The organism is Streptomyces sp. NPDC057280 (genome assembly GCF_042668605.1).
Classification (GTDB): Bacteria; Actinomycetota; Actinomycetes; order Streptomycetales; family Streptomycetaceae; genus Streptomyces.
In genome coordinates, this window is sequence record NZ_JBHUYR010000015.1 from 1 (window position 1) to 56,426 (window position 56,426).

51 protein-coding genes (1 of these 51 running past the window's edge) are annotated in these 56,426 nt (G+C 71.6%); 25 read left to right on the forward strand and 26 right to left on the reverse strand.

All coding sequences use genetic code 11. The features are described 5' to 3' along the window. The coding region (locus ACFUO4_RS42720; RefSeq protein WP_383496128.1) for a BBE domain-containing protein at window positions 1-96 on the forward strand (96 nt) is incomplete at its 5' end. A gap of 187 nt (window positions 97-283) precedes the next feature. On the opposite strand, the gene ACFUO4_RS42725 is transcribed toward ACFUO4_RS42720, so the two are convergent. From ACFUO4_RS42725 to ACFUO4_RS42750, 6 genes are all read right to left on the reverse strand, one after another. Next, window positions 284-895, reverse strand: coding sequence for a hypothetical protein (locus ACFUO4_RS42725; RefSeq protein ID WP_079310721.1), 612 nt, complete (start codon window positions 893-895; stop codon window positions 284-286). A 102-nt stretch (window positions 896-997) separates the two neighbouring features. Beyond that, the gene (locus tag ACFUO4_RS42730) at window positions 998-2,236 is read right to left on the reverse strand and encodes an MFS transporter (RefSeq protein ID WP_383495897.1); all 1,239 of its coding nucleotides are present in this window, start codon (window positions 2,234-2,236) and stop codon (window positions 998-1,000) included. Between the two features lie 22 nt (window positions 2,237-2,258). Beyond that, window positions 2,259-3,665 carry a CitMHS family transporter gene (locus ACFUO4_RS42735; RefSeq protein WP_383495901.1) on the reverse strand — a complete coding sequence of 469 codons (1,407 nt, stop codon included), beginning with the start codon at window positions 3,663-3,665 and terminating at the stop codon, window positions 2,259-2,261. Between the two features lie 122 nt (window positions 3,666-3,787). Next, complete coding sequence (locus tag ACFUO4_RS42740; protein WP_383495904.1) at window positions 3,788-6,019, reverse strand: molybdopterin oxidoreductase family protein; 2,232 nt, start codon at window positions 6,017-6,019, stop codon at window positions 3,788-3,790. A 94-nt stretch (window positions 6,020-6,113) separates the two neighbouring features. Further along, window positions 6,114-6,743: a TetR family transcriptional regulator gene (locus ACFUO4_RS42745; RefSeq protein ID WP_383495907.1), complete on the reverse strand. Its 630-nt coding sequence runs from the start codon at window positions 6,741-6,743 to the stop codon at window positions 6,114-6,116. Next, window positions 6,740-7,345: a hypothetical protein gene (locus tag ACFUO4_RS42750; protein ID WP_383495910.1), complete on the reverse strand. Its 606-nt coding sequence runs from the start codon at window positions 7,343-7,345 to the stop codon at window positions 6,740-6,742. Before ACFUO4_RS42750 ends, ACFUO4_RS42745 begins: the two co-directional genes overlap by 4 nt. Window positions 7,346-7,518: 173 nt before the next feature. Here ACFUO4_RS42750 and hmgA point away from each other — a divergent pair, with 173 nt between their 5' ends. From hmgA to ACFUO4_RS42765, 3 genes are read left to right on the forward strand one after another with little or no spacing between them, the layout of a single operon-like run. Next, window positions 7,519-8,835, forward strand: coding sequence for a homogentisate 1,2-dioxygenase (gene hmgA / locus ACFUO4_RS42755; RefSeq protein ID WP_383495913.1), 1,317 nt, complete (start codon window positions 7,519-7,521; stop codon window positions 8,833-8,835). Between the two features lie 27 nt (window positions 8,836-8,862). Further along, window positions 8,863-9,612 carry a GntR family transcriptional regulator gene (locus ACFUO4_RS42760; RefSeq protein ID WP_079310717.1) on the forward strand — a complete coding sequence of 250 codons (750 nt, stop codon included), beginning with the start codon at window positions 8,863-8,865 and terminating at the stop codon, window positions 9,610-9,612. A gap of 26 nt (window positions 9,613-9,638) precedes the next feature. Then, window positions 9,639-10,793 (forward strand): type ISP restriction/modification enzyme, encoded by a 1,155-nt coding sequence (locus ACFUO4_RS42765; RefSeq protein ID WP_383495916.1) that lies wholly within the window; start codon window positions 9,639-9,641, stop codon window positions 10,791-10,793. A gap of 62 nt (window positions 10,794-10,855) precedes the next feature. Here ACFUO4_RS42765 and ACFUO4_RS42770 read toward each other — a convergent pair whose 3' ends face one another. Then, window positions 10,856-11,572 carry a TetR/AcrR family transcriptional regulator gene (locus ACFUO4_RS42770; protein WP_383495919.1) on the reverse strand — a complete coding sequence of 239 codons (717 nt, stop codon included), beginning with the start codon at window positions 11,570-11,572 and terminating at the stop codon, window positions 10,856-10,858. Window positions 11,573-11,635: 63 nt separating this feature from the next. Here ACFUO4_RS42770 and ACFUO4_RS42775 point away from each other — a divergent pair, with 63 nt between their 5' ends. Next, on the forward strand, window positions 11,636-12,580 hold the full coding sequence (locus ACFUO4_RS42775; RefSeq protein ID WP_079310714.1) for an ATP-binding cassette domain-containing protein: 945 nt from the start codon (window positions 11,636-11,638) through the stop codon (window positions 12,578-12,580). Continuing rightward, window positions 12,577-13,359, forward strand: coding sequence for an ABC transporter permease (locus tag ACFUO4_RS42780; RefSeq protein WP_383495923.1), 783 nt, complete (start codon window positions 12,577-12,579; stop codon window positions 13,357-13,359). Before ACFUO4_RS42775 ends, ACFUO4_RS42780 begins: the two co-directional genes overlap by 4 nt. A 235-nt stretch (window positions 13,360-13,594) precedes the next feature. On the opposite strand, the gene ACFUO4_RS42785 is transcribed toward ACFUO4_RS42780, so the two are convergent. The 3 genes from ACFUO4_RS42785 to ACFUO4_RS42795 form a co-directional block, all read right to left on the reverse strand. Continuing rightward, on the reverse strand, window positions 13,595-13,864 hold the full coding sequence (locus ACFUO4_RS42785) for a hypothetical protein (protein ID WP_059196633.1): 270 nt from the start codon (window positions 13,862-13,864) through the stop codon (window positions 13,595-13,597). A gap of 126 nt (window positions 13,865-13,990) precedes the next feature. Further along, complete coding sequence (locus tag ACFUO4_RS42790) at window positions 13,991-14,833, reverse strand: anti-sigma factor domain-containing protein (RefSeq protein ID WP_383495928.1); 843 nt, start codon at window positions 14,831-14,833, stop codon at window positions 13,991-13,993. Continuing rightward, a complete protein-coding gene (locus ACFUO4_RS42795; RefSeq protein ID WP_079310711.1) occupies window positions 14,830-15,372 on the reverse strand; it encodes a sigma-70 family RNA polymerase sigma factor in 543 nt (180 codons plus the stop codon). Before ACFUO4_RS42795 ends, ACFUO4_RS42790 begins: the two co-directional genes overlap by 4 nt. Before the next feature lie 209 nt (window positions 15,373-15,581). Between ACFUO4_RS42795 and ACFUO4_RS42800 the strand changes: the two genes are divergently transcribed. The 4 genes from ACFUO4_RS42800 to ACFUO4_RS42815 all read left to right on the forward strand — a co-directional run bounded on the left by ACFUO4_RS42800 (window position 15,582) and on the right by ACFUO4_RS42815 (window position 22,123). Continuing rightward, window positions 15,582-17,114 (forward strand): DUF4331 domain-containing protein, encoded by a 1,533-nt coding sequence (locus ACFUO4_RS42800; protein ID WP_383495931.1) that lies wholly within the window; start codon window positions 15,582-15,584, stop codon window positions 17,112-17,114. Window positions 17,115-17,320: 206 nt separating this feature from the next. Further along, window positions 17,321-18,697: a tetratricopeptide repeat protein gene (locus ACFUO4_RS42805; protein ID WP_383495934.1), complete on the forward strand. Its 1,377-nt coding sequence runs from the start codon at window positions 17,321-17,323 to the stop codon at window positions 18,695-18,697. Further along, the gene (locus ACFUO4_RS42810) at window positions 18,694-20,442 is read left to right on the forward strand and encodes a sulfite exporter TauE/SafE family protein (RefSeq protein WP_383495937.1); all 1,749 of its coding nucleotides are present in this window, start codon (window positions 18,694-18,696) and stop codon (window positions 20,440-20,442) included. The genes ACFUO4_RS42805 and ACFUO4_RS42810 overlap by 4 nt, the downstream gene beginning before the upstream one ends. A 94-nt stretch (window positions 20,443-20,536) precedes the next feature. Further along, complete coding sequence (locus ACFUO4_RS42815; protein ID WP_383495940.1) at window positions 20,537-22,123, forward strand: protein kinase; 1,587 nt, start codon at window positions 20,537-20,539, stop codon at window positions 22,121-22,123. Window positions 22,124-22,126: 3 nt separating this feature from the next. Here ACFUO4_RS42815 and ACFUO4_RS42820 read toward each other — a convergent pair whose 3' ends face one another. Continuing rightward, window positions 22,127-22,921 (reverse strand): SGNH/GDSL hydrolase family protein, encoded by a 795-nt coding sequence (locus ACFUO4_RS42820; protein ID WP_383495943.1) that lies wholly within the window; start codon window positions 22,919-22,921, stop codon window positions 22,127-22,129. A 316-nt stretch (window positions 22,922-23,237) separates the two neighbouring features. Here ACFUO4_RS42820 and ACFUO4_RS42825 point away from each other — a divergent pair, with 316 nt between their 5' ends. The 7 genes from ACFUO4_RS42825 to ACFUO4_RS42855 all read left to right on the forward strand — a co-directional run bounded on the left by ACFUO4_RS42825 (window position 23,238) and on the right by ACFUO4_RS42855 (window position 33,008). After that, complete coding sequence (locus ACFUO4_RS42825; RefSeq protein WP_079310707.1) at window positions 23,238-24,449, forward strand: S8 family peptidase; 1,212 nt, start codon at window positions 23,238-23,240, stop codon at window positions 24,447-24,449. Between the two features lie 166 nt (window positions 24,450-24,615). Then, window positions 24,616-25,053, forward strand: a complete 438-nt coding sequence (locus ACFUO4_RS42830; RefSeq protein ID WP_383495947.1) for a hypothetical protein — start codon at window positions 24,616-24,618, stop codon at window positions 25,051-25,053. A gap of 1 nt (window position 25,054) precedes the next feature. Further along, window positions 25,055-26,152, forward strand: coding sequence for a GNAT family N-acetyltransferase (locus tag ACFUO4_RS42835; RefSeq protein ID WP_383495950.1), 1,098 nt, complete (start codon window positions 25,055-25,057; stop codon window positions 26,150-26,152). A 377-nt stretch (window positions 26,153-26,529) separates the two neighbouring features. Then, window positions 26,530-27,354 carry a glycosyltransferase family 2 protein gene (locus ACFUO4_RS42840; protein ID WP_079310704.1) on the forward strand — a complete coding sequence of 275 codons (825 nt, stop codon included), beginning with the start codon at window positions 26,530-26,532 and terminating at the stop codon, window positions 27,352-27,354. Further along, window positions 27,351-28,382, forward strand: coding sequence for a glycosyltransferase (locus ACFUO4_RS42845; RefSeq protein ID WP_383495955.1), 1,032 nt, complete (start codon window positions 27,351-27,353; stop codon window positions 28,380-28,382). Before ACFUO4_RS42840 ends, ACFUO4_RS42845 begins: the two co-directional genes overlap by 4 nt. Continuing rightward, complete coding sequence (locus ACFUO4_RS42850; RefSeq protein WP_179143474.1) at window positions 28,379-29,170, forward strand: polysaccharide deacetylase family protein; 792 nt, start codon at window positions 28,379-28,381, stop codon at window positions 29,168-29,170. The genes ACFUO4_RS42845 and ACFUO4_RS42850 overlap by 4 nt, the downstream gene beginning before the upstream one ends. After that, entirely contained in the window at window positions 29,163-33,008 is a 3,846-nt protein-coding gene (locus tag ACFUO4_RS42855) for a lipopolysaccharide biosynthesis protein (RefSeq protein ID WP_383495958.1), read from the forward strand. Before ACFUO4_RS42850 ends, ACFUO4_RS42855 begins: the two co-directional genes overlap by 8 nt. Before the next feature lie 20 nt (window positions 33,009-33,028). Here the strand turns inward: ACFUO4_RS42855 and ACFUO4_RS42860 are convergent, their stop codons facing one another. After that, the gene (locus ACFUO4_RS42860) at window positions 33,029-34,450 is read right to left on the reverse strand and encodes a xylan 1,4-beta-xylosidase (RefSeq protein ID WP_383495961.1); all 1,422 of its coding nucleotides are present in this window, start codon (window positions 34,448-34,450) and stop codon (window positions 33,029-33,031) included. Between the two features lie 159 nt (window positions 34,451-34,609). On the opposite strand from ACFUO4_RS42860, the gene ACFUO4_RS42865 reads away from it, so the two are divergent. Together ACFUO4_RS42865 and ACFUO4_RS42870 are read left to right on the forward strand one after the other, a co-directional pair. After that, window positions 34,610-35,704, forward strand: a complete 1,095-nt coding sequence (locus tag ACFUO4_RS42865; protein ID WP_079310723.1) for a DUF5925 domain-containing protein — start codon at window positions 34,610-34,612, stop codon at window positions 35,702-35,704. A gap of 18 nt (window positions 35,705-35,722) precedes the next feature. Beyond that, on the forward strand, window positions 35,723-36,445 hold the full coding sequence (locus tag ACFUO4_RS42870; RefSeq protein WP_383495964.1) for a DUF72 domain-containing protein: 723 nt from the start codon (window positions 35,723-35,725) through the stop codon (window positions 36,443-36,445). Window positions 36,446-36,550: 105 nt separating this feature from the next. Here ACFUO4_RS42870 and ACFUO4_RS42875 read toward each other — a convergent pair whose 3' ends face one another. Beyond that, complete coding sequence (locus ACFUO4_RS42875) at window positions 36,551-36,919, reverse strand: GntR family transcriptional regulator (protein WP_079310698.1); 369 nt, start codon at window positions 36,917-36,919, stop codon at window positions 36,551-36,553. Between the two features lie 95 nt (window positions 36,920-37,014). On the opposite strand from ACFUO4_RS42875, the gene ACFUO4_RS42880 reads away from it, so the two are divergent. Both ACFUO4_RS42880 and ACFUO4_RS42885 read left to right on the forward strand, forming a co-directional pair. Further along, window positions 37,015-37,944, forward strand: coding sequence for a GNAT family N-acetyltransferase (locus tag ACFUO4_RS42880; protein WP_079310697.1), 930 nt, complete (start codon window positions 37,015-37,017; stop codon window positions 37,942-37,944). Beyond that, the gene (locus ACFUO4_RS42885; protein WP_383495968.1) at window positions 37,925-38,428 is read left to right on the forward strand and encodes a DUF402 domain-containing protein; all 504 of its coding nucleotides are present in this window, start codon (window positions 37,925-37,927) and stop codon (window positions 38,426-38,428) included. The genes ACFUO4_RS42880 and ACFUO4_RS42885 overlap by 20 nt, the downstream gene beginning before the upstream one ends. Here ACFUO4_RS42885 and ACFUO4_RS42890 read toward each other — a convergent pair. After that, complete coding sequence (locus tag ACFUO4_RS42890; RefSeq protein ID WP_383495971.1) at window positions 38,425-39,048, reverse strand: class I SAM-dependent methyltransferase; 624 nt, start codon at window positions 39,046-39,048, stop codon at window positions 38,425-38,427. The two genes, ACFUO4_RS42885 and ACFUO4_RS42890, sit on opposite strands and share 4 nt — an antisense overlap. Window positions 39,049-39,221: 173 nt before the next feature. Between ACFUO4_RS42890 and ACFUO4_RS42895 the strand changes: the two genes are divergently transcribed. Continuing rightward, window positions 39,222-39,356 carry a hypothetical protein gene (locus tag ACFUO4_RS42895; RefSeq protein ID WP_123759758.1) on the forward strand — a complete coding sequence of 45 codons (135 nt, stop codon included), beginning with the start codon at window positions 39,222-39,224 and terminating at the stop codon, window positions 39,354-39,356. Window positions 39,357-39,365: 9 nt separating this feature from the next. On the opposite strand, the gene ACFUO4_RS42900 is transcribed toward ACFUO4_RS42895, so the two are convergent. Beyond that, window positions 39,366-39,815, reverse strand: coding sequence for a GNAT family N-acetyltransferase (locus ACFUO4_RS42900; protein ID WP_383495975.1), 450 nt, complete (start codon window positions 39,813-39,815; stop codon window positions 39,366-39,368). Between the two features lie 140 nt (window positions 39,816-39,955). Here ACFUO4_RS42900 and ACFUO4_RS42905 point away from each other — a divergent pair, with 140 nt between their 5' ends. Continuing rightward, window positions 39,956-40,927 (forward strand): lytic polysaccharide monooxygenase, encoded by a 972-nt coding sequence (locus ACFUO4_RS42905; RefSeq protein ID WP_383495978.1) that lies wholly within the window; start codon window positions 39,956-39,958, stop codon window positions 40,925-40,927. 55 nt (window positions 40,928-40,982) lie between these two features. Here the strand turns inward: ACFUO4_RS42905 and ACFUO4_RS42910 are convergent, their stop codons facing one another. Then, entirely contained in the window at window positions 40,983-41,843 is an 861-nt protein-coding gene (locus tag ACFUO4_RS42910) for an esterase/lipase family protein (RefSeq protein WP_383495981.1), read from the reverse strand. 172 nt (window positions 41,844-42,015) lie between these two features. Continuing rightward, entirely contained in the window at window positions 42,016-42,459 is a 444-nt protein-coding gene (locus tag ACFUO4_RS42915; RefSeq protein WP_079310693.1) for a MarR family winged helix-turn-helix transcriptional regulator, read from the reverse strand. 97 nt (window positions 42,460-42,556) lie between these two features. Between ACFUO4_RS42915 and ACFUO4_RS42920 the strand changes: the two genes are divergently transcribed. Then, a complete protein-coding gene (locus ACFUO4_RS42920; protein ID WP_079310692.1) occupies window positions 42,557-42,931 on the forward strand; it encodes a cupin domain-containing protein in 375 nt (124 codons plus the stop codon). 18 nt (window positions 42,932-42,949) lie between these two features. Here ACFUO4_RS42920 and ACFUO4_RS42925 read toward each other — a convergent pair whose 3' ends face one another. Next, window positions 42,950-43,918: a hypothetical protein gene (locus ACFUO4_RS42925; protein ID WP_383495985.1), complete on the reverse strand. Its 969-nt coding sequence runs from the start codon at window positions 43,916-43,918 to the stop codon at window positions 42,950-42,952. Next, window positions 43,915-47,325 (reverse strand): DNA polymerase III subunit alpha, encoded by a 3,411-nt coding sequence (locus ACFUO4_RS42930; protein WP_383495988.1) that lies wholly within the window; start codon window positions 47,323-47,325, stop codon window positions 43,915-43,917. Before ACFUO4_RS42930 ends, ACFUO4_RS42925 begins: the two co-directional genes overlap by 4 nt. Before the next feature lie 133 nt (window positions 47,326-47,458). Between ACFUO4_RS42930 and ACFUO4_RS42935 the strand changes: the two genes are divergently transcribed. After that, entirely contained in the window at window positions 47,459-48,499 is a 1,041-nt protein-coding gene (locus ACFUO4_RS42935; RefSeq protein ID WP_383495991.1) for a DUF3533 domain-containing protein, read from the forward strand. Between the two features lie 116 nt (window positions 48,500-48,615). On the opposite strand, the gene ACFUO4_RS42940 is transcribed toward ACFUO4_RS42935, so the two are convergent. From ACFUO4_RS42940 to ACFUO4_RS42970, 7 genes are all read right to left on the reverse strand, one after another. Further along, the gene (locus ACFUO4_RS42940) at window positions 48,616-49,698 is read right to left on the reverse strand and encodes a S1 family peptidase (protein WP_383495993.1); all 1,083 of its coding nucleotides are present in this window, start codon (window positions 49,696-49,698) and stop codon (window positions 48,616-48,618) included. Between the two features lie 233 nt (window positions 49,699-49,931). Continuing rightward, window positions 49,932-50,801, reverse strand: coding sequence for a slipin family protein (locus ACFUO4_RS42945; protein WP_079312530.1), 870 nt, complete (start codon window positions 50,799-50,801; stop codon window positions 49,932-49,934). 163 nt (window positions 50,802-50,964) lie between these two features. Continuing rightward, a complete protein-coding gene (locus tag ACFUO4_RS42950; RefSeq protein ID WP_079312532.1) occupies window positions 50,965-51,864 on the reverse strand; it encodes a S1 family peptidase in 900 nt (299 codons plus the stop codon). A gap of 212 nt (window positions 51,865-52,076) precedes the next feature. Then, the gene (locus tag ACFUO4_RS42955) at window positions 52,077-52,844 is read right to left on the reverse strand and encodes a DUF1684 domain-containing protein (protein ID WP_383495996.1); all 768 of its coding nucleotides are present in this window, start codon (window positions 52,842-52,844) and stop codon (window positions 52,077-52,079) included. A 5-nt stretch (window positions 52,845-52,849) separates the two neighbouring features. After that, window positions 52,850-54,199 carry an NtaA/DmoA family FMN-dependent monooxygenase gene (locus ACFUO4_RS42960; RefSeq protein WP_383495999.1) on the reverse strand — a complete coding sequence of 450 codons (1,350 nt, stop codon included), beginning with the start codon at window positions 54,197-54,199 and terminating at the stop codon, window positions 52,850-52,852. Beyond that, the gene (locus ACFUO4_RS42965) at window positions 54,196-55,245 is read right to left on the reverse strand and encodes an LLM class flavin-dependent oxidoreductase (RefSeq protein WP_383496002.1); all 1,050 of its coding nucleotides are present in this window, start codon (window positions 55,243-55,245) and stop codon (window positions 54,196-54,198) included. The genes ACFUO4_RS42960 and ACFUO4_RS42965 overlap by 4 nt, the downstream gene beginning before the upstream one ends. An 85-nt stretch (window positions 55,246-55,330) precedes the next feature. Next, window positions 55,331-56,426, reverse strand: partial view of an FAD/NAD(P)-binding protein gene (locus ACFUO4_RS42970; RefSeq protein WP_383496005.1) — the 3' portion only. Its footprint extends 680 nt past the window's final position; only the last 1,096 of its 1,776 coding nucleotides appear in the window; its start codon lies beyond the right edge, outside the window; it ends in the stop codon at window positions 55,331-55,333.

Here is a 56,426-nt window from a genome sequence, read left to right on the forward strand (position 1 = left end):
CAGGCGTACTACGGCCGCAACTACCCCGTCCTCCAGGCCGTCAAGGCCAGCTACGACCCGTACCGCTACTTCACCTTCGCCCAGTCCATAGCCTGACCCCCCCCCCCCCCCGACCCGCGGGGGGGGGGCCCCCCCCGCCCCACCGGGATCCTCGTCGTGCGTCCACAGCACGCCGGCCAGGACCAGGCACCCGGCCATCGCCGCCGTCCGCGCCAGCCGGTAGGCCCGCGTCGGGCGCCGCGGCCCGGGCCGGCGTCCGCGCCGAGGCGCGTGCCCGGGACTGCTACGCGCCATGCGGGCGACGGCGAAGCCGCAACCACACCGCCCCGCCGACCGCGGCCAGGCCCACTGCCGCCGCACCGGCGACCGGCCCCATCGCCGCGTCCCGGGCGAGTCCGCCACCGCCGGCCGGCGGGCCACCGTTCGGACCGCCGGGACCGCCGCCCGGCATGCTGGGCGTCGGCTTCGGGCTCGCGCAGTCGACGGTGAACACCTTCTGCTTGCCGGCGCCCTGCCAGTTGTCGCCCTTCCAGACGAGCTTGTACAGGCCGTTGGGCAGCCCCAGAGGCAGGCTGTGCGCATCGCCGTTGCTGTCGGCCGTCAGGGTGCCGGAGAGGTGACCGGTGCCGGCGTTCGGGCCGTTGCTCTGTCCGTCGATGGTCCAGGTGAAGTGCTCGCTGTCGTCGAAGTTGAAGGCCGCGAGGTAGAAGTCGCAGACCTTCGGCTCGTCGCGCTGGTCGTTGAAGGGCGTGCCGACCTCGTGGATCTTGACGTCCCCGTTGTCCCCGGGAGCCGCGACGGCGGGCGCGCCGATCAGTGCGGTGCCGGCGACGGTGAGCGCCGCGAGGGCTGCGGTACGGCCGCGAACGCGGCGGGGGCGAACGGCGATGGGCATGCGTATGTCCTCCGAGTCAGGCGATTTTCATACAAATCGCATCGCGTCTGACTCTGTGTCACATGTGCTGCCCGATGTGGGAGAACCCGGCCCGACACTCCGTCAGGCGTCCTCCTTACGGCCCACCGCCGCTCCCGAACGGCGGACCCCCGGCGCCGCCCCCGCCTCCCCGGCCTGCCGCGTCGGCGACCGCAGGGCCACCCCCGCCGACAGGAGCAGCAGCGCGCCCAGCATCACGAACGGCGCCGCCACGCCCGCGACGCCCGCGACCAGGCCCGCCGTGGCCGGCGCGGCAACCTGGCCGAGGCGGTTGCCGGTCAGGCGCAGGGCGAGGGCGGTGGAGCGGGCGCCGTCGGGCGCCGCCTGCACGACCGTCGTCATGGACAGCGGCTGCCCGACGCCGAGGCAGAAGCCGAGCACGGCCAGCATCAGCGCGAGCGCCCACACCGGCACCGGCAGCGCGATGCCCGCGCACAGCACGGCCGCCAGCAGACAGGTGACCGTCAGCAGCATGGCGCGGCCCAGCAGCCGCAGCAGCGGGGTCAGCACCAGCCGGCAGGCGATCGTGGCCGCCGCGCGGAGGCTGAGCAGGAGGCCGATCACGGACGGGGCGATGCCCCGGTGTTCGCCGACCACCGGGAGGTAGGCGGTGAGGATGTCGGTCGCGGAGAGGACGGCGAGGCTGATGAAGATGCCGGCCGGGACGCCCCGGGCCCGCAGGATGCGTCCGACCGGGACCCGGTCGCCTTGTCCCGTACGGGACTTGACCGCCGTACGGTCCTCGATGCGCCACAGCGAGGTGAACGCGACCGCGGCGCCCGCCCCCGCCACGAGCAGGGCGAGCGCGCTGGTGCCGGCCATGTCCTTGCCGCCGATCAGCGCGCCCGCGGCGACCGGGCCGACGAGCTGGCCGAGGGAGGCGCCGATGGTGAAGTGGCCGAAGTTGCGGTCCTGTTCGTGCGGGGCGGACTGGCGGGCGACCAGGGACTGCGCGCCGATCACGAAGCAGAGATGGCCGAGGCCCATCACGCCGCTCCAGATCGCCATCGCCCACAGGGAGTTGACGACACCGCTCAGTACGCAGCCGCCCGCTATCAGGACCACGCCGACGGGCAGCAGGGGTGCGCAGCGGCCGTGGTCGGTGCGCCGGCCCAGCGGGACCGCGGCGAAGAGCGGGAGCAGGGCGTAGACCCCCGCGATGACGCCGATGGCCTGTTCGTCCGCACCCAGCGCGAGGGCCCGGTAGGACACGGCGGGCCGGGCCATCGACACCGCCCCCTGCGCGAAGCCGAAGGCGATGACGAGGCGGAGCAGCCAGCCGCGGTTCCCACCGGGCACCATGATCGGTTTCTCCCTCCGCTGATCAGACGATGCCGAAGAGGATGCCCGCCCCGAGGATGATCAGGCAGGTGAGGGCGGCCCACTTGACCACGAACCGGGTGTGGTCGCCGAACTCCACCTTGGCCATGCCGACCAGGACGTACACGGCCGGGACGAGCGGGCTCGACATGTGCAGCGGCTGGCCGACGAGGGAGGCGCGGGCCATCTCCAGCGGCGAGACGCCGTGGGCGGCGCCGGCCTCCGCGAGGACCGGCAGGACGCCGAAGTAGAAGCCGTCGTTGGACATGAAGTAGGTGAGCGGCAGGCTCAACAGGCCGGTGACGAGGGCCATGTGGGGGCCCATGCCCTCGGGGATGACGTCGACCATCCAGCGGGCCATGTGGTCGACCATGCCGGTGCCCTGCAGGACGCCGGTGAAGACGGCGGCGGCGAAGACCATGCCGGAGACGTTCAGGACGTTGTCGGCGTGGGCGGCGAGCCGGGCCTTCTGGTCGGGGATGTGCGGGAAGTCGACGGTGAGCACGAGCGCGGCACCGAGCATGAACAGCACCGGGATCGGCAGCCACTCCATGATCATGGCGGTCAGCAGGGTGACGGTGACCAGGGCGTTGAACCAGTACAGCTTGGGACGCAGGGTGGCGCGCTGGGGGTCGAGGACCGTGAAGCGCTCCTGCTCCTCGTCGTCCTCGGCGCCGGTGCCGGCTCCTCCGGAGGTCACAGGAGCCTTCGTGTGACCGGAGCCGGCGCCCACGAGAACGGTCTCGGACTCCTTCTCCTCGACGGTCTCCTCCACGAGGACCTCGTCCAGCGTCAGCACGCCCAGGCGCCTGCGCTCGCGCAGCCCGAAGAAGTACGACATGACGAACACGCCGACCAGACCGACCGCGAGGGCCGGGATCATCGGGACGAAGATGTCGCTGGCGTCGAGCTTGAGCGCGGTGGCGGCACGGGCGGTCGGGCCGCCCCACGGCAGGGTGTTCATCACGCCGTTGGCCATGGCGGCGACACCGGTCATCACGACCAGGCTCATCTTCAGGCGCTTGTACAGCGGGTACATCGCCGAGACAGTGATCATGAAGGTGGTCGAGCCGTCGCCGTCGAGGGAGACGATCGCGGCGAGGATCGCGGTGCCGACGACGATCCGCATCGGGTCGGCCTTCGCGAACTTCAGGATGCCCCGCACGATCGGGTCGAAGAGGCCGACGTCGATCATCACACCGAAGTAGACGATCGCGAACATGAGCATCGCCGCGGTGGGGGCGAGGCTGGTGACGCCGTCGATGACGTAGTCACCGAGCTTGGCGCCCTTACCGACGAACACACAGAACAGTGCCGGGATCAGTACGAGCGCCGCGATCGGCGACATCTTCTTCATCATGATCAGGACCAGGAAGGTCGCGATCATGGCGAAGCCGAGGATGGTCAGCATGAGTGGATACCTAACGTTCGCCCTTGAACTCCCACCAGGGCCGGCGGTGCGATGGACGTTAGGTGCCGTCAAGCGGTGTTAACAAGACGTTGACGCGCGAGCAATAAGCGCAAAACTGCAGGTCACGGCTTTGTGATCAACTCGACCGGGACAGCGTTGAGGACCGCGTTGCCTGACAGCGGGTCCAGGAGACGGCCGTCGAGCAGCTGGTTCACGTTGACACCGGGGTCCTGGGCGGCGTGGTTCATCCGGGTGCCGGGGCGGTCGTGACCCCAGCCGTGCGGAAGGCTGACCACGCCCCGGCGCACGGTGTCGGTGATCTCCACGGGCGCGGTCACCGCTCCCCCGGCGCCCTTCACCCCGACCGGCTGTCCGTCGACGAGCCCGAGACTCTCGGCGTCCTCGGGGTGGATGTGCAGGGTGCAGCGGTTGGTGCCGCCGGTGAGGGCGGGGACGTTGTGCATCCAGCTGTTGTTGGAGCGCAGATGGCGGCGGCCGACGAGAACCAGGCCCTCCGCCCGCTCGGCCATGGCCTGCCGCAGACGCGGCAGATCGTCGGCGATCGGCTGCGGCAGCAGCTCCACCTTCCCGCTGCGGGTCTTCAGCGGCTGGGGCAGCCGGGAGGCGAGCGGTCCGAGGTCGATGCCGTGCGGATGCGCCAGCAGCTTCTCCAGGTTCAGCCCGTCCGGCCGTACGCCGAAGCCGTCGCCGTAGGGGCCGAGGCGCAGCATCATGTCGAGCCGTCGCTCGGGGCCCGTGACGCCGGTGAGCAGCCCGGCGAGTTCCTTGGCGTCACGGCCGTGCACGGGCGAGTGCGGCTCCTTGACGGCCTTGCCGAGGGTCTGCCCGATGACCAGGTCGTCCACGGCCGACGGGTCGGCGCCGTGCATGCCGGTGGCGGCGAGGACCAGCCGGGCCAGGATCTCGGTCTCGGCCATCCGGCCGGGCTCCAGCGGGACGGCGGGGCGGGTGTAGCGGACCTGGTTGCGGACGGCGAGGGTGTTGAAGGCGAAGTCGTGGTGCGGGCTCTGCGAGGGCGGCGGCGGGGGCAGGACCACGTCGGCGTGGCGCGAGGTCTCGTTGAGGTAGGGGTCGACGCTGACCATGAAGTCGAGCCCGCCGAGCGCCTTGTCGAGCCGGTCGCCGTCGGGCACCGACAGGACGGGGTTGGCGGCGACGGTGACGACCACCCGGATCGGCTCGCCCTCCTCGGTCGCGGTGTCGATCTCCTCGGCGAGCGCGGAGATCGGCAGCTCGCCCTTGGCCTCGGGGTGCCGGCTCACCCGGGAGTGCCAGCGCCCGAGCGCGAAGCCGTGGCTGGGTCCGGCGGGCCGGGGTGTGCGGTCGGTGGCGGCCTGCGGGAAGAGGGCGCCGCCCGGCCGGTCGAGGTTCCCGGTGAGGATGTTCAGTACGTCGACCAGCCAGCTGGCGAGCGTGCCGTGCGGGACGGTGCAGCTGCCGATGCGGGCGTAGACGGCGGCGGTGGGCGCGGCGGCGAGCTCGCGGGCGAGGGTGCGGATGGTGGCGGCGTCGACGTCACAGGCGTCGGCGACGGCTTCCGGGGTGAAGTCCGCGACGGCGTCCCGGAGTTCGTCGATCCCCTGGAGATGCGGGGTCAACTCCCCCGTGTCCACGAGCTCTTCCTCGAAGAGGGTGTACGTCATCGCCGCGAGCAGCAGCGCGTCGGCGCCGGGGCGGATCGCGAGGTGGCGGTCGGCGAGCTTGGCGGTGCGGGTGCGGCGCGGATCGATGACGGTGAGGGTGCCGCCGCGGGCCTTGAGCGCCTTGAGCTTGCCGGGGAAGTCGGGGGCGGTGCACAGACTGCCGTTGGACTCCAGCGGGTTGGCCCCGATGAGCAGCAGATGGTGGGTGTGGTCGAGGTCGGGCACCGGGATGGCGTTGGCGTCGCCGAAGAGGAGCCCGCTGGAGACGTGCTTGGGCATCTGGTCGACCGTCGAGGCGGTGAAGACGCTGCGGGTGCCGAGGCCGGCGAGCAGCACCGGCGGGTAGAGGGCGCCGGCCATGGTGTGCACGTTGGGGTTGCCGAGGACGACACCGACGACGTTCGGCCCGTACCGCTCGACGGCCGGCCGGATGCCGGCGGCGACCGCGTCGAAGGCCTCCTCCCAGGTGGCCTCGCGCAGCTCGCCGTCCTTGCGGACCAACGGGGTGCGCAGCCGGTCGGGATCGCCGTCGACGGCGCCGAAGGAGGCGCCCTTGGGGCAGATGAACCCCTGGCTGAACACGTCGTCGCGATCGCCGCGGGCGCCGGTGACCCGGGTCCCCTCGATGGTGAGGGTCAGGCCGCAGGTGGCCTCGCACAGGGGGCAGATACGCAGGGCGGTGCGGGACACGGGTCCTCCCGGGGCAGCGGTGCCTGTCCCGGCCGAGCATACCGACCAGTAGGCATGGAGGGGAGCCCCCGCACGGGGGCCGTGCGGACCGTGGTCAGTCCAGCACGCGCGCGAGGTAGGCGCGGATCATCTCCCGGGCCTCCGCGATGATCCGGTCGTCCCCGTCCGCCGCCATCCGGAACGCCAGATGCACCAGGGCGTCCGCCGTCTCCACGGCGATCAGGAAAGTGCGGCGCAGATCCTCGTCGGGCTCGCGGTGGAGGTAGCCGGAGAGGAGTTCGGTGAGGCGGTCGGCGACGCGGTGGTTGGGTTCGGCGCGGGCGCCGACGGGGATCTGGTTGCCGAAGTCGACGAGGGAGAAGCCGGGCGCGGTGCGCTTCATGGCGAGGTACTCGTCCAGGACCGCGTCCAGAGCGTCCCGCCAGCCCCCGTCGGCGCCCTTGAGGCGTTCGCCGACCTGTTCGGTGAAGCGTTCGAGGTTGCGCTGGGCGAGGGCGTCGGCCATCTGCCGCTTGTTGCCGAAGAAGCGGTACACGGAGCCGATGGGCACGCCGGCCCGCTGGGCGACGGCGCGGGTGCTCAGGTCGTCGTAGCCGACCTCGTCGAGGAGGTCGGCGCAGGCGTCGAGGATCCTGGTCAGCCGTTCGGCGCTGCGCCGCTGCACGGGCGCTCGGCGCAGCGATGTCTCGGGGGTCGCGGGTGTCGCGTGGGGCACGGGCTTCATGATGCCTTTCCGGCGCGGTCCGGTGAACCTCGCCCCCCAGTACGCACATACGTGCCCGGTGCACTCAGTGCGGCCGGGGAGACCGACGCGTCCGGCGCACCCTCCGCACCCGAGACCGTGATGTCCGCCGTGCTCTCCACCGGGTCGCCGTCGACCGCCCACACGGTGCCGTCGTCGGCGTAGAGCCGGGCGGTGACGGTGTGGGTGCCGCGCGGGACGAGGTCGCCGGGGATGCGGTATTCGGGGGTGCGCAGCCGGGTGACGAGGTCGCCGTCGACGTACAGGTGGACGAGCCCGCGCCCCTCCACCGGCGCCGGCCGGGCGCCCGCCGGGGAGAAGCGGAAGCGGGTGAGGGTCAGGCGTACGTCCCAGCCGGCGTCGGTGTCGGGCTTGACCTCGATGCCGACCTGGGGGGCGTCCTTGCCGTCCACCTCGCGGTAGTGCCGCCCCTCCTCGTCGGTGTCCTTGAGGACCTTGCCCACCGGTGAGGGTGAGACCGCTGTCTCCTTCTGCCCCGCATCGCCGGAGTTGCAGCTCGCGGTTCCGGCCAGTACCAGGACACAGACCGCGAGCGCGGCCGGGAGGGCCCGCGTCCACGTCATGACCGCGAGAGTAGAACAACCGTCCGGAAGTCGGATCCCCCTGGAGGTGGGTTCTCCTCCTCCCTGATGAGGAGGGCAGGACCGAGGAGGGCAGGACTGCGGGACCACCTCTTGCGGAGGCGAAATCGCAATCCTACGGTGGACCATAGGAATCGGACCGCAAGGGAGCGATCATGAACGGGGACGCGCGGAAGACCGCGGAGGGACTCACCTACCTCTCCGGGTTCGGCAACGAGCACAGCTCGGAGGCGGTCCCGGGGGCCCTGCCGGAGGGCCGCAACTCACCGCAGCGCGCCCCCCTCGGCCTGTACGCGGAGCAACTGAGCGGCACGGCGTTCACCGAGCCCCGCGCGCACAACCGCCGCTCCTGGCTGTACCGCATCCGCCCCTCGGCCACCCACCCGGCGTTCACCCACACCCACAACGGCTGGATCCGCACCGCCCCCTTCACCGAGTCCGTCCCCGACCCGAACCGGCTGCGCTGGAACCCCCTCCCCGAGCCCGCGGACGGCACCGACTTCCTGGCCGGCCTGTGGACCCTCGGCGGCAACGGCGACGCCGCCCAGCGCACCGGCATGGCCGTGCACCTCTACCACGCCACCGACTCCATGGACCGGGTCTTCAGCGACGCCGACGGCGAGCTGCTGATCGTCCCGGAGCGCGGCGGCCTCCTGCTGCGCACCGAGTTCGGGCTGCTGCACGCCGAGCCCGGCCATGTCGCCCTGATCCCGCGCGGCGTCCGCTTCCGGGTGGAACTCCTCGACGCGTCGGCCCGCGGTTACGTCTGCGAGAACTACGGCGCCCCCTTCCACCTCCCCGACCTCGGCCCGATCGGCGCCAACGGCCTGGCGAACGCCCGCGACTTCAAGGCGCCGGTCGCCGCGTACGAGGACGTCGAGGGCCCGGTGGAGGTGGTGAACAAGTTCTGCGGCAACCTCTGGACGGCCACCTACGACCACTCCCCGCTGGACGTGGTCGCCTGGCACGGCAACCTCGTGCCGTACGTCTACGACCTGCGCCGCTTCAACGTCATCGGGTCGATCTCGTACGACCATCCGGACCCGTCGATCTTCACGGTGCTGACGTCGCCGAGCGACACCCCCGGGCTGGCCGGGGTCGACTTCGTCGTCTTCGCGCCGCGCTGGCTGGTGGGCGAGGACACCTTCCGGCCGCCGTACTTCCACCGGAACGTGATGAGCGAGTACATGGGCCTGATCGAGGGCGCGTACGACGCGAAAGCGGAGGGGTTCGTGCCGGGCGGCGGCTCGCTGCACAACATGATGTCGGCGCACGGTCCGGACCGGGAGACGTTCGACAAGGCGAGCGCGGCCGAGCTGAAGCCGCAGAAGGTGGACGACGGGCTGGCGTTCATGTTCGAGACGCGGTGGCCGTTGACGCTCACCGCGCACGCGGCCCAGGCGGACCATCTGCAACGGCACTACGACGACGTGTGGCAGGGCATGGAGCGCCACTTCCGCCCCTTGCACTGAAGATCCCCGACCGGTACGGATGGCCCTGTGACCTCCTTCGCCCCGGACTCGATCGTCCTGAACCGCAAGCTGCCGCTCTGGTATCAGGTGTCGCAGTCGCTGCGCGCCTCGATACTGGGCCGTTCGCCCCAGGACCCGCTGCGGCTGCCCACCGAGGAGCAGCTGGCCGGGCACTACGGGGTGAGCGTGCTGACGATGCGGCAGGCGCTGAAGGAGCTGGAGGACGAGGGGCTGATCACCCGCCACCGCCGGCGCGGCACGTTCATCGAGCCGAAGGCGCTGCGGACCGCGCCGGTGCGGCTGCTCGGCTCGGTGGACGCGATCGTGGCCCAGCAGTCCGGCATGACCACGCAGCTGCTCGCGCACGGCAGGGGGCCGGTGCCGGGCGAACTCGCCGAGCACTTCCCCGAGCTGGACGAGGTGGGGACGTACCACCGGCTGCGCTCGGACGAGAAGACCGGCGAGCCGACGAACCACGCCCGCAACTGGGTCCGCCCCGAACTCGCCGCCCGCATCGACCCCGAGGACCTCGTCCGCTGGCCCATGACCAAGGTGCTGCGCGATGTCGTCGGCGCGGAGATCAGCCGCATCACGGACACGGTGGAGGCCCGCCTGGCGGACCCGGAGACGGCCCGCCTGCTCCAAGTCCCGCTGCTCAGCCCGATCCTGCACTACACGGGTGTCACCTACGACCCGGAGGGGCAGGTGCTCGACGCGGCGGTCATCCACTACCGCGGCGACCGCTTCTCCTTCACGGTGACCTTGGAGGCGACCTGACGCCCGTGTCGTACCGAAGTCGTACGATGCCCAGCGTGACGCACGACGACGCTCCGCTGCTGGCGGACCTCATGCCGTGGTCCGTCGCACCGCCGCGGCTCGGCCGGGGGTGGCCGGCGGGCCCGGACTCCGCATCCCTGAAAGCCCGCTGGGACGCGCTGCTGAAGGCCGAGGGACCGGACCGCGAGGCCCTGTTCGAGCCGACGCGCTCACGCACCCTGCGCTCGGCGGTGGGTCAGTTGCCGGGGCGGACCGGTGGCACCGAGAAGCTGGTCCGGGCGGCCGGCCCCTGCCCCGAGCCCGTCCGTGTCCTGTACGCCCCCTTCGACGAACAGTGGTTGATCCCCGACCACCGTCTGATCGACACCGCCCGCCCGGAGTTGTGGCGGGTGGCGGACGACGACCAGGTGTTCGTGGCGGAGACGGCGGGCGGCGGTCCTGGCCCGCTGCTGCTCGCCACGTCACTGTTCCCGCTGCTGCGGCCCGGCCGCGTCCGCCCGCTCTACCGCCGTCCCGGAGGCACCGAACCGAATCTGGCGCCGGGACTGTCGGCGTACCTGGGTGAGCGTCTCGGCCGGGCCCCGTCCGCCCTGGACGTCCTCGCCTGGATCATGACGGCGATCCGCGCCGACCTGGCCGTCCCGCTCACCGACGACCCCGAACTCTGGGCGCTGGGCGTGGAGTCGGGCCACCGCCTGCTGTGGCTGATGCGCCGCGACGGCGAGCGCCCCAGGCTGCCGGGCGGCCGCCGCCCCTACGTCCGCGCTCCCCTGCCGTCCCGCCCCCTCACCCTGCACTACGACCGCGACGAGGAGACCCTCCACCTGGACGAGGGCCGCATCTCGCCGGTACCGCCGGAGGCGTGGGACTACGAGGTGGGTGGGGTCCGGGTCCTGGAGGAGTGGTTCACGGCCCGGACGGCGGAGCCCGAGCCGGGCACACTGGCGGCGATCCGCCCGGCGACCTGGACCCAGACGTGGACGTCGGAACTGCTGGAGCTGATCACGGTCCTCGCACTGCTGGCGGAAGTGAAGCCGCCCCAGGAGGAGTTGACGTCCGCGATCAAGACGGCGGATCTGCGCAGGGCGGGCGTGCTGCCGGTGCCGGACTGGGCAAGGCGGCCGGCATCGGTTCTCGACCACCAAGAGGAAGGCCCAGAGGGTCAACTAGGCTTGATCTGACGCCCTTGGGGGCGCGGGGAACTGCGCGACCAGCCACAACGGACCCGCAGCCAACCGGCCACTCACCCCCGCTCCGGGTCAAAGGCGTCCAACACCCGCTCCAACGCCCGCCGGAACACCCCCTCCAGGTCAATCGGCCCGCTCTGCTCCATGAACGCCGCCGCCAGCCTCGGATACGCCCCCGTCGCCACCTGACTCCCGAGGTAGGCGATCCGCACCGCGTTCTCCTCCTCCTCGGACCACGGCAGCGAGCGGGTGCGCTCGGCGGTGGCGATCTCGTTCGCCGTGTACGTCGTCACGACCCCGTTGAGCAGCGCGACCAGCTCGGTCTTGGCGGCGTACGGCAGGTCGAGCGGCTCCAGGCACTCCAGGCAGTGCTCCAGGTAGCGCAGGCTGTTGGGGCTGAAGCCGTAGAACCCTGACATCAGCCGCGGCACCCAGGTGTGCCGGTGCATGATCCCGCGCGTCTCCATCGCGTTGCGGAGCATGTCGGCCCGCCAGTCACCCGAGGGCTCCCGGATCTCGTGCTCGGCGCCGATCGCGTCGATCATCAGCTCGTACAGGTCCTCCTTACGGGGGACGTAGTTGTAGAGCGACATCGTCCCGCAGCCCAGCTCGGCCGCGACCCGTCGCATCGACACCCCGTCCAGGCCCTCCGCGTCGGCGATCCGCACCGCCGCCGCCGCGATGTCGGCGCGGGTGTACGCCGGCTTCGGCCCACGGCCGGCGCGCTCGGGGCGCGCCCAGATCACTTCGGGTACGGCCGCTCGGCCCGCCATCGATCATCACCTCGGCCACCATCCTAGTTACGTACAGCGTACGTAGTGCGCTATGGTCGGCTCATGACTACTACGTACGCTGTACTTAGTGAGGGTCTGGAGAAGCGGTTCGGCGAGGTGCGTGCCCTGCGCGGGCTGGACCTGGCCGTACCGCGGGGCACGGTCTGCGGGGTGCTCGGGCCGAACGGGGCCGGCAAGACGACGGCCGTACGGCTGCTGACGACGCTGCTGCGTCCGGACGCCGGGTCGGCCAGGGTCGCGGGGCATGACCTGGTCCGCGAGGCCGCGGCCGTACGCCGCGCCATAGGGGTGACCGGGCAGTACGCGTCGGTCGACGGGGACCTCACCGGCCGGCAGAACCTGCGGCTGTTCGCCCGGCTGCACCGGATGCGGGCGCCGAACGAGCGGGCCGGTGAGCTGCTGGAGCGCTTCGGACTGGCCGAGGCCGCCGACCGGCCCGCCGCCACGTACTCGGGCGGGATGCGCCGCCGCCTGGACCTCGCGGCGAGCCTGGTGCGCCGCCCGGAGATCCTCTTCCTGGACGAGCCGACGACCGGCCTCGACCCCGCGAGCCGCGGCGCCATCTGGGACGCGGTGCGCGAGCTCAAGGCGGACGGCACGACAGTTCTGCTGACCACGCAGTACCTGGAGGAGGCGGACCAGCTCGCCGACGACATCGCCCTGGTGGACCGGGGCCGGGTCGCGCACACCGGATCACCGGCCCAGCTCAAGGCGGTCGTCGGCACCTACGTCGAGGTCGTCGTCGCCGGCCCGGAGGCGCTCGTCGAGGCGGCGGGCGTGCTCGACCGGCTCACCGGCGGACGGCCGACGTTCGACCACGAGCGGATGGCCGTCGGCGCGGTCACCCGGGACACCACACTCACGCTCCCCCGACTGGTGCGCGAACTGGACGCGGCCGGAGTGCCGTTGCTCGACGCCGGCCTGAAACCGCCCACGCTCGACGACGTGTTCCTGCGTCTGACGGCCGAACAGGAGGTCGCCGTATGAGCACCCTCGCCTTCGACGGGACGGCCATGCTCGGCCGCCAGCTGCTGCGGGTCCGGAACAACCCGGCGCTGGTGATCCTGACCCAGACCATGCCGATCAGCATGCTGCTGTTCTTCGGCTACGTCTTCGGCAGCGCGCTGGCGATGCCGGGCGCGGAGTACCGCTCGTTCCTGGTGCCGGGACTCCTCGTGGCGACCGCCGCCAACGGGATCATGACCGGCATGTTCCAGGCCGCGCAGGACGTCCACCGGGGTGTGACGGACCGGCTGCGCACCCTGCCGGTCAGCCGGGCCGCCGTACCGGTGGGACAGGCGGTGGCGGACGTGATCGTCACGGCCGTCGGCACGGTGCCGTTCCTGCTCGTCGGGCTCGCGGTGGGGTGGCGGATCGAGGGATCGGCGCTCGCGGCGGTGGCGGCCGTGGGGCTGTTGCTGCTGTTCCGCTTCGCGTGCACCTGGGCCGGGATCTTCCTCGGGCTGCTGACGCGGAGCGAGGAGGCGGCCGGTCAGCTGGGCAGTGCGACGTTCATGCTGCCGCTGCTGTCCAACGCCTACATCCCGACCGGCAACCTGCCGGGGTGGCTGCGCACGATCGCCGAGTGGAATCCGATCAGCGCGCTCACCACGGCCCTGCGGGACCTGTTCGGCAACGCGCCGGTCCCGGCGGGTGCCGCCTGGCCGGTGGCGCATCCGGTGGCCGGGTCGCTGGCCTGGTGCGCGGTGCTGCTGGCGGTGTTCATGCCGCTCGGGGTGCGCCGGTACGCGCGCGGCGAGGGGTGAACCGCGGTGACCGAAGGGTGAGTTGAGCGGTCGCGCCACAGAGGAGCCCCGGGAGGACCCGGGGCTTCTTCGTCAACGGGTGGGCGTCGCCGCCGAGTTCGAGCGGGGCGGGGGGATGACGTGTACTCGCGCCGGGCGGTCACCCCGGAGGGTGCCGCATGCCGTGGGGATGACGGACGACGGGGTCGCGGCGCCGTGCCGGACCGGTGCGACCGCCCGGGCGCGAGTCGGGAGCTCAGTGCCCGCCGAACAGCGAACGACGCAGTCGGCGCAGCGGCGCGAAGAGCGAGACCCGACGGACCCGCGCCTTCTGGTCGCTGTGGTTGCGTACGGGCTCACGCGCTGTCAGCTCCCGCATCAGCGTGGTGGCCTCGGCCGTCTTCTGCTGCGGCACGGCGGGACCCGCCAGCACCGCGAGATGGCGGTCGAGACGCGAACTGGTCGCGCTGCTCCCGCAGGTGATCGCAGGGACCCTCGCCCTGCTCCGCACTGTTATCTGTTCCATGTCACTCCCCACCCGTACGAGTCCACCCGGCCCGGGCAGGGTAACCCTATCGCCCCCACGGGGCACTCGTGTATCGAGGTCACAGGATTCACCTTCCCCGTAAGGGCGTTGACGACCCCTCTTTGATTACTCTCCGAATCCAACCGATTTCAGGGCGAGTTGGACAACCGGCTGGCTGGTGGGTTGCGCTGAGCCACCGTCGGGCTCGACGGTTACAGCGAGTGACGTGGCGGACTTGTCGAGACCGGACGCGACCAAGGGCGTGTCGGCGTCGAAGAGCCCGAGGGAGCGCGGTTGCGCGTCGGGGCGCATGAGCCACAACTGGTTCACGCGGCCGCTCGGAATGTCGTCGTATCCGCTCAGGGTGACGACCGCCTGGCCCTCCGCCGCGGAGGCGACCACGCCGATACTGCGGCCCCGCGCGTCCTTGCCGGTGCTGGCCCGGGCGTCCGGAGCCGCGAGAACGTGGGCGATCTCACGCGCCTGGGCGCGCTCGGCGTTCAGCTGGTCCTGCGTCTGGTTCGCCTGTACGGCGAACAGGGAGGCGACGACGAGGGCGGCGGCGGCCGTGGCGGTGGCGAAGGGCACGAACAGGGGGCGGCGCGCGCGGGGCGCTCCCCCACCGCCGAAAGCGTGGGAGCGGCCCCCGGAGCGGGCGGGCGGCGCCTGGGTGCCCCAGACGTGCGCCGGGAGCTGTGGCGCGCGTGCGCGTACCGGCTGTTCCTGCGCGGTCGTGCGGACGGCGGCGAGCACCCGGTCACGCATCGCGGGCGGTGGCGGGGCGGCCGTCGACCAGGCCAGCCGGACCGCGTCCTCGGACAGTGCGCGGACCTCGGCGGCGCAGACCGGACAGTTCCTCAAGTGCTTCTCGAAGCGGGTCCGCTCGGCCGGTTCCAGCGCGTCCAGGGCGTAGGGGGCGGCCAGCGAGTGCGGGTCCTCGCGGCGCAGCAGTTTGTCGAGCAGGCTCACGCCACACCTCCCAGGCACTCGCGCAGCCGGGTCAGTCCGTCGCGCATCCGGGTCTTGACGGTGCCCAGCGGCAGCGAGAGCCGCTCGGCCACTTCACGGTACGTGTAGCCGTCGTAGTAGGCGAGGGTGACGGACTGCCGCTGGAGGTCGGTGAGCCGGTCCAGGCAGCGGCGCACCCACTCGCGTTCGAGCCCCGCCTCCACCTCCTCGGTCACCTGGTCGAAGGCGGGGTGGTGGGCCCGCCAGGCCTCGCGCTGCTCGCGCTCGCCGGCCGCGCGGGCGCTGCGCACCCGGTCCACGGCCCGCCGGTGGGCGAGGGTGAGGACCCAGGACAGGGCGCTGCCCCGGCCCGGGTCGAAGCGCGCGGCGGACCGCCAGAGCTCCAGCAGCACTTCCTGGGCCACCTCCTCGGACTGCGCCGGATCGCGCACCACACGCCGTACGAGGCCGAACACCGGCCCGGACACCAGTCCGTACAGCTTCTCGAATGCCTTCTGGTCACCGCCGGCCACGAGTACCAGAAGCTCGTCCGCCTCCAACTCGTCTCCCCCTCCCGCGAGCCCGCATCTTGGTCGCCCCGTCTCACGAGGTATTCGCAACGCACACACCTCCGGATGGGGTTACGGATCAGAAGGCCGAAAACGCGGGTCGAACTGCGAGGAAATAAGTTTTCAGGTTCGACCAATCCGGCCCGCCCCCCGCTCCGAATCCCCCAGCGTCAGGCAAGTTGGGACTGAGGACGGACGGCATGACACCTAACTCCAGGAGCGGTGCGGGGCGCAGGAGCCTCGCGACCCTCATCTGCGCTGCGCTGGCCGCCGGCGGGCTCGCCGCCGCCGGCGTGGCCACGCTGGAACCGGGGGCGGCCTCCGCCTCCAGCCACCGGGAGGCCCCGCTGATCTCGGGCGACCCGCAGTACGACAACACGGACGTGTACGCGTTCGTCAGCCCGGACAAGCCGGACAGCACGACGATCGTAGCCAACTGGATCCCCTTCGAGGACCCGTCGGGCGGGCCGAACTTCTACCAGTTCGCCGAGGACGCCCAGTACGACATCCACATCGACAACAACGGTGACGGGCAAGGAGAGTTGCTCTACCGCTTCACCTTCAAGACGCATACGAAGAACAAGAAGACGTTCCTGTACAACACGGGCGTCGTCGACAGCCTCGACGACCCCGACCTGAACATCACGCAGACGTACGACATCGACCTGTTCCGGCTGAAGAACCAGCGGGTCCAGTACAAGACGAAGGTCGCCGACGACGTTCCGGTGGCGCCGTCGAACGTCGGCAAGGCGTCGATGCCGAACTACGAGAAGCTGCGCGACCAGGCCGTCTACAAGCTGCCCGGCGGCGCGACGTCGTTCGCGGGCCAGGCCGACGACCCGTTCTTCCTGGACCTGCGCGTCTTCGACCTGCTGTACGGCGGGAACCTCACCGAGGTCGGCAACGACACCCTCAAGGGCTACAACGTCAACTCCATAGCCCTTCAGGTCCCGACGGACATGATCACCGAGTCCAAACACCAGCCGATCGTCGGTATCTGGTCGACGACCCAGCGCAGGAACGCGCAGGGGTACTACTCCCAGGTCTCCCGGCTCGGCAACCCGCTGGTCAACGAGGTCGTCAACCCGCTGAAGGACAAGGACAAGTTCAACGCGTCCTCGCCGTGGTACGACGGGCAGTTCCTGAAGAACGTCACCAACCCCGAGCTGCCCAAGCTCATCGAGGCCATCTACAAGATCAAGGCGCCGGCCGAGCCGCGCAACGATCTCGTGGACGTGTTCCTCAAGGGAGTGAAGGGGCTGAACCAGCCGCCCCATGTCCGCGCGGCGGAAGAGCTGCGCCTCAACACGTCCATCAAGCCCACCGATTCTCCGAAGCGGCTCGGTGTGCTTGATGGCGACAACGCCGGGTTCCCGAACGGGCGCCGTCTGACGGACGACGTGATCGACGCCTCGCTCCAGGTCGTCGAGGGTGAACTGGTCGGTTCCAAGAACGACTTGGGCGACGCGGTCGACAAGAACGACAAGGACTTCGAGAAGTCCTTCCCGTACGTCGCCCTGCCGACCGAGGGTTCACGCGGCCCGCTCGCCAAGGGCACGACGGACGGCGCGGACGTCCGCAACCAGCTGGGCGACGCGTTGCAGCCGGCGGGTGCCGCGGGTTCGGACGACACGACGCTGATCGCCGCGTCGGCGGGGGCCGGTGCCGCCGGGATCCTGCTCATCGGTGGTGGCCTCATGTGGTGGCGGCGGATGAGGACCAGGGCGTACTAGGCCGGTTCTCCGGGTGCGGGGCGGCTGTGGCTGGTCGCGCTCACGCGGCGGTAGCCGCAGATCGACACAGCCCCGCACCCCTGGGCAACCGCAGTCGCCCCCTTCAACTGGCGCGGCCCGCACGTACTCCATCCCCCACGGTGCGGGCCGCGCCGCACGCCGCATCAACTTCCTTGCACAGCAAGCCTCGTAACTAGGAGAGGGCAATGGCCTCGCGTACGAACGCCGATGAGTCGGAGACGGTGGCCGAGGGCGCCGTCGCGCGGCGGGTGCGGCTCGGTGGTTCGGCCGTGCTGCTGGCCATCGCGCTGACCGCCGGGTCCATCGCCGTCGGCGCGCTGCGGGACGGCGGCGGTACGACGACGGCCGCCGCCGCGCCCAGTGCCGTGTCACCGGCACTGCTCACCGGCGGCGACCTCGACACGAGCATCGTCTCCCTCCAGGACCATCTCCGGTCCCAGCCGAAGGACTTCGGCGGCTGGGCCACCCTCGGTCTCGCCTACGTCGAGCAGGCCCGCACCAAGGGCGACCCCTCCCGCTACCCGCAGGCCGACAAGGCCCTCGACCGGTCACTGAAGCTGAAGCCGGACAACGAACAGGCCCTCGCCGGCCGCGCCGCCCTCGCCGCGGCCCGGCACGACTTCGCCCACGCCCTGCGGTACGCCGACCAGGTGCTGCGGCAGAACCCCTACGACGAACGCGCCCTGTCCTCCCGCGTCGACGCCCTCGTCGAACTCGGCCGGTACGCCGACGCCGCGAAGGCCGCCGACACGGCCGACGCCCGCAAGCCCGGCGTCCCGGTCTTCACGCGGTACGCGTACGTACGGGAGCTGCGCGGTGACGTCAGCACCGCCGAGCGGGTGCTGAAGCAGGCCCTCGCCTCCGCGACCACCCCGGGCGACGTGGCGTACGTCGCCGCCCAGCTCGGTCAGCTCGCCTTCAACCAGGGCGACTACGAGGCGGCCCTCACCTCCTACGCCCGCGCCCTCGCCGCCGACGAGGACTACGTCCCCGCGCTCGAGGGCCGGGCCCGCGCCCAGGCCGCGAGCGGCGACCGGGCCGCCGCCCTCAAGAACATGGAGGACGTCGTCGCCCGCTACCCGCTGCCCGGCCCGCTCGTCGAGCTCGGCGAGCTGTACCAGCAGGCCGGTGACCAGGAGAAGGCCGACGACCAGTACGCGCTCGTCGACGCCTGGACCGCCCTCGCCCGTGCCAACGGCGTCAACGCCGACCTCGACACCGCCCTCGCCGCCGCCGACCACGGCGACAAGGCCGCGGCGCTGCGCGCGGCCCGCGCCGAGTGGAAACGCCGGCACACCGTGCACACCGCGGACGCCCTCGCCTGGGCCCTGCACGTCAACGGCAAGGACGCCGAAGCCCTCCCCTACGCCCGCCGGGCCACCGCCACCGGCTACCGCAACGCCGCGTTCCTCTACCACCGCGGCATGATCGAGCGGGCCACGGGCCACACGAAGGACGCCCGCACCCACCTCGAGGCCGCCCTGAAGCTGAACCCCGGTTTCTCGACTCTCGGCGCGGCTGAGGCCCGTAAGGCGCTGAAGACCCTGGAGGCGGCCAAGTGAAGTCCCGTCGCCTGTTCGCCTCCGGTGCGGCCGTCCTGACGGCCGCGTGCGCGCTCGTGCTCGTCCCCTCCAGCAGCGCGAGCGCGCACCCCCTCGGCAACTTCACCGTCAACCGCTACGACGGACTCGTCGCCGCCCCCGGACAGCTCCGCGTCGACCATGTCGAGGACCTCGCCGAGATCCCGGCGACCCAGGCCGAGCCGGACATCGAGAAGCAGGGCATGACCGGGTGGGCCCGGCAGCGCTGCGCGACGGCCGCGCAGGGCAGCGAGGTCACGGTCGACGGTGTCGCGGCGCGCCTGAGCGTCCGGAGCAGCAAGGCGACGGTCCGGCCCGGTCAGGCCGGGCTCGACACCCTCCGCGTGGAGTGCGAGCTGACGGCACCGCTCCCCGAGGACGCGACCGTGGCGCTGGCCTTCCACAGCGCGGGGACGGACTCCGGGCCCGGCTGGCGGGAGATCACCGCGCGCGGAGACCGGATGACGCTCACCGCGTCGGACGTACCGAAGACGTCGGTCTCCCACGAACTGACCAGCTACCCGGGGAAGCTGCTCTCCTCCCCCGCCGACACCACCACCGCCGCCGTGCGCGTCCGCCCCGGCGGCCCCGCCCTGGCCGAGGACCGCGAGGACGCCCCGGCCGCCTCCGTCCTCCCGCGCGGCGCCGACCGCTGGACGCGGGCGCTGGACTCCCTGGTCGCCCGCCACGACCTCACCGTCGGCTTCGCCGCGCTCGCCCTGTTCATCGCCGTCGCCCTCGGCGCGCTCCACGCGCTCGCGCCGGGCCACGGCAAGACGCTCATGGCCGCGGTGGCCACCGCCCGCGGCGGCAAGGCCCGCCTCAAGGACGTCATGCCCCTGGCCGCGTCGGTCACGGTCACCCACACCCTCGGTGTGGTCGCCCTGGGCCTTCTCGTCACGGCGGGCTCGGGAGCGGCGCCCTCGGTGATCACCTGGCTGGGCGTGGCGAGCGGGGTGCTGGTGACGGGGGCGGGGCTCACCCTCGTACGACGGGCCTGGCGGCAACGCGGGCACGACCACGGCCATGACCACGACCACGACCACGACCACGGCCATGACCACGACCACGACCACGACCACGACCACGGACATGAACACGGGCACGGGCACGATGACGGGCACGGGCACGACCACGGACCCGGTGACGGGCACGGACATCCGCACGGGCCCGCAAAGACCCCGGCGCGCGAACTGGCCCTGGTCGCCGCGCACACCCGCACCGCCGCGGAGCCGCAAGCCCGCGATCACCCGCATCCGCATCCCCATCCGCACGATCACTCGCACGATCACGACCACCCCCACCCCCACTCCCACCCTCACTCCCACTCCCGCACCATCGAGCACACCCACGGCGGCTTCACCCACACCCACTCCATCGCCCCCACCCTCCGCGGCACGATCCTTCTCGGCTTCGCCGGTGGGCTCGTGCCCAGCCCCTCCGCGGTCGTCGTGCTCGTCGGCGCGATGGCGCTCGGGCAGGCCTGGTTCGGGTTCCTGCTCGTCGTCGCCTACGGCGTCGGGCTCGCGCTCACACTCAGCGCGGCGGGGTTCGCCGTCGTCAGGCTGGGTACCGGGATGAACCGGCTGCTGGACCGGCGTCCGCGCTGGACCACGCATCCGGTCACGGCACTCGTGCGTCGGCACGCGCCCCTGTTGTCGGCGTTCCTCGTGGTGGCGCTCGGGGCTGGAATGGTGCTCAAGGGGGCGGCATCCGCATTCGGCTGAGCTACTTTTGGGGAGAAATCACGCGAAGTCATGCGGAGACAAGCGGGGTCGCGTAGTCGCGGACGCTGCGAACGTTGCGAAGAGGGGGACGCCCGTGTCCGAAGAACCGGGCCGTGAACGTCTGATCGCCGGCCGGTACCGCCTCCTGTCCCCGCTCGGCGAGGGCGGCATGGGAACCGTGTGGCGCGCCCGCGACGAGGTGCTGCACCGCGAGGTCGCCGTCAAGGAGGTGCGGGCGCCGGCCGGACTGCCGGCCTCCGAGGTGGAGCGGATGTACGCCCGGCTGGAGCGCGAGGCGTGGGCCGCGGCCCGGGTCGCCAACCGGAACGTGGTGACGGTGTACGACGTGGCCACCGAGGACGGCCGCCCCTGGATCGTCATGGAGCTGGTCAGGGGCGTCTCGCTCGCCGACGTGCTGGACGCCGAGGGCCCGCTGCCGCCGCAGCGCGCGGCGCACATCGGCGCCGAGATCCTCTCCGCGCTGCGGGCGGCGCACGAGGCGGGGGTGCTGCACCGGGACGTGAAGCCGGCCAACGTGCTGATGTCGAACGACGGGCGGGTGGTGCTCACCGACTTCGGCATCGCCATGGTCGAGGGCAGTTCGGCGCTGACGATGACCGGCGAGGTGATCGGCTCGCCCGAATTCCTGGCCCCGGAGCGGGCGTTGGGGCACACGCCGGGTCCGGAGTCGGACCTGTGGTCGCTGGGCGTGCTGCTGTACGCGGCGGTCGAGGGCAACTCCCCGTTCCGGCAGAACACCCCGCTGAGCACCCTGCGCGCGATCGTCGACGAGGAGCTGCCGCCACCGCACCGGGCCGGTCCCCTCACGCCCGTGATCGAGGGGCTGCTGCGCAAGGACCCCGCCGAGCGGCTGCCCGCCGACCGCGCCGAGCAGGATCTGCGGATCGTCGCGGCGGGAGGCACCCTCCGCACCGGCGCGGTCCCGACCGCTCCCCTTCCGTATACACCGACGTTCGCCGGGTACCGCGAGGAGCCGCCGACGGCACCGCTGCCGCCCACGGCACCCACCCGGGCCGCGCCGACGCCGGCGCCCGAGCCTCCCGACCGCAACCGCCGTGCCGCGGTCGTCCTGATCGCGGGCGTCGCCGCCCTGGCGCTGGCGGTCGCGGGACTGACGTACGCGCTGCTCAACCGGGACGACGGCGGTGGCGACGCCGGCACCGGCAGCGGCACCAGCCGCAGCGCGACCACGCCGAGCAGGACCGAGCAGGACACCGCGGCGCCGCCGCCTTCCTCGTCCGAGCCGGCCACGCCGACCACCAGCGCGCCGGCACCTCAGACCGTGCAGGTCGTGCTGTCCGGCGCGCACACGGAGTACTCGGGGAGCTGTCCGCCGGCGCAGGCCGAGGCGCCCACCTTCACGGCGACGATCACGGTGGGCCGGCTGCCGGCGCAGGTGACGTACCGCTGGAAGTCCAAGGACGGCAAGGTCGTGGACCAGGGCTGGAAGACGCTGTCGTTCCCGGAGGGCGGCGGGAAGTCCAAGCAGGACACGGCGTTCGTGACGACGTACGACGACAGCGGGACGTATCAGAACGAGATCAGTGTCGAGGTGCGCGATCCGCAGCACCGGACGTCGAACTCCGTTCCCTTCTCGGTGACTTGCGAGACGGAGACCCCGACGGGCGGGGCCTCCCCCTCTCCCACTGCGACTGAGTGAGGCTCAGGCCGCGCTGTTCAGGACGGGCAGATAGCCGCCGGACTGGCCGGAGGCGGTGGGGTGGTACGACTCGCCGATGTTGAGCCAGTTCAGGCTGTGCAGCCACGAACTGCCGGAGCAGATCTCGTGGTTGGTGAAGGTGCCGCGGACGTCGCCCCAGGTGAAGCCGTGGTCCGCGGCGCGCTTGGCGACGGCCGCGTCGAGGTAGTCGGCGGCGCCGTTGATCGCCGAGCGCTTGGTCTCGGACAGGCCCACGCAGGTGGTGCCGAGCTTGTAGAAGCGCGGGTAGCCGAGGACGACCACATGGGCGTTGGGTGCCTTGCTGCGGATCGCCGAGTAGACGGTGTCGAGCTGTCCGGGCAGCGTCGAGTCGACGTACGCCTTGGCGGTGTTGATGCGGGACAGGCAGGAGCTGTCGGACTGGAGGACGCAGGTCGTCATGACGTCGGAGAAGCCGGCGTCGTTGCCGCCGATGCTGATGGTGACGAGCGCGGTGCCGGTGCTGAGGGTGCCCAGCTGGTTCGCCAGAACATCACCCGTTCGAGCGCCCGAGCAGGCCTTGAAGCTGAACGACGAGGGTGAATGGGCGGCGGCCCAGAGGTAGGGGTAGGCCTTCGTGCTCTGTTTGCAGTCGCCGCTCGAGGAGATGTAGCTGCCGGCGCCGACCCCGGACGAGTAGGAGTCGCCGAGGGCCACATAGGGGCCGGTCGCCGCCTGGGCCGAGGTCGCCCCGGTGAGGGCGGCGCCGGCGGCGAGGAGGAGCGTGGTGACGTAAGCGGCAAATCGGGAACGTCTCATGGAACCTCCCTTTAGCAGGATCTCTGCCACAACCGTCGTAGCAACTACGCGTGTTGACGGGAAGTGTCCATGCCAAGACTTTTCAGGCTTCACACACCGCGACGCCGCGCGTTCGCGGCGCTTTTGATTACGTGGGCATGACAGATTTGTTGACGGGTGCTCAACTCCCTTGAGCCACGCCCGTAGATGACCCACTCTTTACTCAGCCCGAGACGGGAACGCGACGTTCCGGGTTGTGTGCGCGATCACGCGCGCATCCCCCACAGACGCCCGCCCGACCCCGGCGCGCGTCGCCTATGAGGAGGACTCCCTCGTAATGGCACAACTGCGTAGCAAGAAGCTCCGGTTCACCGCGATAACCGGCCTGGCGACGGCCGCCCTCGTCGGTGGGCTCACCGCCCTCCCCGCACAGGCCGCCCCGGCCGAGGGCAAGGTCCTTGCCGCCGACTCCCCCACCGCGATCAAGGACAGCTACATCGTCACCCTCAAGACCGGGTCCGCCGGCCTGAAGGCGACCTCGGCCGCCGGCAAGAACCTGGTCAAGGAGTACGGCGGCACGGTCAGGAAGACGTTCGGCACCGTGCTGAACGGCTACTCGGCCACCCTCTCGGCGACCGAGGCCAGGAGACTCGCGGCCGACCCGGCCGTGGCCCACGTCGAGCAGAACCAGGTCGTGAAGCTGACCGACACCACGCAGTCCAGCGCCCCCTGGGGCCTCGACCGCATCGACCAGGCCGCGCTTCCGCTGTCCGGCACGTACACCTACCCGGACAGCGCGGGCAGCGGCGTGACGGTCTACGTCATCGACACCGGCGTGCGCATCACCCACAGCCAGATCAGCGGCCGCGCCTCCTACGGCTACGACGCGGTCGACGGCGACACCACCGCCTCCGACGGCAACGGCCACGGCACCCACGTCGCCACCACGATCGCGGGCACCACCTACGGCGTCGCCAAGAAGGCGAAGATCGTGGCGGTGCGGGTGCTCGACAACAACGGCTCGGGCACCACGGCCGGCGTCATCGCGGGCATCAACTGGGTGACCAACAACCACACCACCCCGGCCGTGGCCAACATGTCGCTCGGGGGCGGAGCCTCCACCTCGCTGGACACGGCGGTCGCCAACTCCATCTCGAGCGGCGTGACCTACGCGGTCGCGGCCGGCAACAGCTCCGCCAACGCCTCCTCGTACTCCCCGGCCCGCGTCGCCAGCGCGATCACGGTCGGCGCCACCACCAGCTCGGACGCCAAGGCCAGCTACTCGAACTACGGCTCCACGCTGGACATCTTCGCCCCCGGCTCCTCGATCACGGCGGGCTGGAACACCAGCGACACCGCCACCAACACCATCTCCGGTACGTCGATGGCCACCCCGCACGTCGCGGGCGCCGCGGCGGTCTACCTGGCGAGCCACACCTCGGCCACCCCGGCCACGGTCGCCTCGGCCCTGGTGAACGGCGCCACCTCCGGCGTGGTCACCAGCGCGGGCAGCGGCTCGCCGAACAAGCTCCTCAAGCTCGTCCCGTAGTGCGCACATGAACTTCCGTTCCCCGGAGGCGACTTGAGCCTCCGGGGAACACTTGTCCCATGGTCCGTACCATCCCCCGCACCGGGCCCTCGGACTCTTGACGGCCGCTACGCGCCTGAGTCACATTGAAGCCCGGCATCCGGCGCTTCGGGGGGCAAAGTCGCCAATGCAGACCATACGTATCAGGACATCGTCAAGGGCTCGCGCCGAGGGCGCGGAGCCAGGGGCCGGCGGAGGCTCGGGGAGAGACCTCTCGCCGCTGCTCGCGGGCGCCGCGACGGCCGTCGGCGGGTTCGGCGCGCTGCTCGCGCTGGCCGGCGCGGACTCGCCGCTGCGCGGCCCGTTCACCCTGTTCTTCCTGCTGACGGCGCCCGCCGTCGCCCTCGCCGCCGCGCTGCGCGGCCTCGAACCGCTCGCCCGGGTGCTCACCGCCCTGGCCGGCTCGGTCGTCGTGAACATGCTGGTGGCCCAGGGCATGCTGGCCACCCACCGGTGGTCCTACCGCGGCGGCGTCGCGGCGGTGGCCGCGATCAGCGTGCTGCTCCTGCTGCTGCTGTGGGTACGGCGGCGACGCGGTGGTACGTCGACGGGACGGACTCCCTGACGTGGACATCAGCGTGTACCGCCCCGGCGAGCTGAGCGCGGCCGACCGGGCGGCGTGGACGTCGATGCAGTCCAAGGCGCATCTGCAGGGCTCGCCCGAGCTGGCGAACCCGTTCCTGTCCCCCGAGTTCGCGCTCGCCGTCGGACGGTGCCGGCGGGGCGTGCGGATCGCGGTTGTACAGGAGGACGGCGAGCCCGCCGCCTTCTTCCCCTTCCAGCGGACCGCGACCGGAGTCGGCCGGGCCGTCGGCCTCGGCGTCTCGGACGCCCAGGGGCTCGTCCACCGGCCCGGTTTCACCTGGGACGCAAGGGAGCTGCTGCGCGCCTGCGGCCTCGCCGTCTGGGAGTTCGACCACCTGGTCCAGGGCCAGGAGCCGTTCGCCGCGGGGGCCCGGGCAAGCTTCCCGTCCCCGGTCATGGACGTCGACCAGGGCTACGACGCCTATCTGCGCCATCTGCGGTCCCGGGCACCGAAGTTCACCCGGACCACACTCGCCAAGGAACGCAGGCTCGGCCGGGACGCCGGCGGGGTGCGCTACGTCCACGACGAGCGCGACCCGGCGGTGCTGCGCACCCTGATGGGCTGGAAGTCCGCGCAGTACCGCAGGACCGGACGCAGCGACCGGTTCGCCCACGACTGGATCAGCCATCTCGTGCAGCGGCTGTTCCACACCCGTTCCGAGCCGTTCGCGGGCATCCTGTCCGTGCTCTACGCGGACGAGCGGCCGGTCGCGGCGCACTTCGGGCTGCGCACCGAGCGGGTGCTCGCGTGCTGGTTCCCGGCGTACGACCCGGCCTGGGCGAAGTACTCGCCGGGGCTCGTCCTGCATCTGCGGATGGCCGAGGCGGCCGCCGCCGACGGGATCGCGTACCTCGATCTCGGCCGGGGGCAGAAGGAGTACAAGGACTCCCTGAAGACACGGGAGATCACCGTGTCGGAGGGGTGGGTGACCCGGCGTCACCCGGTCGCGATCGGGCACCGGGCGCGCCGCGCCCCCGTCCGGGCGCTGCGCAACACCGTCCAGTCACGGCCGGAGCTGTTCGCGCCGGCCGACCGGATGCTGAAGAACATCGGACGCCTGCGTTCGTACAACCAATAAGGCTCCGTAACGGTCAAACCAACAAAAACGTGAGGCCTGGTTCCAGGTCTTGCCATAGGGGTTCAATCGTCAATACCGTCGTACATCTCACCCGCATCGGTCCGTCGTCCGCGGTACTAGGGGAGGGCTCAAGGACCGCGACAGGCCGGCGCGGGGCGCGGTAGGGGGGTGCCGTGCTCGGTGACCGCACTTGGTGACCGAGTCGTGCCGCGCGACCGGCGGCCGTTTTCGCCGTCGGCCGGCTTTGCCAGCTCACCCGGGCATGCTCGGAGACTCCTTTCGGCATGCCGTAGGTGAAACAACCCCCCTTTCGAACCGGACAGCAGCCGGGCCGCCCAGGGGCGGGCGGTCCAGCCGGACGAGAGGGAACCAGACTCATGAGCTCAGTTCTGCGCCCGGCGGCCACGGGCCAGGAGCCGCCGTCGACGGCCGGCAAGTACCGGCCCGTCTCCACTCACCTGGCCATCGCGCCGCCGGTGAGCGTCGTGATCCCCGCCATGAACGAGGCGGAGAACCTCCCGTACGTCTTCAAGACGCTGCCCGACTGGATCCACGAAGTGGTCCTGGTCGACGGCAACTCCACCGACGACACCGTCGAGGTGGCCCGCGAGCTGTGGCCCGAGGTCAAGGTCGTCCGGCAGTCCGGCAAGGGCAAGGGCGACGCGCTGATCACCGGGTTCGAGGCGTGCACCGGCGACATCATCGTGATGGTCGACGCGGACGGCTCGGCCGACGGGAACGAGATCCTCAGCTATGTCTCCGCCCTGGTCTCGGGCGCGGACTTCGCCAAGGGCTCCCGCTTCGCCAACGGCGGCGGCACCGACGACATGACCTTCATCCGCAAGCTCGGCAACTGGGCGCTGTGCACGATCGTCAACCGCAAGTTCGGCGCCCGCTACACCGATCTCTGCTACGGCTACAACGCGTTCTGGCGGCACTGCCTCGACAAGATCGACCTGGACTGCACGGGCTTCGAGATCGAGACCCTCATCAACATCCGGGTGGTCAAGGCGGGCCTGAAGGTGCAGGAGATACCGAGCTACGAATACCTCCGCATCCACGGCGCGAGCAATCTGCGCGCGGTGCGCGACGGGTTCCGGGTGCTCAAGGTGATCCTCGGCGAGCGCTCCAACCGGCGTGAGCTGCGCCGCCAGGCCCACCACTCCCCGCTGCTCGACTCGGTCCGGGGAGAGGTGTCTTGAGCGGTCCCGACGTCTCCGTCGTGATCTGCGTCTACACCGAGGACCGCTGGGAGGACATCCTCGCGGCGGTCTCCTCGGTGCGGGCGCAGTCGTATCCGGCGCGGGAGACGCTGCTGGTCGTCGACCACAATCCGGCGCTCCTGGACCGGCTGGCCAAGGAGTACAAGGAGGTCGCGGAGGTGCGGGTGCTCGCCAACGCGGGCCCCCGGGGCCTGTCCGCGGGCCGCAACACCGGCATCGCCGCCTCGCACGGCGAGGTGATCGCCTTCCTCGACGACGACGCCGTCGCCGAGCGCGACTGGCTGCGCCACTTCGCCGCCGGGTACGCCGACCCGGAGGTGATGGCCGTCGGCGGGCGCACCCTGCCGATCTGGGCGTCGGGCCGCCGTCCCGCCTGGTTCCCGGCGGAGTTCGACTGGGTGGTGGGCTGCACCTACAAGGGCCTGCCCGAGGGCCGGGTCCGGGTGCGCAACGTCCTGGGCGGCAACGCCTCGTTCCGGCGTACGGCGTTCGACGCGGCCGGCGGGTTCGCCACCGGCATCGGGCGCGACGGCGACAAGCGGCCGCTGGGCTGCGAGGAGACGGAGCTGTGCATCCGGCTCACCCGGGCCAGACCGGACGCGGTGCTGCTCATCGACGACCGCGCGGTGATCCACCACCGGGTACCCGAGGCGCGTGAGCACTTCGGATACTTCCGCACGCGCGCCTACGCCGAGGGCCTGTCGAAGGCGCTGGTGGCCCGAAGTGTCGGCGCGGACAAGGGACTTGAGTCCGAACGCCGGTACGCCACCCGGGTGCTGCCCGCCGGGGTGGCCCGTGGGCTGCGCGACGCCGTGCTGGCCCGGCCGGGCGGCGCCGGGCGCGCGGGCGCGATCGTCGCCGGGGTGCTGACGGCCGCCGGCGGATACGTGGTGGGGAGCGTACGGACCCGGAAGGGCGGCGCCACGTTCCGGGTGGCGCCGATCGAAGGGGGACCGATCGAGGGAGGACCGATCAAGGGAGGACCGATCAAGGGAGGACCGAGATGAGCGTGCCGATCCTCATGTACCACGCCATCGCGGCCGACCCGAGCGACGCCACCCGGGAGCTCTCGGTGACGCCCGAGGCCTTCGGCCAACAGATGGACGCCATCGGGGACTTGGGTCGCACACCGATCACCACGGCCCAGCTCGCGGCGCACTGGCGCGACGGCCGCCCGCTGCCCGAGCGCCCCGTCCTGGTCACCTTCGACGACGGCTACGAGGGCGTCCACCGGCACGCCCTGCCCGTGCTCGCCAAGCACGGCTTCGCCGCCACCCTGTTCGTGTCGACGGCGTGGCTGCGCGGCCCGCACGACAACGGCCACGCCCTGGACACCATGCTGGACTGGCCGCAGGTGCGTGAACTCGCCGCCGAGGGTGTGGAGATCGGCGGACACAGCCACACCCACCCGCAGCTCGACCAGCTCGACGACGACAGCCTGCGCCGTGAACTGATCCTCTGCAAGGAGATCGTCACCGACGAACTCGGCACCGTCCCGGCCTCGTTCGCCTACCCCTACGGCTACTCCAGCCGCCGGGTCCGCGAGAAGGTCCGCGAGACGGGGTACGCCCAGGCCCTGGCCGTGGGCAACGGACTCGCGCGGCGCCGGCAGGGGCCGTACGCGCTGCTGCGGGTGACCGTGCGCCGCAGTACGGACGCCGAGGAGTTCCAGCGCCTGATCGAAGGCCGGGCCATCGCCCGCAACTTCGCCCGGGACCGCGCGTTCACCAAGGGGTACGCCATGGTCCGAAGAGCACGCCAGGTCCGCCGGAAGGCCATCCTTTCCCGTGTCTGACACGACGACCACCACCGAGTCGACCGAGCCCGCGACCGAGGCGCCCGAGCAGTCGGGGCGCCGTCTGCGCCTGCCCGGCATGGGGCGCTCGTCCGGCGGCAACCAGCTGTTCCGCAACGCCTACGCCCTGATGCTGAACACGGGGATCTCCGCCGTGCTCGGCCTCGGCTTCTGGCTGGCCGCCGCCCGCTACTACTCCGACTCCGCGGTCGGACAGGGCTCCGCCGCGATCGCCGCGATGAAGTTCCTCGCCGGTCTCACCGCGGTGACTCTGACCGGCGCCCTGGCCCGCTTCATCCCGGTCTCCGGCCGCGCCACCGGGCGGCTCATCTTCCGTACGTACGCGGGCAGTTCGGTGCTGGTGGCGCTCGCCGCGGGCGTCTTCCTGCTGACGCTGGACGTGTGGGGCCCCTCGTACCGCTTCCTGCACGGGACGGTGAACGGGCTCGGCTTCATCGCGGCCGTCGTCGCCTGGAACCTGCTCACCCTCCAGGACGGCGTGCTGACCGGGCTGCGCAGCGCGATCTGGGTGCCGTTCGGCAACACCGTGTTCTCCGCGGTCAAGTTGGCGCTGCTGGTCGCGTTCGCGGTGGCGATCCCGACGGCCGGTGTCTTCGTGTCGTGGGTCGCGGCGATCGCGGTGTCGGTGCTGCCGCTGGGCTGGCTGGTGTTCCGCCGGCTGGTGCCCCGGCATGTGAAGGCCACCGAGGACCACGCGCACCCGCCGACCGTCAGGGAGGTCGGCCGGTTCCTCGCCGGCGACTACACCGGCTCGCTGTTCTCGCTGGCGGTCGTCTATCTCGTCCCGGTGATCGTGGCCTCGCAGGTCAGCTCCGAGGACAACGCGTACTTCTACATCACCACCACCATCGGCGGCACCTGCAACCTGCTCGCCATCAACATGGGCGCCTCGCTGACCGTCGAGGGCTCGCACGACCCCGGGCGGCTCGCCGCCAACACCCGGGCGGCGCTCAAGCGCATGGCGCGGATCATGCTGCCGGTCGCCGGGGTGCTGTTCTTCGGCGCGCCCTGGATCCTCGGCGTCTTCGGCTCCGGGTACGCCGACGCGGCCACCCCGCTGCTGCGCTGGTTCGCGGTCGGCGCCGTGCTGCGGGTCGTCATGGAGACGTACTTCGCGGTGCTGCGCGCGCAGAGCCGCACCGCCGGACTCGCCTGGTTGCAGGGCCTGTTGTGCGCCCTGGTGCTCGGCCTGACCCTGCTCCTGCTCCCCCGCATGGGGCTGACCGGCGCGGGCGTCGCCGAGATCTCCTCGCTCGCGGTGATCGTGGCGATCGCCGCGCCCAGGCTGTACAGGACCGTGCGGGCCGCGCCGGCCGGTGCCGTCCCCGAGGACGCGGCACCCGACGGCGACCTCGCCGATCTGGGGGCGCGCGAGGTGTCCGTCACCCCGGGAACCCGCAGGCGCGGGCCCGCCTGGGCGCTCGACCAGGACACCCTCGCCCTCGGCATCCACGTCGACTTCGACCACCTCGAGCGCCGCCCGGACGTCCGCCCGGGACCCGGCACCCCGCCCACCGGCATCCCCATCGTCCCCCCGGCACCGCACCGGCCGACCTGGGCGCAGAAGCTGCCCGAGGTGGGGCTGCCGGTGGAGGAGCGGGAACCCGGGTCGGAGGCGTCGCTGGGCCCGGTGCAGACGTCCGCCGAGGTGGAGGTGGACGCGCCGTTCGAGCCTTACGAGCCTCCTGGGCCGTTGCGGGCAGGGGTACGAGAGGACGAGGGCACCGTACGGCTCGGCGCGAACGTGCCCGAAGAGGTGCCGGCATCCGACGCCGACCCGCCGCTCTCCTGGCGCGACCGGCTCCACCCCACCCGCGTCGGGCTGATCGTCGGCTGTCTGCTGACCGCCGCGCTCCTGCTCTACTGGGTGCCCGCGCTGGGGCTCGGCGAGGCCGACCTGGACCGGATGGGCGGGCTCGGGCTGATCTCGGTGCTGCCGCTGCCCACCCTGATCGGCGCGGCCCTCCTGGTGCTGTCGTTCGGCTCGCTGCTGTGGCTGGACCGCGAGCACAAGGCGCTGCTGCTGATCGCGCTGCTCGCGACCGTGGTGTCCCTGCACGCGCTGCCCGCGGTGATCGAGACCGAACCCCGTTTCGCGACGGCCTGGCAGCACCTCGGTTTCCTCGACTACATCGACCGGACCGGTTCGGCGGTGCCCGACCTGGACGCGCGCTGGAGCTGGCCGGGCTTCTTCGCGGCGGCCGCGTTCGTCGCCCAGGCCTGCGGGGTCACGGACTTCACCGAGCTCATCCGCTGGTGGCCGCTGGCCATCCAACTCCTCTATCTGGCCCCGATGTTCCTGCTGGTGCGCTCGATGCGGGCGAGCTGGAAGGCCAAGTGGACCGGCCTGTGGGTGTTCGTGCTGTCCGGCTGGGTCGGCCAGGACTACTTCTCCCCGCAGGGCTTCACCTACCTCCTCTACCTGGTCTTCGCGGCGATCCTGCTCGTCTACTTCCGCGCCCCGCGCGTGATCTGGACGAAGAAGCGCCCCGGCGAGGTGGAGGTCGAACCGACCGACCGGCGCCAGCGGGCCGTCCTCCTCATGGTGGTCATAGGCCTGTTCGCGGCGAGCGTCCCGGCCCACCAGCTCACCCCGTTCGTGATGCTGGGCGTGCTGGCGGCCCTGGTCCTGATCGGCAAGTCCGAACTGCGCGGCCTGCCCATCCTGTTCGCCGTGCTGGTGGCGGTGTGGGTGGGCTTCATGGCCGAGCCGTACTGGTCGGGGCACTTCGACGACCTGTTCGGCGGGGTCGGCGGGGTCGGCGGCAATGTGTCGTCGTCGGTGTCGGGCCGTATCGAGGGCGGCAGTTCCTCGCACAAGCTCGTCCTCTACACGCGCGTGGCCCTCGCCGGCGGCGTGATGGCCTTCGCCTGCTGGGGCTGGTGGCGGCGGCGCGACCACCACTACCGGGAGCGCTCACTGCTCGTCCTGACGTTCGTGCCGTTCCTGGGGTTCGGCATGCAGTCCTACGGCGGCGAGATGGCGCTGCGCGTGTTCATGTTCGCCCTGCCGGGCGCCGCCCTCCTCATGGGGCTCGCGCTGTTCCCGCGCACCGGCGTCACGGCGAAGGAACGCGACAAGGACCGGGTGAGCCTGGCGCCGATGGCCGCGGTGCTGGCGGGTCTGCTGCTCATGTCCGGGTTCCTGGTGGCCCGTTGGGGCAACGAGCCGTTCGAGCGGATCAGGCCCGGCGAGGTCACCGCCATGGAGTACGTGTACGCCCACGACGATCCGACGGTACGGCTGCTGTGGCTGAGCAACGACACGGTCGACAACGTGACGCCGGCGATGCCGTGGGGCGCGCGGGACATGGAGAAGGTCGAGTACGTGCCGACGCTCGCGCCCGCCGACCCGGTGCTGGTGTCCAGCCTGGTGAAGGCGTTGCGGGACGCGGGGCCGAACTCGTATCTGATGATCAACCGCAGTCAGGTCACATATCTGGAGATGGACGTCGGCTACTCGACGTCCTGGGAGCCGCGGCTGATCGAGAACCTCGACAAGCGGGCCGAGTTGAAGAAGGTCTTCGTCAACGCGGACGTCACCATGTACACGCTGGCCAAACAGCCCGCGGGCAAGGTCGCGAAGGCGGACCCGGGGCCGATCGGGCCGCAGGTGACCTGGACGCCGTGGTCGGTGGTCGGCGGGCTCGCGGCGCTGGCGCTGATCGTGCTGCTGACCGCGCGTGAGGTGGTCCGGGTCGCGGTGCGGCCGGGGGTGCGGCAACTGCGCTGGCTGCAGAGCAGCTTCTGGTTCTCGCTGCCGCTGCTGGCGGTGCTGTTCGCTTCGCTGGTGCAGCGGTTCCTGACGATGAAGTGAGGCTCAGTGGCTCATCCGGCTCACCGGGTGAGCCACTTGACCTCGTACGCCTGCATGTCGAACCGCTTGCCGTCGACCTTCGCGCTGATCTGCCGGTCCAGGGTGTTGACCACGAGGACCGTCCGGTCGGTGGCGAGGACCCGGACGTTGGGCACGTCGTCCGCCGCCACCGGCACCGTCGCGAAGTCGGTCCCCGGCCCGAACGCCTTGCTGAACCGGCTGACCAGGTCGAACATGGGCAGCTCCTGCCCGCCGTCCTTCCCGTTCGTCGGCGTCCACAGGCAGCCCGCGCAGTCCGTACCCTTCTCGTTCTCCGGGTTCCAGTAGAGGGCGGACGTGGTGCCGCCCTTGGCGAGGGCGATCATGCCGGCGGCCTGGACGGCGACCCGGCGGTCCTCGGACCAGCCCTCGCGCTCGTCCTGGGCGTCGGCGGGCTCGACGTAGTACTCGGCCCACCACAGCGGCAGGTTGCCGGTCCGCTGCCGCACCCACCGGCTGACGGCGGTGAACTTGTCGGTCGCCGCGAACTCGTCCGGCAGCATCTCGTCGTCGTTGGTGTAGCTGGAGCCGTCCACGACCACGAAGTCGGCGCCGGCCTTGTTCTTGTTCCAGTAGTCGAAGGCGTCGAGGATGCGCTGGTCCATGGCGCCCCAGGGCCCCTTGAAGGTCTGGGACGCCTCCTCCGAACGTGGGTCGACACTGTCCATCACCAGATACGGGCCGCCGACCATGATGTCCGGGTCGACCTTCTTCAACGCCTGATAGACGAGGTTGTAGAGCTTGGTGTAGCCCTCGTAGTCCCAGCGGGCCTCGGCGTCGTTCCAGAAGCCCTTGAACTCGTTCCAGACGATGAAGTGGCGGACGTCCGGATAGCGCTTGGCGACGGTCGCGGCGAGGGCGGCGAAGTCCTTGAAGTGCGCGGGCTCCGGGGCGGTCTCCAGCGCGGACTGGCTCCAGTCGGTGTTGCCGACGCCCGGCTCGCCGCCCTTCATCCAGTCCGGGGCGCAGCACAGCGTGACGACGGGGGTGGAGCCGGAGGCGCGGATGAAGTCGATGCGCCGGTCCATGTCCTCGAAGTCGTAACGCCCCTCGACCGGCTCGGGGTTGTCCGCGCCCCAGCCCATGAGGTGCTGGTTCTGCGGCAGTCCGCCGACGTCCGCGATCCGCCCCTCGACCCGCTCGACGGCGGTGGAGCTGCCCTCGTCGGCGCTGTGCTGGGTGTGGGTGAAGCCCCAGCCGACGTCCGGGGTCCCGGCGTCCGGCGTGCTGGTGGGCGTGCCGTGCGCCCTGCTGCCGTTGCTGGTGGTGCCGTCGGTGCTCGCCCCGTTGCCGGGCAGCGTGTTGAGGAGGGTCACGACCAGGGCCAGAGCGGCCGCGCCCACGCCGAGCAGCGCGGTGAGCCGCCACCGCAGTGCCCCCGAATTCCACCCATGACGTCCCATCAAGGGCAACAGTAGACGCGGGAAGGGCACCTGGGGCAGGCCTTGTCATTGCACAGCTCTGTAACAGGACGGAAGGGAAGCAAATGGTCCCATCCGACACTCCGGACGCACTACGGAAACCGGGTGCGATCGGCGTGCCCGTGCCGGATCATGGCGAGCATGTCTGCGAACCCACACGACGCTCTGCCGATCCGGCTCAACGTCGACGACAGCGACTCGCCGTCCGACGTCGTCGACGCGCTGTTCCTCGGCCGCTTCGCGACGGGCGAGCAGCCGTACTCGCACGCGGCCAACATCGACCGTGTCCGGTCCGGCGCGTCCCTGCTCCCGGCCGGCGCCCGGGTGCTGCGCATCGCGCGGGACGACGACCGCAGCGCGACACTCGCGGAGGGCGACGGCTGGACGCTGCTGATCTCCCGCTGGAACCGCGGCGCCGACGTCACGGTGACGGCGACCAGCGCCGAGCTGGCCGAGAAGGTGCTCGGCGAGGCGACGGACGGGGCGGCCGACGAACCCGAACCCCAGCCGGAGAACGTGACGATGGGCTTCTGGTACGTCTCCCCGCGCCGGGGCCCGCACCGCACGACCCGGCAGATCTCGGCGGGCACGTGGGACGAGGTGCGGGAGAACTACACCGCGCCGGTCGCGGACGCGATGACCCGGCTGATGAAGACGACCCCGCAGGACATCGCGGGCCGGCTGCTCCTGCTGCACGGCCCGCCGGGCACCGGCAAGACCTCGGCGCTGCGTACGCTGGCCCGTTCCTGGCGGGACTGGTGCCAGGTGGACTGCGTCCTCGACCCCGAGCGGCTCTTCTCCGACGTCGGCTATCTGATGGACATCGCGATCGGCGAGGACGACGCGACGGGCAAGGGCCGATGGCGGCTGCTGCTCCTGGAGGACTGCGACGAACTGATCCGCGGCGAGGCCAAGCACACGGCCGGGCAGGCCCTGTCGCGGCTGCTCAACCTCACCGACGGCCTGCTGGGCCAGGGGCGCAACGTCCTGGTGGGGGTCACCACCAACGAGGACCTGGAGCGCCTGCACCCGGCGGTGGTCCGCCCCGGCCGCTGTCTGGCCAGGATCGAGGTGGGCCGGCTGACCCGGGCGGAGGCGGTGGCCTGGCTGGGCTCCGAGGAGGGCGTGGGCCGCGAGGGCGCCACCCTGGCGGAGCTGTACGCGCTGCGCCGGGGCACCTCTCCGACCGCGCTGCCGGAGCCGCGGGACGGGGCGGACGCGGGCCTGTATCTGTGACGGTGCTTTGATGGATGTATGACCCGTTACGTCGGTACGTCGGGCTGGCAGTACAAGGACTGGCGCGGCGCCTTCTATCCGGACGGCTGCCCGATGCGGCTCTGGCTGGAGGAGTACGCCGCGCACTTCCCGACCGTGGAGATCAACAACGCCTTCTACCGGCTGCCGTCCCGGGAGAACTTCGCGGCATGGCGGGAGCGGGTGCCGGCGGACTTCGTGGTCGCGGTGAAGGCGAGCCGCTACCTCACCCACATCAAGCGCCTGAAGGACCCCGAGGAGCCGGTCCACCGGCTGATGAGCCACGCGGAAGGGCTGGGTACCCGGCTCGGCCCGGTGCTCCTCCAGCTCCCCCCGACCCTGAAGGCCGACGCGCGGCTCCTGGACGCCTGCCTGGCCTGCTTCCCCTCGGGGACGCGGGTGGCGGTCGAACCCCGGCACGCGTCCTGGTGGACGCCGGAGGTCCGGGAGGTCCTGGAGTCCCGCGCCGCCGCCCTGTGCTGGGCCGACGTCCGCGCCCACCCGGTCACCCCGCTGTGGCGGACGACGGACTGGGGCTACGTCCGCTTCCACGAGGGCCGCGCCAAGGACTGGCCGCGCTACGGCAGGCGCTCACTGGAGACCTGGGCGCACCGCATCGAGGACACCTGGTCGGCGAAGGACGACGTGTACGTGTACTTCAACAACGACCCGAATGCGGCAGCGGTGGAGAACGCGCGGACCTTCGAGACCCTGGTCCACTGAGACTCAGGCGCCGTAGGCCGTCGCAGGCCGCTGAGACTCAGGCGTCGTAGGCCGTCGCAGGCCGCTGAGACTCAGGCGTCGCAGGCCGTCGCAGGTCGCTGAGACTCAGGCGTCGTGGGCCGCCCGCAGCGCATCCCGTACGGCGGCCAGCGCCGCGTCCCGGTCCACGCCCAGCCGCCGAGCCCGCTCGACGTACGCCTGCGCCGCCGACGCCAGCTCACGCTCCGCCGCCGCTCCCGCCGCCGCGACGAACGTCCCGTTGCGCCCCCGCGTCTCGATCACCCCGTCGCTCTCCAGCGCCCGGTACGCCTTGGCGACGGTGTTCGCGGCGAGCCCCAGCGACTCGGCCAGTCCACGCACCGTGGGCAGCCGGTAGCCGACCGGCAGCGCCCCCGACCGCGCCTGCTCGGAGATCTGCGCCCGCACCTGCTCGTACGGCGGCGCGCTGTCGTCGATGTCGATCTTCAAGGTCACGTCCCCGATTCTTCCGCACCGCCCCGTCCCCCCGCCTCAAGCCCGCCGGAAAATGGGAGGCAGCACGGCCCGTCTCCCCCGTAGCGTCCGCTCACATGACTGTGACCGTGCGCGAGCTGCGCGCCGACGCCCGAGCCGACCTGGAGGCCTATGTCCGGGTCCGTGACCTGGCCCTCCCGTTCATGCTGTACTCCCCGGACTCCCTCGCCTACGACCTCCTCCACATGCACCCCGACGCCCACTACCGCCCCCTCGTCGCGGAGCAGGACGGCGAGGTGATCGGCACCGCCCAGGTCGGCCTCGTGTACGACAGCCCGGAGCCCGGCCAGGGTTACGTCAACGTGTACGTGCATCCGGAGCGGACCGGCCGCGGCGCGGGCACGCTGCTGGTGAACGCCGCCGAGGAGCATCTCGCCGCGCTCGGCGTGAGCAGGCTGTACGCCTGGGTCCTCGACGAGCCGGCCAACCGGGCCTTCGCCGAACGCCGCGGCTACCGCGCGAGCCGCTCCGCGCACTTCCTCCTGCTGGACCTCGCGAACGGCACGCTGCCCCCGCTCGAGACCCCGCCGCCGGGTGTGGAACTGCGCACGGGCACCGACTTCGAGGCCGACCCGCGTCCCCTCTTCGAGCTGGACGCGGCGACCGTGGCCGACGAACCCAGCGATGTCGACAACGAGTTCTCGGACTACGAGGCCTGGCTCCGGGAGACCTGGCACCACCCCCTGATCAACCACGAGTTGACCACGGTCGCCGTCGTCGACGGCCGCCCCGTCGCCTTCAGCATGGCCCGCACCGACGCACGCACCCGCTACGGCACCGTCATGACCGGCACGGCCCGTGACTTCCGTGGCAAGGGCCTCGCCAAGCTCGCCAAGAACGACTCCCTGCACCGCGCCCGCGCCGCGGGGTTCACGGAGGCCGTCACCGGCAACGACACGGGCAACGGCCCGATGATCGCGATCAACAAGTGGTTCGGTTACGAGACGGCGGCGACGGAGGTGCGGTATGTCCGGGAACTCGGCTGAGAGACCCGGCGAGTTGGAGGTCGTCCTGGTCAAGGCGGGCCGGACGAAGATCCGTTACCGGAGCGAGCTCCTGCTGGACGACGGCAACCACGTCGCCGTCCGCGCGCCCTGGGCGGGCGAGGGCGTCCGTGACTTCGGCTTCGTCCGCTTCGAGCCCGGGGACGTGTTCACCGAGCACTACTGGCGGGACCGCTGGTACGCCGTGAAGGAGGTCCGCGCCGGCGACGGCACGCTCAAGGGCTGGTACTGCGACGTGACCCGCCCCGCCGTGCTCGACGGCGCCGAGCTGGTCGTCGAGGATCTCGACCTCGACCTGTGGCGCTCCGCCGACGGCACGGACGTACTGCGCCTGGACGAGGACGAGTTCGCCGACAGCGGTCTCGCGGAGCGGGACCCCGAGGCGGCGGCCCGCGCCGTCACGGCACTCGACGAGCTCGAGACGTACGCCCGGACCGACGGCGGCATGGCGGAACTCCTGGCCTAGACAGCAGCCACCACGGCGTACCGCTCGTCCTCCACCGTCCGCCCCCACAGCGCCGGATCGTCGGACAGCCGCTCCACGCGCACCTGCCCGGCGAGCGGCTCCACGAGGGCGGTGAGGCGGGCGGCGGGTATGCCGACCGGGCCGACCGTGCCCCAGACACCCTCGACGAGGACCAGGCGGCCCCCGGGGCGCAGCAACTGCCGCCAGTGGCGCAGGGCGCGGCCGGGGTCGGGGAGCGCCCACAGCACGTGCCGTACGAGGACGACGTCGAAGCGCTGCTCCCCCACCGGCGGTGCCGCCGCGTCACCGACCAGGAACGCGGCGTCACGACCAGCGAGTTTGGCGCGCGCGAGGTCCACCATCGCCGGGGCGCTGTCGACTCCGGTGACGCGGTGTCCCTGTTCGGCCGCGAGGAGCGACAGGCTGCCGGTGCCGCAGCCGAGGTCGAGTACGTCACAGGCCCGGCCCGGCAGCCAGGAGCGCAGCCGCTCGGCCCAGGCGGCCCGCACCCGCGGGTCGCGCAGGCCGTGGTCGGGCTCCTCGTCGAAAAAGGCGGCCTGCGCGTTCCAATCCACCCCATCCGCACCCGCGTCGGCTTCGAATGATTTGTGATCGGTCATGGTCACCAGACTGGCATCCACCACTGACAATCAGACGCCACCGGAACATCGCTCGAAAGCCAGTCGAAATCGTGATGACCGCCACTGACAGATCGCCGCCGATGAGTAACTCTCCCCAAAAGGGTCTACCTCCGTGAGAACGCGGAACTCGGTAGGCCTTGAAGGAGGCAGCCATGCGCCGTACTACCGTGCAGAAGCCCCTGAAGAGGACGGACGCCCGCCGGATCCGCGAGGAGGCCGACGAGCGCCCCGCAGGACGCCCGGAGGTGCGCAAGGACATCGCACGCACCTGGTGGCCGGACGGCTGACGGCGCGGCTCAGCCCAGTCGCTTTCGATAGTGGATGCGGTCGTAAGGCCCGTCCACTCTCCGTTCCACGACCTCGTAGCCGTACTTCGGATAGATCTTCTGGTTCTCCCACATCATCGCGTTCGTGTAGAGCCTGACCTCGGGCAGGCCGAGCGCACGCGCGTGTGCGTCCACGAACCGCAGCAGCCGTCCCCCCACGCCCGTTCCCTGGGCGTCGGGGTGGACGGCGATGTTGTCGAGGTAGAGATGGTCCGCGCGCTCCTCTACGACCACCAGGCCGGTCACGGGATCGCCCGTGACGTACACCCGCCCCGCCGCCACGGCCGCCGCGTGGTCCCGCCGCATGGGCTGCGGCACCACACCGATGCGCTCGATGTAGTGGTGGTACGCGGCATCGGTCACGGCCTTCACGCGCGGTACGTCGCCCGGACCGGCGAGCCGGATCTCCTCGTTCGTCATGCGCGCACGCTACCTACCTGATCTCAGTCTCAGCAGTCCCTTAAGCGGGCCATAAAGATCGTTCCCGGCCGCCACAAGCGCGCGATTTCACGGTTTCTTGGATCCGGCACCCGTCAGCACCGCTTCCGAGGAGTTCCGTCATGCCCGCACGCCGTACGGCCGCCACCGCCGCCGCTCTCGGCCTGGCCCCGCTCGCCCTCACCGCGCTCGCCGCGGCACCCGCGTCGGCGCACGGCACGCTGGGCGATCCGGTGAGCCGGGTCGCCCAGTGCTACGCGGAGGGCCCCGAGAGCCCGAAGTCGGCCGCGTGCAAGGCGGCGATCACGGTCGGCGGCACGCAGGCGCTCTACGACTGGAACGGCGTCCGCATCGGCGACGCCGGCGGACGGCACCAGACCCTCATCCCCGACGGGAAGCTGTGCAGCGCGAACGCCGACGAGTTCAAGGGTCTCGATCTGGCTCGCGCGGACTGGCCGGCGACGAGCGTGCGCAGTGGGTCGTACACCTTCAAGTACCGCGTGACGGCCCCGCACAAGGGCACCTTCAAGGTGTACCTGACCAAGGAGGGCTACGACCCGACGCGGCCGCTCGCGTGGAGCGACCTGGACCTGGCGAACCCGGTGGCGACGGCCACCGACCCGGTGGCGGCGAACGGCTACTACACGTTCTCCGGCACCCTCCCGGAGCGTTCCGGCGCGCAGTTGCTGTACGCGGTCTGGCAGCGCTCGGACAGCCCGGAGGCGTTCTACTCCTGCTCGGACGTGACGTACGGCGGCGGTTCGGGGTCGACCGTCACCGAGTCGCCCGCGCCCAGCGCCTCCGCCCCGTCCGAGGAGCAGATCGAGGAGGGCGCGGACAAGTCGACGGTCGAGCACGGCAGGCACGGCGACCAGGACGCGGCCACGTCGGCCGAGCCGGCCACGGCCCCGGAGTCGGCTCCGGTCACGGACGTGAAGGCGGCCGGTGCCACCCAGGACCTCGCCGAGACGGGCGGCGACAGCAGCACGGCGTACGTCGCGATGGGCGGCGCCGCCGTCCTCGCGGCCGGTGCGGCGATCCTCTTCGGGTCGGTGCGCCGGCGTGCGGTGAGCGGCGGCCGAGGCGGCCGCTAGCCAGGGCGGTCGGGGTCTGTCCGGCGGCTCAGGCCGGACAGACCCCGACCGTGTGTCATCCGAGGACCGAGGCGCAGGTCGTCGGCGTGGCGTGGGCCGGGTCGAGCGCGTTGGCCACCTCATGGAAGGCGATGAGGCTGAACAGGCCGATCGCCACGTGCTCGGAGAGGTCGAGCGGGCACAGGTCCTGGAGGACGACGTTGCGGACGCCGGTGCCGCTCAGGAACTGGCTCCGGTACGGGGTGACGACCTCGTCGTACTTGGTGGCGAGGACCGTGTACGTGACGCCGGGGACGGTGTCGCCGCCCTCGTTGAGCTTGGTGAGGAAGGGTGATCCGGCGACCTGGTCGGCGAGGCCGGGGGTGTTGGCGGAGAGCAGGTCGGCGGCGCCGGGGAAGTACGGCAGCAGCTGGGTAAGGCCGTTGAGGGTGGTGCCGTGGTTGCTGGGCGCGATGCCGACGAGGGCGTGCACCTTGGCGGCTCCGCCGAGGAACCGGAGGTAGTAGCGGGGCATCATGCCGCCCTGCGAGTGGCCGACGACGTCGGTCTCGGCGGCGCCGGTCGCGGCGAGGACCTTGTCGACGAAGGCGGAGAGCTGCTCGGCCGACTTGTCGATGGGGCCGAGGCCGTGGAAGACGGGGACGCCGGGGAGCTGGCCGTAGTCGAGGGAGTAGACGCAGTAGTCGCGGTTCTTGAGGTAGGTCGCGAGGCCGAGCCAGTTGTCGACGGAGTTGCCGAGGGTGCCGTGCACCAGGACGACGGGGCGGGGGTGGGTGGTGGAGGGCTTGCAGGAGTAGTCGTTCCAGCCGGAGTGGGGAGCGTCCGCGGCGTGCGCGGTGGTGGCGGGGACGACGGCGACCGCGGCGGTCAGCAGCAGCGCGGTCAGGGGTCTGAGCAGTCTTTTCCAGGGCAGCATCGGGTGATCTCCTTGCGGCTCAAGGGAGTTGCGACGGCTTTACGCCCTGTGATCCGGATCACGAGGATGCTGTTCATTCGTCAAGTTACGGACGGGTAGTGGAAGTGTGAAGTTACGCGTCAGTAAAAACTTCCAACGCTAGTCAAAGACGAGCGAGACTGCAGATGAACCGTCACCAGGCGGGCCTGATCGGACCATAGGGCGCGATCCGCGCCAATTGATCACGCAACGCCCGCACTTCACTCTCGCCGAGCAGTTCGACCCACGGCCGGACGGCGTCCGCGGCGGCCTCCTCGGCGGCCCGCGTGCACGCCCACCCCCGCTCGGTCAGCACCACGAGCCGGGCCCGCGCATCGTCCGGATGCGCCTTCCGCTCCGCATACCCCTTGCGCACCAGCTCGTCGACGAGCTGGCTGGCGGCCTGCTTGGTCACTCCGAGATGCCCGGCGAGCTCGGTGGCCGTGGCGCCGCCCGCGGAGAGCCGGGTGAACGCGAACCCGTAGGCGGGCCGGGCGTCGAATCCCCGCGCGACAACACCGTCGTTGATGCGCTGCGTCAGTTCACCCGCGGCGGCGAGCAGGACGGCGGTCAGGGCGAGGGCTTCGGAGTTCTGCACGGGTGCATTGAAACACCCTTGACGAGATGGTCAAGCAGCTTGACTATGGAGACACAGAGTTAGTCAAGCAGCTTGACCATCTATTCCGGGGGTACCCATGCCAGTCATCCACCCGTCCGAGGCCGTCACCCATGAGATCCACGGCGCCCGTTTCGTCTCGTACGCCACTCCCCTCACCGGCAGCAAGGAGCTGTGCGCCTGGCGCGGGGAGATCCCGGCGGGGACCAGGGCCCCGGCGCACACGGTGAACCGCGAGGAGATCATCCATCTCCTCGCCGGCGAGCTGCTGATCACCCTCGACGGCGAAACCCACCAGGTCACCCCGGGTGACACCGTGATCGTCAACCCCGGCGCGACCCTGAGCGTCGAGAACCCGACCGACGACACCGCCGTCACCTGGGTCACCACGTCCATCGGCCTGTCGGCGGAACTGGCCGACGGCACGGTCATCACGCCACCGTGGGCCAACTGACCACCCCGACAAGGGGTGTTACGCCGCCAGGGTCCCCGGCATCACCGCGTGCGGGCCGAACTTGGCCCGTGCCCGGTCCGCGACCTCCTCGATGCGGCGGAGCTTGTCGTCGGTGGGGTCGAAGGTGAGCTGGTGCGAGGCCTGTTCGGCGGGGCCGAGGGTCTCGGCGCGCAGGGACATCGCCCGGACCCGGGCCCGCTGGAGGCCGAGGGCCTCGTACATCTCGTAGGCCGTCCTGGTCAGCGCGGCCGAGTGGGCGGTCGGTTCCTTCAGGGTGCGGGTGCGGGTCGTCGAGGAGCGGTCGGCGTAGCGCACGGTGAGGGTGAGGGCACCGCAGACCTTGTCCAGGGCGCGCAGCCGGGCGCCCAGTTCACCGGCGGCGGAGAGCAGGGCGCGGCGGTGCCGGTCGGGGTCCAACTCGTCGCGGGTGAAGGGGCGTTCGGTGGCCAGTGAGCGGGAGACCCCGTTCGGGACGACCCGGCCGCGGTCGATCCCGTTCGCCTTCTCGTGCAGTTCGCGGCCCGTCTTCGCGCCGACCAGGCGCTGGAGCGTGGACAGGGGGGCGGCGGCGACCCGGCCGAGGGTGTCGAGGCCGTACTCGCACAGGGTGCGGGCGGTGGCCGTGCCGACGCCGGGGAGCGCGGCCACCGGCTTCTCGGCGAGGAAGTCCGCGGCCTCCTCCTCGGTGACCGCGCGGGTCACCCCGGGCCGGGCGTCGCGCAGCGCCATGCGGGCCAGCATCGGGCCGGGACCGGCGCCGATCATGCAGTCGACGCCGTGGTGGGCGAGGGCGCGGACCCGGATGACCGAGGCCAGTTCGACGGCGTCGCGTCCGAAGTACCGTTCGGCGCCCCGCAGATCGGCCAGTGCCCGGTCCGGTGGCAGCGCCTCCACGACGGGCGTGAAGTCCTCGAGCAGGCCGAGCAGCCCCGGCAGGGCCGCCTCGCGCGCCGGCGGCAGCTGGAAACGTACGCAGAGGATGGTCATCCCGCACTCCCCGGACTCTGGTGCCACAACTTCCGTACCTGTGAAGGCTCTTGACCCGCGGGTCGCAGATCGGCCCACGGATGCAGTTCGTATCCCGTCGGCAGGTGGATGCGCCGGCCGCCGGTGGAGTCTTCGCCGGCTTCCGGCACGGGCTCCGCCAGCCGTGCCGCCACCGCGTCGAGGCCCTGCTCGGCGCGGAGTTCGACGAGTTCGGCGAGGTTCCAGGCGGCGGTGCCCACCACGCTGAGGCTGCGCGGGCCGCGCCGCTGCACCGTCCCGCGCACCAGCAGCAGCCAGGAGTGGAAGACGGTGTGGGCGCAGGCGTCGTGGGAGTCGTCGAAGAAAGCCAGGTCGACCAGGCCGGTGCCGTCGTCCAGGGTGGAGAAGATGACCCGCTTGCCGGACCGGATCGGCGGCGTCTGGGTGGCCGCCTTGGCACCGGCGACCAGGACCGTCTCCCCGTGCCGCGCCTCCCGCAGCCGGCGCGCGCTGGCGACGCCCAACTCGGCCAGGAACTCCCGGTGGTCGTCCATGAGGTTGCGCGAGGCGTCCATGGACAGCACGCCCAGCTCGGCGCTGAGCTTCTCGGCGGAGGAGAGGTCGGGCAGTCCGGCGGACGCGGTCTTCCGCCCTCCGGCCAGCGGCAGTTGACCGCCGCCCCCGCCCCTCGCCCCCCGGTGCAGCTCGGTCAGGTGCAGTTGCAGATCACGGCGGTTGGCACCGAAGGCGTCCAACGCCCCGACCTGCGCGAGCCGCCCGGCGAGCGGCCTGCTCGGGCGCGCCCGCTCCCAGAAGTCCAGCAGTGAGGCGTACGGCTGCCCGTCCGCGATCCGCGCCGCCTCGGCCTCGCTGATGCCGTGCACGTCGGAGAGCGCCAGCCGCAGTCCCCACACCCCTGAATCAGACACCAGTTCGATACGGTGAGCGACCGCCGACTTGTTCACGTCCAACGGCAGGATCGGCACCCCGCGCCGCCGCGCGTCCGCCAGCAGCAGCCGCTTCGGATACATCCCGGGGTCGTGCGTGAGCAGCCCGGCGTAGAAGGCGGCCGGGTGGTGCGCCTTCAGCCACGCCGACTGGTAGGTGGGGACGGCGAAGGCGACGGCGTGTGCCTTGCAGAAGCCGTACGAGCCGAAGGCCTCGATGATCTCCCAGGTCCGCTGAATCGTTTCCGCGTCATAGCCGCGGGCCGCCGCGTGCTGCGCGAACCAGAACCTGATCCGCCCCTGCGACTCCGCGTCGGACAGCCCGCGCCGCACCCGGTCGGCCTCGCCGCGTCCGCAGCCGGTCATGATGTCGACGATGTCGATGATCTGCTCGTGGAAGACCACGACCCCGTACGTCCCCTTCAGCGGCTCCTCCAGATCCGGGTGCGGGTATCGGACGGGTGCCCGCCCGTGCCGCGCCTCGATGAACGGCCGCACCATGTCGGCGGCGACCGGTCCTGGCCGGAAGAGCGAGATGTCGACGACGAGGTCGTGGAAGGTGGCCGGCTGGAGCCGCCCGACCAGGTCCCGCTGGCCCGGCGACTCGATCTGGAAGCAGCCCAACGTCTCGGTGGACCGGATGAGTTGGTACGTCGCCGGGTCGCCGGGCGCGATCGCGTCGATGTCGACCTTCTCCCCCGTCGCCCGTTCCACCTCCGCGACCGCGTGCGCCATCGCCGACTGCATCCGCACGCCGAGCACGTCGAGCTTGAGCAGCCCGAGGTCCTCGACGTCGTCCTTGTCGAACTGCGACATGGGGAAGCCCTCGCCGCTGGTCGGCATGACCGGCGTACGGGCGAGCAGGGACGCGTCGGACAGGAGCACCCCGCACGGGTGCATGGCGACCCCGCGCGGCAGGGCGTCGAGGGACTCGACCAGCTCCCACAGCCGCCCGTACCTGTCCTTCTCCCCTGCCAGCGCCCGGAGTTCGGGCAGCTCCTCCAGCGCGGCGCGGGCGTCGCGGGCCCGGATGTGCGGGAAGGACTTGGCGATGCGGTCGATGTCGGCGGGGTCCATGGACAGGGCCGCGCCCACGTCCCGGACCGCGTGCCGCACCCGGTACGTCTCCGGCATCGCGACCGTGGCGACCCGCTCGGTGCCGAACCGGCCGATGATCGCGCGGTAGACCTCCAGGCGGCGCGCGGACTCCACGTCGATGTCGATGTCGGGCAGCACGAGCCGCCGTTTGGACAGGAACCGCTCCATCAGCAGCCCGTGCTCGACCGGATCGGCGTGGGCGATGCCGAGGAGGTGGTTGACGAGGGACCCCGCTCCGGAGCCCCGGGCCGCCACCCGGACACCCATCTTCCGTACGTCGTCCACCACTTGAGCGACCGTCAGGAAGTAGGAGGCGAAGCCGTGGTGGGCGATGATGTCCAGCTCCTGGTGCATCCGCTCCCAGTAGGCGTACCGGCCCGCGTACCCCTTGCGCACCATCCCGGCCGCCGCCCGGGAGGCGAGCGTGCGCTGGGCGGTGCGGCGGCCCGCGCCGACGAGGTGCGGCTCGGGGAAGTGGACGGTGCCGATGCCGAGGTCGTCCGCGGGGTCGACCAGGCACTCGGCGGCCGTGACCCGGGTCTGCTCCAGGAGCCGGTGCGCGGTGTCGCGCCGGAAGCCCGCGGCCTCCACGATCCGCTCGGCCGCCGCCAGCATGGCGGGCGCGTCCTTGAGCCAGGCCTCGCCGGAGTCCAGCTCCTTGGCGGCGCCGACGGGGACCAGCCGGCGGGCGGCGTCCAGGACGTCGGCGACCGGGCCCTGACCGGGGTCGGCGTACCGGACGGCGTTGCCGAGCACGGGACGTACCCGCTGCTCGGCGGCGAAGCCGACGGTGCGGGCGGCCAGCCGCAGCGAGCCCGGGCCGGTTCCCTCGCGGCCGTGCCAGACGGCCTCCAGGCGCAGGGCGTCGCCGTACCGCTCCCGCCAGGGGGCGAGGAGCCGGGCCGCCCGGTCGGGGCGGCCGGCGGCGAGGGCGCGGCCGACGTCGGAGTCGGGGCCGAGCAGGACGGTCAGGCCGTCTCCGTGGTTCCCGGCCCAGGTCAGCAGGGGGGTGTCGGCGGCGGTGTGGACGGCGGTCACCAGGCGGCACAGGTCGGCCCAGCCGCGGGCGCCGTCCCGGGCGAGGAAGGTGACGCGGGGAGTCGACTCGTCGATGAAGGCGCCGCCGCGGACGGGGGCGCGGCGCCGCTCCTGTCGTACCGGCTCGTACTCCTCGACGGCCAGCTCGGCGCCGAACAGCGGCCGCACCCCCGCCTTGGCGCAGGCCTTGGCGAAGCGGACCGTGCCCGCGAGGGTGTCGCGGTCGGTGAGGGCGAGGGCGTCCATGCCCCGTTCGGCGGCACGCTCGGCGAGCCGCTCCGGGTGCGAGGCGCCGTAGCGCAGGGAGAACCCGGAGACGGTGTGCAGATGCGTGAACCCGGGCACCCGCGCCTCCATTTTCGAACATCAGTTCCCAACTGCCTCACCCCCACCATACCCCCAATCCCGAACATGTGTACGACAACCGTTCGGCCGCCCCCCACCTGCGAAAACGCCCGTCGGCTCGGACTGTGGGGACATGACACAGAACAGCACCCGGAACGGCGGCTTCCTCGCCGAGGTGAAGGACGCGGTCACGCCGCGGGCCACGCTGCTCGTCCTCGGCGCGCTCGCCCTCCAGCTGCTGTTCATCGCCTCCTATGTGGGGGCGCTGCACGATCCGAAACCGAAGGACGTGCCGTTCGGGGTGGTGGCGCCGCAGGCCGCAGCCCAGCAGGCGGTGACCCGCCTGGAGCAGCTGCCCGGCTCGCCCCTGGACCCGCGCACGGTCGCCGACGCGGCGACGGCCCGGAAGCAGATCATGAACCGGGACATCGACGGGGCGCTGATCATCGACGTGACCGGGCCGAAGGACACGCTCCTCGTCGCGAGCGGCGGCGGCACCGTCCTCGCCACGACCCTGGAGAAGTACCTCACGGCACTGGAGGCCTCCCAGCAGCGGAGCCTCCGGACGGTGGACGTGGCCCCGGCCTCCGCCACCGACTTCGACGGGCTGTCGTCGTTCTATGTGGTCGTCGGCTGGTGTGTCGGCGGCTATCTGACCGCCTCGATCCTCGCGATCAGCACCGGCGCCCGGCCCGCCAACCCGCGCCGCGCCGCGATCCGGCTCGTCGTGATGGCACTGGTGTCGATCGCCGGCGGGCTCGGCGGCGCGGTGATCGTGGGACCGATCCTGGACGCGCTGCCCGGCAGCGTCCTGGCCCTCTGGGGGCTCGGCGCGCTGGTCACGTTCGCGGTGGGGGCGGCGACCCTCGCCCTCCAGGGCGTGTTCGGGGTGGTCGGCATCGGCCTGGCGATCCTGCTCGTGGTGATCGCCGGCAACCCGAGCGCGGGCGGCGCCTTCCCGCTGCCGATGCTGCCGCCGTTCTGGAAGGCGATCGGGCCGGCACTGCCGCCGGGCGCGGGCACCTGGACGGCCCGCTCGATCGCGTACTTCGAGGGCAACGACACGACCGCGTCCCTGCTGGTCCTGTCGGCATGGGCGGCGGCCGGGATCGCGATCACGATGGGGGCGGCCGTGCTGCGGCAGAGGAGGCAGGGCGAGCCCCTGAGCAGCTGAACGAAACCCGCAGACGCCGACGGCGGGCAACCCCCACAGGGGCCACCCGCACTCGACGACGAAATCTGCCGGGTGATGCGGGTGGGAAAACAAACCACCCGCACCACAACGAACCGTCAGCCGATGGACGAACCGGTGGCCGACAAAGCCTCCGTCACCGGCTGGAAGAACGTCTCCCCACCGGAGGTGCAGTCACCGCTGCCCCCCGACGTCAGCCCGATCGCGCTGCTCCCCGAGAACAGCGACCCGCCACTGTCCCCCGGCTCCGCACACACGTCCGTCTGGATCAGCCCGTTGACGATGTCCCCGTTGCCGTAGTTCACGGTGGCGTCCAGCCCGGTGACGGTCCCGTCGTGCACCTGTGTGGTCGACCCGCTCCGGGTCACCTTCATCCCGACCGTCGCGGCAGCCGCCCCCGTGATCGCCTGCGCGGACCCGTTGTAGAGGTCCACCTCGCTCGGGTGGTCGACGTCCGCGGTGTACTTGACGAGCCCGTAGTCGTTGTCCGGGAAGCTCGACACCTCGTTGGTGCCGATCTGCGTGCCGCTCGAGTCCGACCAGGTGGAGATCGCCTCGGTGCAGTGCCCGGCGGTGAGGAAGTACGCCTCGCCGCCCTTGCTGACGTTGAACCCGAGCGAGCAGCGCCCGCCGCTGCCGGTGATCGCGTCGCCACCGGCGATGAAGGGCTTGAACTCCCCCTTCGTGCGCTGGAGTTCCGCCGTCGCCCCCAGCCCGTCGACGACCTTGGTGAGCTTGGCCCACTCGGCGTCGGAGACCGTGCGGTCGGCGGTGACGACGACCTTGTTGGTGGTCGGGTCGGTCGCCCAGGACGTGCCCGGGATGGTCGCGTCGTCCTTGAGGGTCGTACGGGCGCTTCTGAGCTCGGCGAGGGAGTTCTCCACGACCCGGGCCCGAGCGCCGGCCTCCTCGACGACCGAGGCCGCGGCCTCGTCGAGGACGTTGACGACGAGCGCCTTGCTCTTCGCGTCGTAGTACGTTCCCGCCGCGTCGGCGCCGAGTGCCTTGTCGAGTGACGAGGCGAGGTTTCCGGCCGCGAGGGCGGAAAGGACCTTCGGTGCGGGGTCGTTCGCGGGCTCGCTGGCGTTCGCAGTCTGGAAGGTGACTCCCGCGGCGACCAGTGCGGCGATGCCCGCACCTGCCACGGCGGCCCGCCGCCCGGGTATGCGTCGGTGCTTCAACTCGCGTCCTCCTGTGGGGGGTCGGCCCGGTCGGTTGTGGGGACCTCGTGGGCCGGAAGGCTGGTTGACGAGCGCCTACTCTTCCGAACCCCGCAGGGGGTGCACAAGGTTGACTTCCGGACGCGCGTAGAACGCGATTGCGCGCCCCCTTGGACTTGACCGCGCACAGTCAGGCCAGGGGAATTCACACTGCAAACACTACGAGCGAGTAACTCTCCACCAGCCTGCGAGGTCTAGTCCTGTCTTGAATTCGACCCTTCCAGGTCCGGATCCAAGCGGGGCTGCGGAGCCGGAAGTTGCTCCTGCACCGGTTGCGCGACCGGTGGCGGCGCCGCGACCCCCTGCTGCTGCGCCTTCTCCAGGAACCGCAGCAGCTCCACCGGGAAGGGCAGCACCAGCGTCGAGTTCTTCTCCGCCGCCACCGCCACCACCGTCTGCAGCAGCCGCAGTTGCAGCGCCGCCGGCTGCTCGGACATCTCCTTGGCCGCCTCGGCGAGCTTCTTCGACGCCTGGAGCTCGGCGTCGGCGTTGATGACCCGAGCCCGCCGCTCCCGGTCGGCCTCGGCCTGCCGGGCCATGGAGCGTTTCATGGTCTCGGGCAGGGAGACGTCCTTGATCTCGACGCGGTCGATGGTGACGCCCCACTCCACGGCCGGGCTGTCGATCATCAACTCCAGCCCCTGGTTGAGCTTTTCGCGGTCGGCGAGCAGATCGTCCAGCTCGCTCTTGCCGATGATGGACCTGAGCGAGGTCTGCGCCATCTGCGAGACCGCGAACTTGTAGTCCTCGACCCGTACGACCGCCTCGGCCGGCGCGGTCACCTTGAAGTAGACGACGGCGTCGACCCGTACCGTGACGTTGTCCCGGGTGATGCCCTCCTGCGCGGGCACCGGCATCGTCACGATCTGCATGTTGACCTTCCGGAGCTTGTCGATGCCCGGAACGATCATCGTGAACCCCGGCCCGCGCACTTCCGGCCGGAGCTTGCCGAGGCGGAACACCACGCCTCGTTCGTACTGTTTGACGACCCGCGCCGCGGCCATCGCGTACACCGCCCCGGCGGACACGAGGGTCACTCCCGCCGCCACCAGCTCCTCCACCATCACGGCCCCCAGGGTCCGTCGTGGGCGTCCACAGGGAGTACTGCCTGTGGTCCGAAGGTAACTCCGCCGCACGACCGAGGGGGAGCCCCCGTACGCGAGTCGCGTACGGGGGCTCGTGAACGCAGGGTGGCCACCGGCCATGGTCCGGTGGACGTGCCGGGGCCTAGTAGACGTGCACCCCGTAAGCGCTCAGCGCCTCGGTGACCGGCTGGAAGAACGTCGTGCCGCCGGAGGAGCAGTTGCCGCTGCCGCCCGAGGTCAGGCCGTAGGCGACGGAGCCGCCGTAGAGCGGGCCGCCGGAGTCGCCGGGCTCGGCGCAGACCGTGGTCTGGATCATGCCGTAGACGATGTCCCCGCCGCCGTAGTTGACGGTCGCGTTGAGGGCCGTGACGCGGCCGCTGTGCGTGCCGGTGGTGGAGCCGCGGCGGTACACCGTGGTGCCGACCGAAGGCGTGGCGGCACTGGCGATGTCCTGGCTGCCCACGGCGCCCGACTTGGTGACCGACGAGTTCGTGTAGCGCACGATGCCGTAGTCGTTGGTCGGGAAGCTGGAGCCGGCGGTGGTGCCGAGCGTGGTCGAGTGGGAGGAGTTCGACCACCAGGTGCCCGCGCCGTCGGTGCAGTGACCGGCGGTCAGGAAGTAGTAGTTCCCGCTGTTGTCCTGGACGTTGAAGCCCAGCGAGCAGCGCCAGCTACTCGCATAGATGGCGTCGCCGCCGGAGATCAGCTTCTGGAACTTGCCCGGCGTCTTCTTGATCGTCAGCGCGCCGGAGTTGGCGCCGGCCTGGCGCTTGATCTTGGCGATCTCCGCCTTGGAGACCGTGCTGTCGACGGTGACGACGACACGGTTGGTCTTGCTGTCGACCGCCCAGGCGGTGCCCGGGATGTCGGCCTTGAGCACCGAGTTGCTCGCGCTCTTGAGCTGGGTGGTGCTGAAGGTGGACACGTCCGATGCGCTCGCGTTGGGGATCGCGATCGCGGCGGCGGCCACGAGTCCGGTGGAAACGGCGATCAGCCGGGTCCGTCTCGTAATGCCGCTGGGGGTGGTGCGCTTGATCCTCACTTGTCGTTCCTCCACAGGGGAAGTCGGGGGCCCGCGTGGGGTCGGGGCCCGTGAGGCGCAGCCAGGGGCCCGGGCGTCCGGATTCCGAACAAGCCGTGCCCCTGACAAGCGCTGAGGGGGAGTATTCGGCCGAACGACCGGTAGACGCAAGGGCGCCTTTCGGCCGTCAACCTGTGATTCACCCATGTGTCGGCCAAGACTTGGCCAATCCCTCAGAGCAGGTTGCGCTCCCCCGCCTCGACGGCCACGTCCAGGGTGTTCCCGGGCGGCGGGAACGGGCAGATGAAGTGGTCGGCGAAGGCGCAGGGCGGCAGCAGCGCCCGGTTGAAGTCGACCGTCGTACGCCCCTCGGCGTCCGGCGCGGCGGGCCGCAGGAACCGGAAACGGAAGCTGCTCGTCCCATTTGTCGCATCGCCGAAAACAGCCCACAGCGAGCCGTCCGCCTCGACCGTCACCTGGAGCGTGCGCTCCCGCCCGTCGAGGGTGAACGCCAGCTCCCCGCCGAGTCCGAGACCGCGCTCCCGGCCGTCCGCGTTCGGCACGCGTACGGTGCGGTCCTCGTCGTACGGCGTGAAGCGCCCCGGCACCGACCAGCGCGGATCGTAGGGCGTGGCCTCGATGCCACGGAAGGCGCGGCGCGCCTCGGAGCCGGGGTCGAAGTCCCGTACACCCCACACGCCTTCGCGCACCAGCACCACCAGCTGCCGTTCGCCGAGCGCCAGTGGGCCCGCGTCCGCCGCGAGCCGTATTTCACCACTCACCGGCCGCCCGTCCAGAGTCAGCCCGTCGGCCTCGTCGGCCGTCAGCAGCACCGCGTCGCCGTCGATCCGCCAGGTCCCGGGGATGCCCGGAAGCCGGCCGTCCGGATAGTCCTCCAGCCAGTACGTGCCGGTGAGCGAGAGCGGCCCGTAGGGCGCGGACACCGACTCGACACGCTCCTCGTGCCACTGCTTCCACGCGTCGAACGCGTCCGAGGTCATCCTGATCAGCCTTTCTGTTCCGGTGCTGCGAGCCCGAGGTGGGAGCGCAGGGTGCTGCCCTCGTATTCCGTGCGGAACACCCCGCGCTCCTGGAGCAGCGGCACCACCCGGTCCACGAACTCGTCGAGCCCGCCGGGGGTGAGGTGCGGTACGAGGATGAAACCGTCGGCGGCGTCGGCCTGCACGAACGCGTCGAGTTCGGCGGCGACCGCCTGCGGGGTGCCGACGAAGGACTGCCGGCCGCCCGCCTCGATGACGGTCTCCCGGATCGACAGCCCTTTCTCCTCGGCCAACGCCCGCCACTTCTCCGCGATCGCGACCGTGTCGCCGCGCCGGGTCCGCCCCTGGGTGATGCCGGAGTCCGGCACGGGATCGAAGTCGGGGAGCGGTCCGTCGGGGTCGTACGCGGACAGGTCGGCGCCCCAGATCTGCTCGAGGGTGAGCAACGCCGTCTGCGGGGAGGTCTGCTGCCGCCGGATCTCGGCGGCCTTCTCCTGGGCGTCGGCGGCGGTGTCGCCGAGGACGACGGAGACGCCGGGCAGGATCTTCAGATCGCCGTGCGCGCGGCCGTACTTGGCGAGCCGCCTCTTCACATCGGCGTAGAAGGCCTTCCCCGCCGCCAGTGAACTCTGCCGCGTGCTGTGCTCTCCCGGGGGATAACCCCCGGACCCCCAGCAGGGAAAGACCACGTCTGCGGTGGCGGCCGCGAACTCCCGGCCCTCGTCGGAGTCCCCGGCCTGGATGACGACCGGATGCCCCTGCGGAGAGCGCGGCACGGTGAACTCGCCCGCGATGTCGAAGTGCCGCCCCCGGTGCGCGAACGGCCGGGACACCCCCTCCGGCGTCCAGGAATCCCACAACTCCCGCGCCACGGAGACGAATTCGGCGGCCCGGGTGTACCGGTTGGCGCGGTCGAGGAAGCCGCCGCGCCGGAAGTTCTCGCCGGTGAAGGCGTCGGAGGAGGTCACCACGTTCCAGGCGGCCCGGCCCCCGCTGAGATGGTCGAGGGTGGCCAGCCGGCGGGCCAGCTCGTACGGCTCGTTGAAGGTCGCGTTGACCGTCGCGGCGAGCCCGAGCCGTTCGGTGACGGCGGCGAGCGCGTTCAGCACGGTGAGGGACTCCGGGCGGCCGACGACGTCCAAGTCGTGGATACGGCCCTTGTGTTCGCGCAGCCGCAGCCCTTCCGCGAGGAAGAAGAAGTCGAACAGGCCGCGCTCGGCGGTACGGGCGAGGTGCTCGAAGGAGGAGAACTCGATCTGCGACCTCGACCGCGGATCGGCCCATACCGTGGTGTTGTTGACGCCCGGGAAGTGGGCGGCGAGATGGATCCGCTTCGCCTTCGCCTGCCGCGTCATGAGGCCTCCCCCGCGTACCGGTTGGCGGGCCGCGCGAGGCCCAGGTGGTCCCGGAGCGTGCTGCCCGGATAGAAGGTGCGGAACAAGCCCCGGTGCTGGAGCAGCGGAACCGTGCCGTTGACCAGCCGCTCCAGGTCGCGGCGCGGTGCGGCGGGCGTGAGGTGGAAGCCGTCGACGGCACCGGAGCGGTGCCAGGAGGCGATCAGCTCGGCGAGGTCGACGGGCCCGCCCCGGTACAGCGGGCCCTGCGCGGTCTGCCGTGGCCCGCCGCCACCATGGCCGGGCTCGGCCGCGTGCTCGCCGTCGCCGAGGTCGGCGAGGAGGCTCACGAAGACCCGCAGCTCGTCCGGGTTCCTGCCGAATCGGGCGGCTTCCTTGCGGAGTTGGTCGCGTACGGCACCGGCCTGCGCGGCCTGGGCCACCCGTACCAGCGCCACGTCGGCGTACCGGGCGGCGGTGCGCCGGGCGAGCCCCTCGGTCGCGTCGACGACCCGGACGGGGTGGCCCTGCGGGGGCCGGGGCACGATCGAGGGGCCCTTGACCGAGAAGCCGGTGCCCTGGAAGTCGACGTGGTGCAGCTTGTCCCGGTCGATGAAGCGGCCGGTCGGCACGTCCCGGATCTCGGCGTCGTCCTCCCAGCTGTCCCACAACCGCGCGGCCACGTCGGCCACTTCACCGGCCTCCCGCCACAGCTCCTCGGCGGGGGCGGCGTGCCGGCGGCCGAAGAGCCGGGCCTCGCCCTCGGTGGTGGAGACCTCGAGCCGCCAGCCCGCCCGGCCCCGGCTGACCCAGTCGAGGGTGGCGACGGCGGCCTGCACATGGAAGGGCTCGGTGTGCGTGGTGGTGACGGTCGGGACGAGACCGACGCGGTGGGTGGCGGGCGCCACCCGCGACAGCACGGACAGCGCGTCGAGCCCGGGCCGGGCGAAGGTGTCGTCCAGCGTCACGAAGTCGAGGACGCCGTGCTCGGCGAGACGGACCAGGTCGACGTAGGAGGCGGCGTCGTACACGGACGGCTGGTCGACGGCGGCGGAGAGATGCAGCATCACAGCACCGGCTCCGGGTCCATGACGGTCATGGGTGGCGTTCCTTCAGACGTAGTGGTGGGGGGTGTCACCGGACCGGCCGCCGTCATGCCGCCGCACGCCCGGCCGACGCCCCCAGGAACTGCAGCGCCGCCCGCGCGGTCGCGTCGTTCTGCCGGAAGGCGGGCCCGCCGGTGCGGGGCCGGGTGAAGGCGCCGGGGGTACGGCCGTCGGTGTAGGGGCCGAGCGCGAACCGCCGGGGGTGCGGCCGGCCGTCCCGGTCGAGGATCCGCCCGTCGGCGGGGTCGACCCGGAGCAGCCCGTCGGACGTCTCGGCGGCCCCGTCGGCGTGCAGTTCCCGCAGCAGCGTGTCCCTGGCCCGCCCGACGGTGGGCTCGGGCAGCCGCGCCTCGACCAGCGCCCGCGCCTCGACGAAGGCGCCCGGCACGGTCGCGCTCGTCGCCCGGAACACCCCGCCCTCGGCCGTGACGCTCATGTCGGCACCGACGAACTTCACGACACCGGCCCGCGACAGCGCCAGCAGCTGCCGCAGCCGGGGGCCGGGCGGCCCGGAGGCCAGATAGCTGAAGAACCCGTGCCACCAGGGCGGCACGCCACCGAGCCGGATCAACTGCCCGTAGACGGAGAGCAGTCCGAGGAAGACCGCCAAGTCCGGGCTGTGCGAGGTATCATGACGTCTCCTCAGATCCCGCTCCACGTACTCGCGAAGCCCTTCCTGGAACTCCTCGTACGACCCGTACCGCACCCCCTCCAGCGGCCGGTCGAGTGCCGTCAGGTCCAGGCGGTCGGCGGGGTCGGGCACGGCGGACGCCACCAGCGCGTGGATCTCCGCCTCGCCCTCGGCCGCCGCGTACTTCCCCTCGAAGTCCGCCCAGGCGCCGGAGGTGCGTTCGGGGTGGACACCGAACAGCCGGTGGTAGTGGGCGAACCCCAGTTCCTTCTCCACCAGCGGCCACACGTCCCGCCGGAAGTCGAACCCGCCCGGGCGCGCGAGCAGCCGCTCCACCTCCGCGGGCCCGAAGAACCGGGGCAGCGGCGGGCGTTCGCCGGTCCACTCGTACCCGATCTTCGAGTGGTACGGCACCCCGCGCCGCGAGCCGACGTACAGCACCGGCTCCCGCCCCGAGGGCACATAGGTGTCCCCCTCGTACCGCCCGCCGCGCCCCTCGGTGAGGAGCACC

Excerpts from the sequence above, each read along its gene's own strand:
- ACFUO4_RS42820 (WP_383495943.1), bottom strand. The coding sequence starts at position 22,921 with ATGAGACGTTCCCGATTTGCCGCTTACGTCACCACGCTCCTCCTCGCC.
- ACFUO4_RS42725 (WP_079310721.1), bottom strand. The coding sequence starts at position 895 with ATGCCCATCGCCGTTCGCCCCCGCCGCGTTCGCGGCCGTACCGCAGCC.
- ACFUO4_RS42910 (WP_383495981.1), bottom strand. The coding sequence starts at position 41,843 with ATGCTGCCCTGGAAAAGACTGCTCAGACCCCTGACCGCGCTGCTGCTG.
- ACFUO4_RS42770 (WP_383495919.1), bottom strand. The coding sequence starts at position 11,572 with ATGGCGGGCCGAGCGGCCGTACCCGAAGTGATCTGGGCGCGCCCCGAG.
- ACFUO4_RS42960 (WP_383495999.1), bottom strand. The coding sequence starts at position 54,199 with ATGACGCGGCAGGCGAAGGCGAAGCGGATCCATCTCGCCGCCCACTTC.
- ACFUO4_RS42785 (WP_059196633.1), bottom strand. The coding sequence starts at position 13,864 with ATGGAACAGATAACAGTGCGGAGCAGGGCGAGGGTCCCTGCGATCACC.
- ACFUO4_RS42895 (WP_123759758.1), top strand. The coding sequence starts at position 39,222 with ATGCGCCGTACTACCGTGCAGAAGCCCCTGAAGAGGACGGACGCCCGC.
- ACFUO4_RS42825 (WP_079310707.1), top strand. The coding sequence starts at position 23,238 with ATGGCACAACTGCGTAGCAAGAAGCTCCGGTTCACCGCGATAACCGGC.
- ACFUO4_RS42880 (WP_079310697.1), top strand. The coding sequence starts at position 37,015 with ATGACTGTGACCGTGCGCGAGCTGCGCGCCGACGCCCGAGCCGACCTG.
- ACFUO4_RS42945 (WP_079312530.1), bottom strand. The coding sequence starts at position 50,801 with ATGGTGGAGGAGCTGGTGGCGGCGGGAGTGACCCTCGTGTCCGCCGGG.
- ACFUO4_RS42905 (WP_383495978.1), top strand. The coding sequence starts at position 39,956 with ATGCCCGCACGCCGTACGGCCGCCACCGCCGCCGCTCTCGGCCTGGCC.
- ACFUO4_RS42780 (WP_383495923.1), top strand. The coding sequence starts at position 12,577 with ATGAGCACCCTCGCCTTCGACGGGACGGCCATGCTCGGCCGCCAGCTG.
- ACFUO4_RS42900 (WP_383495975.1), bottom strand. The coding sequence starts at position 39,815 with ATGACGAACGAGGAGATCCGGCTCGCCGGTCCGGGCGACGTACCGCGC.
- ACFUO4_RS42850 (WP_179143474.1), top strand. The coding sequence starts at position 28,379 with ATGAGCGTGCCGATCCTCATGTACCACGCCATCGCGGCCGACCCGAGC.
- ACFUO4_RS42765 (WP_383495916.1), top strand. The coding sequence starts at position 9,639 with ATGCCCAGCGTGACGCACGACGACGCTCCGCTGCTGGCGGACCTCATG.
- ACFUO4_RS42805 (WP_383495934.1), top strand. The coding sequence starts at position 17,321 with ATGGCCTCGCGTACGAACGCCGATGAGTCGGAGACGGTGGCCGAGGGC.
- ACFUO4_RS42775 (WP_079310714.1), top strand. The coding sequence starts at position 11,636 with ATGACTACTACGTACGCTGTACTTAGTGAGGGTCTGGAGAAGCGGTTC.
- ACFUO4_RS42735 (WP_383495901.1), bottom strand. The coding sequence starts at position 3,665 with ATGCTGACCATCCTCGGCTTCGCCATGATCGCGACCTTCCTGGTCCTG.
- ACFUO4_RS42885 (WP_383495968.1), top strand. The coding sequence starts at position 37,925 with ATGTCCGGGAACTCGGCTGAGAGACCCGGCGAGTTGGAGGTCGTCCTG.
- ACFUO4_RS42745 (WP_383495907.1), bottom strand. The coding sequence starts at position 6,743 with ATGAAGCCCGTGCCCCACGCGACACCCGCGACCCCCGAGACATCGCTG.
- ACFUO4_RS42935 (WP_383495991.1), top strand. The coding sequence starts at position 47,459 with ATGACACAGAACAGCACCCGGAACGGCGGCTTCCTCGCCGAGGTGAAG.
- ACFUO4_RS42890 (WP_383495971.1), bottom strand. The coding sequence starts at position 39,048 with ATGACCGATCACAAATCATTCGAAGCCGACGCGGGTGCGGATGGGGTG.
- hmgA (WP_383495913.1), top strand. The coding sequence starts at position 7,519 with ATGAACGGGGACGCGCGGAAGACCGCGGAGGGACTCACCTACCTCTCC.
- ACFUO4_RS42730 (WP_383495897.1), bottom strand. The coding sequence starts at position 2,236 with ATGGTGCCCGGTGGGAACCGCGGCTGGCTGCTCCGCCTCGTCATCGCC.
- ACFUO4_RS42860 (WP_383495961.1), bottom strand. The coding sequence starts at position 34,450 with ATGGGACGTCATGGGTGGAATTCGGGGGCACTGCGGTGGCGGCTCACC.
- ACFUO4_RS42830 (WP_383495947.1), top strand. The coding sequence starts at position 24,616 with ATGCAGACCATACGTATCAGGACATCGTCAAGGGCTCGCGCCGAGGGC.
- ACFUO4_RS42965 (WP_383496002.1), bottom strand. The coding sequence starts at position 55,245 with ATGCTGCATCTCTCCGCCGCCGTCGACCAGCCGTCCGTGTACGACGCC.
- ACFUO4_RS42750 (WP_383495910.1), bottom strand. The coding sequence starts at position 7,345 with ATGACGTGGACGCGGGCCCTCCCGGCCGCGCTCGCGGTCTGTGTCCTG.
- ACFUO4_RS42840 (WP_079310704.1), top strand. The coding sequence starts at position 26,530 with ATGAGCTCAGTTCTGCGCCCGGCGGCCACGGGCCAGGAGCCGCCGTCG.
- ACFUO4_RS42925 (WP_383495985.1), bottom strand. The coding sequence starts at position 43,918 with ATGACCATCCTCTGCGTACGTTTCCAGCTGCCGCCGGCGCGCGAGGCG.
- ACFUO4_RS42955 (WP_383495996.1), bottom strand. The coding sequence starts at position 52,844 with ATGACCTCGGACGCGTTCGACGCGTGGAAGCAGTGGCACGAGGAGCGT.
- ACFUO4_RS42865 (WP_079310723.1), top strand. The coding sequence starts at position 34,610 with ATGTCTGCGAACCCACACGACGCTCTGCCGATCCGGCTCAACGTCGAC.
- ACFUO4_RS42870 (WP_383495964.1), top strand. The coding sequence starts at position 35,723 with ATGACCCGTTACGTCGGTACGTCGGGCTGGCAGTACAAGGACTGGCGC.
- ACFUO4_RS42920 (WP_079310692.1), top strand. The coding sequence starts at position 42,557 with ATGCCAGTCATCCACCCGTCCGAGGCCGTCACCCATGAGATCCACGGC.
- ACFUO4_RS42800 (WP_383495931.1), top strand. The coding sequence starts at position 15,582 with ATGACACCTAACTCCAGGAGCGGTGCGGGGCGCAGGAGCCTCGCGACC.